The following is a 57,531-nucleotide window of genomic DNA, read 5'->3' as shown; positions in this document are numbered from 1 at the left end:
GTGGGGCTGTCGTTGCACCTGACGGCGGTCAGCACGGCGAGCAGGGCGTCGAGAGGGTCCGGCTCGGCCGGGGCGGCCGCGATCGCCGCCCTGGCTTGCGCCTTGGCCTGCTCCGGTGCGTCCTTCTCGGTCAGCGTCTTGAGCTGGACCAGGAAGTCGGCCAGGCCGGGGAAGGCCTGCTTGCTCTTGAGCAGGCCGACGAACCGGCTGTCCAGATCGCCCGGGCCGACCTTCATGCCGTCGACCTCGACCGGATTGCGCGTCAGCGCGTACCGGACCTCCTCGAAGGTCTGCCGGACCTGCTCGCCGGTGACACCGAGCCCATACCGGTCGTCATGCGCCGCGGCCCACGGCAGGAAGTCTTGCCGCCAGCGGCGTTCGTAACCCATGGGCTGCAGGTCGAACGACGACGCCCAGGTCGAGGTGAAGTCGACCGACGAGTCCAGCACGAACCGGCCGACGCGGTCGGGGAACCGCTGGGCGTAGTGCGCACCGAGCCAGGTGCCAGCCGAGTAGCCGATCCAGTTGATCTTCTTCCGGCCGAGCAGGACCCGCAGCAGGTCCAGATCCTTGGTGTTGTGGAAGGTGTCGACGAACCTGACGAGTTCACCGGAGGTCTGCTCGCAGGTCTTCGTGGTCAGTTCCAGCTCGTCCAGGAGCAGGTCCAGATTTCGCGGGTCGCGGTCGCGCGGGTCGTGAACGGCACCTTGGCCCGCTCCGCCACACGAGATGTTCGTGCTCCGGCCGGTGCCGCGGGTGTCGATGCCGATGATCTCCTGGTGTTCACGCAGCTTGGCCTGCTTGCTCAGCGAGGCGGGAAACGAGCGGCCCGGCCCACCGGGACCGCCCGGATTGGTGAGCACCGATGCCGTCGTCGCTCCGGTGGACTTCAGCCTGCTGATCGCGATCGTCACGGCCTGCCGGTCGTCCGGGCGCTCCCAGTCGCGCGGGGACGCGAACGTCGCGCACTCGAGGACCTTCGCCGTCTCGGGCCGATCCGGCACATCCTCGGTGGTGCACTGGCGCCAGGCCAGGTCCTGCTCGGCGTAGCGCCGCGGGATGCCGGTGGTGTTCACCGTGCCGGGATTCGCCGGCGCGGGGGTGATTCCCGCGAGCAGGCCACCCGCGACCGCGGGAATCACCACGGCGAGCCGCACTCTCCTGTACATATACCGCCCCTTTGTTCAAACAGCCCGATTGACTTCCGTCAACAGGTCCAGTTGAAACCACGCCCCCAGGGCATACTCAAGAAGATCCGCAGAGATTCTGTTTTATAGTCCGTCTTGATCCAGGCGTGGATCACCGGCTCAATGTGATCGTCCGCGTCCCAGAGTGCGGCAGCACCACAATTTTGGAAACTTCCGCGCATTCAGCTTGCCCTTTCGCCCTCTAGGGCGTGTCCTGCGGATCTTGTTCACGATCACGTGCGGACAAGGCGTGGGCGCGGGTCACGCCGTTGTTTCCTGCGGAGACAGGGCAGCGGGGTGGTCGGTGGCGTAATCACCGGCAGGTGATCGAGGTGGACGGGTGGGCAGTGCGGATCGGGCGGGTGCTCGCCGACAAGGCCTACACCACCCGAGCACCCGCACAGCACTGCGACAGCGCCGGATCAAAGCCACCATCCCCGAACGCGCCGTCGTCGAGCGATGCTTCAACCGACTCAAACAATTCCGAGGCCTGGCAACACGATACGCCAAACGAGCGGCCTGCCACCGCACCGAAATCATCCTCGCCTGCATCGTCCTCCACCTCCGATGAAGATCTCCAGGAACGCCCTAGATCCTCAGGTGCATGGTGTTGCGCCTCGGGGTTCCGGTGGGGTCGAGGTAGGCCGGTGCGATGAACTCCGGCAGCCCATCTCGGGCCATCCGGACTTTCCACTCGCTCTTGTGGATGAGCCGGTGGTGCTTGGTGCAGAGCAGTACGAGGTTGTCGATCTTCGTTTCGCCGTGGTGTCGCCAGAAAACGATGTGGTGAGCGGTACAGCGTTGGACGGGCATGTCGCAGCCGGGGAACGCGCACCCACCATCGCGGATCTTCAACGCGTGCTTTTGAGGCATGGTGGTGGAACGGCTGGACCGCCCCACGTCGAGAGGTTGCCCGGCGCCGCTGAGGACGACGGGGCGGATGCGGGCGTCGCAGGCCAGGATCCGGGCATCGGTGGCGTTGATCGGTCCGACCAGATCGAGGTGGGCTGTGCCGAGCTCGTTCATGAGGTCGTCGTAGGACATGGTGATCAAGATCTGGGTGGATTCCCCGGCTTGGCCAGGAAGGTCCGGGCTGGCGGTTTTGAGCCGCACGTAGTCGGAGAAGGCATCGCCGTAACGCTCGGCCTGGGTGCGAGGGTCACGGACGCCGTCCACGGCCTTGTGGGGCTTGGCCAGTGGGTCGAGGTCGGATTTCAGCCGGGCGTAGGTTTCCAGGTCCAACGTGCCGCTGAGACCGAGAGTGCCGTTGCGGTGCTTGATGAACCGCATCTCCGACTGAGCGTCCTTCGGATCCTCATCGCGGGGTTCTTTGCCGTCGGGATCGAGGTGGTCCAGTAAATGGCGGCCGGCTTTGGCGATCTCGGGCGGTCCGGCGAACCGGGCCAGATCGACCAGGGTCTGCTCCCCGGCTCGCACTTCCTCGATCGGCACCGTGGACGGGATACGGCCGAGAGCCTTGATGATCGCGGTGATCTGCCCGCCACCGATCGCGCCTTCCGTGGCCGCATGGGACGTCAAAGGTGCCAGTGGTGGCACCACTTCGCCGCCGATGGAGACGCCAGGGTGGAGTGCCAGGACTCGGTCGGCGCGGTCGTTGGCTTCCTGCACGGACACGTGGAAGTCCTGCAGGATCAACCCGGCCAACGTCGAATGACCCGAACACCCGCGAATACCGCGAGCATTCAATTCCGCCAAGATCGCGTTCTGCTCCGCGTCCAATTGGCGTTTCCGGACTTCGAGTTCCTGCTTGCGGGCGTGCAGCGTCGCAGTGTCGGCACGCCACCATTCGATGGATGCCTCCTGGGATCTGTTTTCGCTGGCCACGGCTTTTACTTTACGCCTGTTCGAACACCTGTGCTAGCGCTGTTTGCGTAGCGTTCAAAGGGTTGGAATCACCCGGAAGGGGGTTAAAAGGCCGCGAGGCGAATACGCTGAGAAAGCAGTGAAGGGCAGTTGATGGTCAAACGGCCGGAATGGTATGTCAGTGCAGACTGGGTATTGCCGTTTCGTGGACGCGGCGCCCGGCGGATCGACGTGCTGATCACCGAGCAAGAATGGGCGTCCGGCATTGGACAACTTCACGACCAAATCACTCAAGACCGTAGACTCGCCGAAGTGACAGTGATCCTCGTGACAGGAATGTCCGGCACCGGCAAGTCGACGACCCTCGAAGCATTGGCGCTAAAGGGATTCCACACCGTCGACACCGACATCGGTGACTGGATCGCCGACCTCCCCCTACCGGGCGGCGGCACCGAACCCCAGTGGCGCCCCGACCGGATCGACGCGCTGATCACCGAGCACGAGCGCTCCCCGGAGACACTGTTCATCGCCGGAACCGTCTGGAACCAGCAGGACTTCTATTCCCGCTTCGACCACATAGTCCTGCTCAGCGCTCCGATCGACGTCGTCCTCGAACGCATCGCGGCCCGCGATACCAACCCTTTCGGCAAGGCTCCCGAAGAGCGCGAGCGCATCATCGCGGACACCGCAGAGATCGAACCGTTGCTGCGGGAGTCGGCCACCGTCGAGATCGACACCCGCGGGCCGCTCGCCGACGTGGTCGCGCAACTCGAAGACCTCGCCTAGGACTCCAGGTACCGCAGCACCGCCAGCACCCGCCGGTTGTTCCCTTCGGACTGGGGCAGCGCCAGCTTGCCGAAGATGCTCGAGACGTACTTCTCCACCGAGCCCGCCGAAAGGAACAGCGCCGCCGCGATGGCCGAGTTCGACCGGCCTTCCGCCATCAGCCCCAGCACTTCCCGTTCCCGCGGGGTGAGGCCGGCGAGCGCGTCCGTCTTCCGGGTGGCGGTGAAGAGCTGGCGGACCACTTCCGGGTCGAGCACGGTCTCGCCGTCGGCGACCCGGCTAAGCGCGTCGAGGAAGTCGGACACGTCGGCGACGCGGTCCTTGAGCAGGTAGCCGACGCCGCCGGCGCGGTCGGCCAGCAGTTCGGTCGCGTACTGCGTCTCGACGTACTGCGAGAACAGCAGGATCGCGCAGCCGGGCAGTTCCGAGCGCAGCGCGATGGACGCGCGCAGGCCTTCGTCGGTATGCGTCGGCGGCATCCGGATATCCACAATGGACACATCCGGCCGATGGGAGCGAACGGCCGCGCACAGGCTGTCGCCGTCGGCCACCGCCGCGACGACCTCGTGTCCCCGAAGGTTCAGCAGTTCGACCAGTCCCGCCCGGAGGATGGCCGAATCCTCCGCGATCACGACGCGCACGCCGCCCCCCATGTTCTAACTTCGTAGTGGAATCTCAGCGCTGATCACCGTAGGCCCTCCGGGTGGGCTGTGGATGTCGAGCCCGCCGTCGACGGTCGCGAGCCGCTCGGCGATCCCGGCGAGCCCGCCGCCGTGTTCCCGCCGGGCCCCGCCTTCGCCGCCGTCCCGCACCACGAGGCGCAGGCCGTCGCCGACGATACCCACGTCGACGTCGATCTCGGCCGACGTGTGCTTCGCGGCGTTGGTCAGCAGTTCGGCGACGGTGAAGTAGGCGATGGTCTCGATCGACGGCGACGGCCTGCTCGGCAGGGTCACGGTGATCCGCGCGTCGATACCGGAGCTGGCGGCCAAAGTGGACAGTGCGACGTCGAGGCCGGCGTCGAGCGCGGCCGGGTGGATTCCGCGCGCGAGGTCCCGGAGTTCGATCAGGGCCTGCTTCGCGTTGGCGTGCGCGGCGGTGATCAGGGCCGTGATGTGGGCGGCGTCGGCGTCGTCCGACTGAAGTTCGTCCTTCGCGATGCCGAGCTTCATCGCCAGCGCGACGAGCTGGGCCTGGGCGCCGTCGTGCAGGTCGCGTTCGATCCGGCGCAGGCGCCGTGTCGCGTCGTCGACGGCGGTCGCCCGGCTGCGTTCGAGGTCGCGCACGCGTTTGGAGAGGTCCTCCGCGCCCAGGACGGCTCGCACCAGCAGCCGGTCGAGTTCGGTCAGGCCGTGGACCACCCACGGCATCGCCAGCAGCACGGCCAGTCCGGTGAGGGCGAGCGGCAGGGTGAGGAACCAGACGTCGACGCGGAGGTCGAACGTCGGCATGGCCTCACCGTTCAGGGTGAACCAGAAGAACGGATAGGTCAGCGTGCTGACGCCGTAGAGGAACAAGGTGGCGACCAGGAAGAACTCGACCATGGACAGCGGAAGCCGCAACACCAGGTAGGCGATCGTCCGCCAGCCGATCGGATCGCCGAGCTTGCCTTTGACGCCGTTCCACAGACCCGGTCGCAGCGGGGGCCGGGCAGGCGGCGTGACCGTCGTGCCGAGCAGGGCGCCCGCCAGGCCGATATGCGCGGCACCGATCAGCCGCGCGCCCGCCAGGACGCCGATGAGCACCGGCAATCCGATGGTGAGCACGCTGAGGCCGATCCCGAGGACCAGGCCGACCACGACCAGCGCGACGAACACGAAGGTCAGCGGCATCCCGATGACCACCCACGCGAGCTCCGTCCAGTACGCGCGGTTCAGCTGCGCGCCGAGGACGCGTCCGGCGAACCGGGGTACGGCGAAGCGGGTGGTCACGGTGTTCAGCCTGCCGTGACCACCCGCCCGGTGCCATCCAGGTTTCCCTAGTCTTCGACGCGGTTTTCGTCGGCCTGGGCCCGCTGGGACGCCTCGCGCATCTCGATGACGTCCGTCAGCCAGTCGCCGGTCTCGCGGGCGATGTCCCGGATCGCGCCGGTGATGATCGTCGCGATGTTGCCGATATGGGTGGCCGCCGACTCGGTGACCTCTTGGACCACGTCTTTGGTGCTTTCGAACTGACCGACCATGTCAGACACCTTAAGCCGCTCGGAGGGTCTTGTCGCTCTCCACGGTAGCGGGAGTACGGGGTTCACCGTTCCAGGGCATGGCCAGTTTCACGATCTTCTTGGCCACCGAGAACAACTGCTTGTGCAGCGGTCCGGTGTTGTACGGCAGGCCGTACTTCTCGCAGATGGCGCGCACCTCACCGGCGATCTCGGGGTAGCGGCGCGCCGGGATGTCGGGGAACAGGTGGTGCTCGATCTGGTGCGAGAGGTTCCCGGACATCACGTGGAAGAGCTTGCCTCCGGTGATGTTCGCCGAGCCGAGGATCTGCCGCAGGTACCACTGGCCGCGCGACTCGTTCTCGGTCTCTTCTTCGGTGAAACTCTCGACGTCGGCGGGGAAGTGGCCGCAGAAGATGATCGAGAACGCCCACAGGTTGCGGGTCAGGTTCGCGGTGGCGTTGCCGAGGAAGGTCAGCGGCGCGAGCGGTCCGGTCAGCAGCGGGAAGAGCACGTAGTCCTTGCCGACCTGGCGACCGGCCTTCTTGAGCATCTTCAGGCCGACCTCCTTGTTGTCCGACCACTTGCGCTCGCCCTTGACGATGCGGTCGAACTCGAGGTCGTGCAGCATGACGCCCCACTGGAAGATGAACGCCAAGGCCACGGCGTACACCGGGTTGCCGAGGTAGTACGGATGCCATTTCTGCGCCGGGTCGATCCGCAGGATGCCGTAACCGACGTCGCGGTCCTTGTCGAGGATGTTGGTATAGGTGTGGTGGATGTAGTTGTGCGAATGGCGCCAGTTCTCGGCGGGGGCGACGTTGTCCCATTCGAACTTCTGCGAGCTCAGCGCCGGGTCACGCGTCCAGTCGTACTGGCCGTGCATGACGTTGTGGCCGATCTCCATGTTGTCGAGGATCTTCGCCACCGAGAGCGCGGCGACGCCGGCGATCCAGGCGGGCGGGAAGAACCCGGCGAACAGCAGCCCGCGGCCGGCGACCTCCAGCGCGCGCTGGGTCTTGATGATGTTGTGGATGTAGTCGACGTCGACCTGGCCGAGATCGGCGACGATCCGCTGCCGGATCTCGTCCAGCTCACGGCCGAACTCGTCGACCTGCGCGGGGGTCAGTTTGTCCTGCAAGCCTGTCATCGGGGGCTCCTTCCTAAGCGTTGATCTCGACGTCCCCGACCGGGACGGAGATGCAGAGCTGGATCTCTTCGTTCTCTTCGCTGGAGGTCTCGCCGCTCTTGGCGTTCCGCACACAGCCCGAGGTCTTGACCTGCGTGCAGGAGAAGCAGATGCCCATCCGGCAGCCGTGCTCGGGCCGCAGCCCGGCGTCTTCGGCCTGCTCCAGCAACGGCTTGCCCGAGTTCTCGAACTCGCGGCCGCTGCGGACGAAGCGCACCTGGCCTTCGGCGTTCTCGGTGTCGAAGGTGAGTGCCGGCGGCGTGAACTCTTCGGAGTGCAGCCGTTCACCCAGGCCGTCGGCCTCGAACGCTTCGCGGACGGAATCCATCAGCGGCTTGGGACCGCACAGGAAGGTCTCGGCGTCGGGGTACCAGGGCGCCGCTTCCGCGAGGTGCTCCTTCGAGAAGAACCCGTGCAGGTCCGCGCCGGTTTTCGCGTGAGTGAACGCGTGTACCACCCGCAGCCCGGGAAGACGGCGGGCGAGGTCGCCGAGTTCGGCGCGGTACAGCGTGTCTTCGGCGGTGTTGGAGTAGTGGAGGAAGACGACTTCGCCGTCGTAGCCCTCGTCCACCAGCGTGCGCAGCATCGAAAGCACGGGCGTGATCCCGCTGCCGCCACTGAGCAGCAGGATCCGCCGCGGCCTCGGCGACGGCAGGGTGAACTCTCCGTCCGGAGTGGACAGTCCGAGGACGGAACCCGTGGTGACGGTGCGGTTCAGGTGCCGCGAGACCAGTCCCTGCGGGTCGGCCTTGATGGTCAGCTCGAGTGAGCCGTCGTGCTCCGAACCGGTCGGCGAGTAGCAGCGGGTCCGGCGGACGCCGTCGATCTCGACGGTCACCCGCACGTACTGGCCGGCGACGAAACCCCGCCAGGCCTTGCTCGGCCGGATCGTCAGGGTGATCGTGTCTGCCGTCTGCCGCCGGACGCCGGTGACCAGGCCGCGGACCTCGCGGCGGACCAGCATCGGGTCGACGAGTTCGAGGTAGCGGTCCATGCCGTGGGGCGTGAGCAGGGCCTCGGCCAGCGAAGCCAGCCGCCTGGCCCTGCGTGGTACCAGTGCCGTCATCACATCTCCCGGTATTTTCCAAGAAGTTCAGTGAACGCTTGTACACTCAACAGTGAAGTGGCGAAAATCCCGCTTGTCAACGCGAGAGGACGGTGATGTGACGTGGGTGATAGTGCGGAGACCATTACGCTGTCCGGCGTGACAATCGAGCCCGTTTCCCGTCAGGAGCGCAAACAGCGCACCAGGAAGGCGTTGCAGGACGCCGCGCTGGACTTGGTGGCGGAGCGCGGCTTCTCCGGGCTGAGTCTCCGAGAGGTGGCGAAGCAGGCCGGAATCGTCCCGACGGCGTTCTATCGCCACTTCGCATCGATGGACGAGCTTGGCGTGACGCTCGTCGAGGAGTCGATGCGCACCCTTCGCGCGATGATCCGCTCCGCACGCACCAAACCGGCGGCCTACAACGACATGATCCGGCTGTCCGTGCGCGTGCTGCACGAGCACGTGCGGGCGCACGAGGACCACTTCCACTTCCTGACCCGGGAGCGCTACGGCGGCACCGGGCCGGTCCGCCAGGCGATCGGGTTCGAGCTCAAGCTGTTCGTCAGCGAGCTCGCCGTCGACCTCGCGCGGTTCGACAATCTCCGCGAATGGGGAACCGAAGATCTGCACCTGCTGGCCGATCTGATCGTGACGACCATGCTCACCACGGTGCTGGAGCTGCTCGAGACCCGCTCGCGTGACGCCGAGATCGTCCGCACGGCCGAACGGCGGTTGCGGCTGATCTTTTTGGGGGTGCCGAACTGGCGCAGCGTTCCGTGATGCGGAAAACCGTTGCTCCGTAAGTGTCACAAGGGGTCCCCATTGGACGGCAACCGTCCAATGGGGACCCCTTGTGACATCGCGCACCTGGATCGACCGCTGGATCGATCGTGATGGTCGATGTCACGGAAAGATGCCTCCCGGACACGTTCAGCCATGGGACTTGTCGGCCGGACATGGTAAACAGTGCGAGTTCGTATGGCCCTCTTATTGAGGAGGTCGCCTGTGGCGGCGGAGAACGAGCAGCTCACGGTCGGTGTGGTTCGGGAGACCGGACAAGGTGAACGCCGGGTCGCGCTGGTACCGAAACTTGTCGAGCGCGTCTCCGGACGCGGACTGCGGGTGGTGGTCGAGCCCGGTGCGGGCGCCGGCGCGCTGCTGGCCGACGAGACCTTCGAACAGGCCGGTGCGGAGATCGGTGACCCCTGGAACGCCGACGTGGTGGTCAAGGTGGCGCCTCCGAGCGCGGCCGAGATCGCGAAGCTCAAGGCAGGCACGATCCTCATCGGCTTCCTGAATCCACGGGCCGATCCGGACGGGATAGCGGCGCTCGAATCGGCGGGGATCCGCGCGTTCGCCGTCGAAGCGATCCCCCGGATCTCTCGCGCGCAGGCGATGGACGCCCTGTCGTCCCAAAGCAGTGTCGCGGGTTATCGCTCGGTCTTGCTGGCCGCGCAGAAACTGACCCGCTTCTTCCCGATGCTCACCACCGCGGCGGGCACCGTGCCGCCGGCGAAGGTGCTCGTGCTCGGCGCGGGAGTCGCCGGGCTGCAGGCCTTGGCCACGGCGAAACGGCTCGGCGCGCAGACCACCGGGTACGACGTCCGGCCGGAGGTCGGCGAGCAGGTCAAGTCGATCGGCGCGAAATTCCTCGACCTCGGCATCGAGGCGGTCGGTGAAGGCGGGTATGCCCGCGAGCTGACCGAGGAGGAAAAGGCCGAGCAGCAACGCAGGCTCACCGAGGCGATCACGAGGTTCGACGTCGTGATCACCACCGCGCTCGTCCCCGGCCGCAAGGCGCCGATCCTCGTCACCGCCGACGCGGTGAAGGGGATGCCCGCCGGTGGTGTGGTGGTCGACCTCGCCGGTGAGTCCGGCGGCAACTGCGAGCTGACGCGACCGGGCGAGGAGATCGTCGAACACGACGTCACCATCTGCTCGCCGCTCAATCTCGCCGCGGAGATGCCCGCGCATTCCAGCGAGCTGTACGCGCGCAACGTCACCGAGCTGCTGGAACTGCTCGTCGACGGCGAGGGCAAGCTCGCCCTCGACTTCTCCGACGAGATCGTCGCCGGCGCCTGCGTCGCCGGCGGGGCTCCCGCCGCTGAAAATGAAGGGGGCGAGTGATGCTCGTAGGCAGCCTGGCGATCCTCGTACTCGCCGGATTCGTGGGATTCACGGTCATTTCGAAGGTGCCCAACACCTTGCACACCCCGCTGATGTCGGGGACCAACGCCATCCACGGCATCGTCCTGCTCGGCGGGCTGATCGTGCTCGGCCTCGGGGTGGACGGCGTACTGAACAAGGTCCTGCTGGTGATCGCGATCGCCTTCGGCACGATCAACGTGGTCGGCGGCTTCCTCGTCACCGACAGGATGCTTTCGATGTTCAAGGCGAAGAAGCCGGAAGACGGTGGTGACAAGTGACGACCTTCATCGCCGTCCTCTACATCATTTCCTTCGCACTGTTCATCTACGGCCTGATGGGGCTGACCGGTCCGCGCACCGCGGTGCGCGGCAACTGGATCGCCGCCGTCGGTATGGGCATCGCGGTGATCGCGACGCTGCTGACCCCGGGGATGACGAACTGGCTGCTGATCGCGCTCGGCGTCGGCATCGGTGTCGCCGTCGGCGTGCCGTCCGCGCGCAAGGTCAAGATGACCGCGATGCCGCAGATGGTGGCGCTGTTCAACGGCGTCGGCGGCGGGGCGGTCGCGCTGATCGCGTGGGTCGAGTTCCGCAGCACCGACGGCTATGCGCACGAACCGTTGTACGTCGTGATCGCGTCGCTGTTCGCCGCCATCGTCGGGTCGATCTCCTTCTGGGGCTCGAACATCGCGTTCGGGAAACTGCAGGAGCTCATCTCCGGCCGCCCGATCTCCCTGGGCAAGCTGCAGCAGCCGCTCAACGCGCTGGTGCTCGTGGCCGCGGTCGTCCTCGCGGTCGTCATCGCCCTCGGCGGAGACGCCGAACTGCTGATGATCGGCCTGCTGGTCGCGGCGGCGGTGCTCGGTGTGGTGGTCGTGCTGCCGATCGGCGGCGCGGACATGCCGGTCGTCATCTCCCTGCTGAACGCGCTCACGGGATTGTCGGCGGCGGCCATGGGGCTCGCGCTCGACAACACCGCGCTGATCGTGGCGGGCATGATCGTCGGCGCCTCCGGGTCGATCCTGACCAACCTGATGGCGAAGGCGATGAACCGGTCGATCCCGGCCATCGTCGCCGGCGGGTTCGGTGGCGGCTCGGCGGTCACGAGCGGGAAGTCCGGTGAGGTCCGGCCGGTCCGCAGTACCAGCGCGTCCGACACCGCGATCCAGATGGCGTACGCGAACCAGGTCGTGGTCGTGCCCGGCTACGGCATGGCCGTCGCGCAGGCGCAGCACGTGGTCCGCGAGATGGCGAAGCTGCTGGAGGCCAAGGGGATCACGGTCGCCTACGCGATCCACCCGGTCGCGGGCCGGATGCCAGGGCATATGAACGTGCTCCTCGCCGAAGCCGACGTGCCGTACGAGCAGCTCAAGGAAATGGACGAGATCAACTCCGAGTTCGCCCAGACCGACGTCGCGCTGGTGATCGGCGCGAACGACGTCACGAACCCGGCCGCGGAGACCGATCCGGGCTCGCCCATCTACGGCATGCCGATCCTCAAGGTGAACCACAGCCGGTCGGTCATCGTGCTCAAACGCTCGATGAGCTCGGGCTTCGCCGGCATCGACAACGAACTCTTCTACGATGCGAAGACAAGCATGCTCTTCGGCGACGCGAAGACGTCGGTGGGCGAGATCGTGGAGGAACTCAAAGCACTGTGACCGGCCACTCGGAAGTCGTCGCCTCGTTCGACGATCCGGCCGACAACCTCGCGTTCGACGAAGCCCTCCTGCGCGCCGCACCGGAGGCGCCGATCCTGTGGATCTGGCGCAACACCGCCTGTGTGGTCGTCGGGCGGGGGCAGAAGATCGAACGCGAGGTCAAGGTCGACGTCTGTGCGAGCGACGGCGTTCCGGTGCTTCGCCGGGCCAGCGGCGGCGGCACCGTGTTCCACGATCCCGGCAATCTCAACATCACCCTCGTCCTGCCCGGGCTCGGCCTGTCGAAGGAACCGGTCAAACCGCTCGAAGCGCTCGGCGAACTGATGAGCGCGGCGGTCTCCGAACTCGGCCTCCCCCCGAGGATCGGTGATCGGGGACTGTTCGTCGGTGACTCGAAGCTGTGCGGTTTCGCCGTCTTCCGGACGAGAACGGGCTTGCTCGCCCATTCGACGCTGCTCGTTTCGACCGCGGCCGAACGGGTCGGCCGGTATCTCACCGCGGCGCCACCGGATCCGCGTCCGCTCGACTCGCACCGAAGCCAGGTCGCGTCGCTCGCCGACCACGGTCTGCGCAAAGGTGTCGCCGATGTCACGGCCGCGGTCCGCAAGGCGGCGGCCGCGCAACTGGGTGAACCGGCGACGCGGAAGCCGTCGGCGTCCGAGCGGGAGTGGCACCGCTCACTGCTGCACACGCGGTACCACTATCCCGCCTGGCATTCCGAAGGCGCTCAACGCAAATGATCTGAGATACGAAGAAAGCCCCGTTTCGCGATTGAGAAATCGCGAAACGGGGCTTTCTTTACGATTACTTCTCCGTGGCCGAGAAAGCGACCGCGGGGACCTTGCGGGCCGCCCGGGTGGTCTTCTTCGGCTCGGCGGCCTTCTTCACCGGGGCCTTGGCGGCCGTCGTCTTCGCCGTGGTGGTCTTGGCCGCGGCCGCCTTCGGGGCGGCCTTCTTGACGGGCGTCTTCGCCGCGGCGGCCGCCTTCGCACGTCCGGCCGGAGCCTTCGCCACAGTTGTCTTCGCTGCCGTGGCCCGGGTCGACTTCGCCTTGGCGGCAGTGGCCTTCGTCGTGGTCTTCGTGACGGTCTTGGCCACTGCCTTGGATGCCACTGCCTTGGGTGCGGCCGCCTTGGGTGCCGCTGCCTTGGGTGCGGCGACCTTCGCGGCCGCGGTCTTGGCGGCGGCGGGCTTGCGGCCGGCGACGCCCTTCGCGGCGGGCTTGCGACCCGGCTTGGCGGCGGTCTTCGCTTCCGCCTTGGCGGCTGTCGCCGCCGTCTTCGGCGTCGACTTCGTGACCCGCGTGCCCTGGGGACGCTGCACGACCCGGGGGCGAAGTTTCCGGCCGCCGATCCGGCGCCCGTTCTCCACGAAAGCATTCAAGGTTTCGCGGAGCACGGCGGCGTTGTCGGCCGAAAGGTCGATGTCGTAGGCGATTCCGTCCAGGCCGAAAGCGACCGTTTCTTCGGCCGCCTCACCGGTCAAATCGTCCAGCAAATGCACAGCAGTGTTCCTGGCCATGAAAAACCTCCCGCGCTCGATCGTTCTACTGCGTAACCGGCACGGCGAAACCTGACCCGCGGCTGATGACTCACGCAGCGACACGAGGATAGCGGCAGGTTGCGCGAAGCTGCGCGGTGGTGTGCGCTGAATGCATGTCAGCACAGAGTTTTGACGTGATCGTGATCGGAGGCGGCCCGGTCGGCGAGGTCGCCGCCGAACGGGCAGCGCGGGGCGGGCTCAAGGTCGCCCTCGTCGAACACGAACTGTTCGGCGGCGAATGTTCTTACTGGGCCTGCATTCCGAGCAAGGCGTTGCTGCGGCCGGGAAATCTCCTCGCCGCCGCCAAGCGCATCCCCGGTGTCCCGGTGGGCGACGCGGTCGACCCCGCCAAGGTGTTCGCGCGCCGGGACTGGTTCACCGGCAAGGGAGATGACACCGGACAGGTCAAGTGGGCCGAAGGGGCCGGGATAGCCCCGGTGCGCGGCCACGGCCGGATCACCGGTGAGCGGGAGGTCACCGTCGACGGCGGCGACGTGCTCACCGCGCGGCACGCCGTGATCGTCGCCACCGGCAGCGTGCCGAAGGCGCCGCCGATCCCCGGACTGGACACCATTTCCTCGTGGGGTTCCCGGGAGGCGACCTCGGCGTCGGAGGTCCCGCGCCGGCTCGGTGTGCTCGGCGGCGGTGTCGTCGGCGTCGAAATGGCGCAGGCGTACGCCACGCTCGGCGCGGAGGTCCACCTGATCATCTCGGGTGCCCGCCCGCTGCCCCGGCTAGCGGACTTCGTCGGCGATGCCGTCATCGCCGGACTGCGTGAGGCCGGTGTCACCGTGCACACGGGCTCCGGGCTCGACTCCGTGTCCGCTTTGGACGGTGGTAAGGAACTGACGCTCAAGGGTGGTGAGCGGTTGGTCGTCGACGAGCTGCTCGTCGCCACCGGCCGCCGCCCGGCCACCGACGGGCTCGGCGTCGAGGTGCTCGGGCTCGAAGCCGGGGCGCCGCTGGCGACGGACGACAACGGCCGCGTGTCCGCTGTGGACGGTGACTGGCTGTTCGCCGTCGGAGACGTCACCGGCCGCGCGCCGCTGACGCATCAGGGCAAGTACGCCGCCCGTGCCGCCGGGGACTCGATCGCCGCACAGGCCGCGGGCAAGCCGGTCGAATCGGGCGCGTGGAGCGCGCACAGCGCCACGGCCGACCATTCCGCCGTGCCGCAGGTCGTCTTCACCGATCCGGAGGTCGCCTCCGTCGGGCTCGCCGGGCCGGAGGAGGGCAAACCGCATCGCGTGATCGACATCGACATCGCGGTCGCCGGTTCGTCCCTGCACGCCGACGGCTACGCGGGCAAGGCGCGGATCGTGGTCGACACCGAACGCGGTGTCCTGGTCGGTGCGACCTTCGTCGGGCAGGACGTCGCCGAACTGCTGCACTCGGCGACGATCGCGATCGTGGGCGAGGTGCCGCTCTCGCGGCTGTGGCACGCGGTGCCGTCGTTCCCGACGATCAGTGAGGTGTGGCTCCGCCTCCTGGAGGCGTACGGGCTCTAGTGTCGGGCGTCGGAAATTCGTGCCTGAGTTCCGCCTCCAATCACGCGTGTTCGGTGTCTGGACACACGAATCGCGCCCTTCACCGAACAAACCACGAGGTCATCGCATGAGAGCAAAGTCCCTCTCAAGGTGGCTTGTGCCGGCGCCGGGTCGATGACTGTGTGGATTTTGGGACATCTGACGTCCCAAAATCCACACAGTGCCGCGTCACCGACCCTCGTGACCCAGCGGCCCCCTTGCCGCAAGGGACTTACGACGCGAACCTCTGACTCAGGACTAGTGTCGTGCGTCGCTAGCCGTTGACGGGGAGTTCGAGCGCGGCCTTCGCGCCTCGGACCAGGCCGGGATCGTCCGCAGTGGACGGTCCCGGCAACCACACCGCCTGCACCAGCCGGACCGACTTCCCGTCCTGGCTGCTCTGGTAGGCGGCGCCCTCGAACACCGGGACTTCGCCCTGCCATTGGGTGGTTTCGGTGGCGACGTCGAGGATGCCGCCCCCGCCGGGGTTGTCGGCGGCAGACTTGAACGCCGCTGCTTGTTCGGCGCTCGCGAAGTCCACGACCGCGATCGACACCGCGGCCGCCCGGCCGTCGATGGAACTGGCGAAGCTGGCCCGCTTCACCGCGGTGCAACTCGTCTGCTGAAGGCTCGCCTGGACGTCGCCGTACGCGTGCGACGCGCATTTCTGGTCCGCGCTGGAGGCGCGCGAAGTGAACTGGATGTTCTCCACGGCGCTGCTGCTGGGCGGGGCGGAACTCGTGGCCGGGGCCGACGGCGGCGGGGTCCCCTGGGAGGCGGTGTCATCGCCGCCGGAAGCGACGGTGATCGCCGCGACCAGCAGCACGATCAACAGGCCGATCGCCGCGAGCGGAAGCCATTTCACCGTTTTGGACTGGTGCGACGGTTTCGGCGCGGACTCGGCGGGTGTGGATGTGGCCGCCGCGGTGGCGGCCGCGGGCTGGGCGGGAGGCGGAGCGGGCGCCGCGGCGGGGGGCTGGTTGGGGGGCGCGGCGGCCTGCCGGACCGGGGGAGCGGGTTTGACGGGGGCGGCGGAGCGAGGGGTGGCCGGTTTCGCCGGTCTTTTCACCTTCCCGGGATGCTGCACCGGAACCGTCGGCGCGCTCGCCACGAGAGGGTTCTCCCGGATCACCGTCGGCTCGTCGTCGGAGTAGGCGCTGAAGCCTTCTCCGAGCAGCATTTCCTCGGGCATCGGCGGGGCGTCGGGGGCGAGCGCGGCGATCAGTTCCCGCGCCTGCTGCACCGACCGGGGCCGGTGCGCGGTGGCCAGCGACACCGTCGCGGCGAGCATCGTCGTCGCGGTCGGGTACAGCACCCTGACCGAGCCGGCGAGATCCGCGGGCGGCTGGTCGACGGTCTCCACATACGGCCCGACGGCGATGATCGTGCCGATCGGCCCGGCGCCGGGCGCGACGTCCGAGATCTTGTGCGTGCAGGCGGCCGACAGCGACAGCGCGTCGGTGGCCGGGTTGATCGAGGTGTCGCCGTGGACCAGCGGCCAGCCGTCGGCCTTCCACGGCCCGCCGAGCGGGGCTTCGAGTTTGAGCGCCGGGTCGGGCAGGTCGACACCGATGACGATGAGGATGCCCTTGGGCATGACGACGACGGCTTCCACCGGCCGTCCGTCGACCGGGCTGGCGCCGACGAGGGCGACTCCGCCGACGACCGTGCTGCCCCGGCCGAGTGAAGCCAGCGCGGCGCGGACGTCCTCGGCCACCCGGGACGGCTGTTGAGCGAGGCGAACGAGTCGCACCGAACCCTCCCCATCTCGTCGGTCTCGCTGCACAAACTAGCGCCTCCGAACGGACTAGCGGGCAGACACGTCCCAGGTAGGCGGGGTGATGTTGGCCGGAGAACTTGTCACGTGCGTGAGCGGCGTCACTCTTCCAGGTGTTACTCGTTGGTAGGTGACAGCTTCCCTGTCCCCTGTCACCAGGAGAAACGCAATGGCCGCATATCGCACTTGGCGTCGACGAGCCGCTCTGGTCGTCGCCCTGCTAGCCGTTCCGGTCGCGGGCATGGTGCCCGCGCAGGCCGCGGGACCGCTCGCACCCGTCGCGCCCGGACTGTCCCGCCTGCTCTCGGCCGTCACCGGTGCGGAGGGGGTGACGGCGCTCGTGCACGCCGACGACTCCGCCACCGCCGCGAGGGCCGTCCGCGAGTCCGGGCTCACGAAGATCACCTCGTTCGAGAAGATCGGCGTCGTCGCCGCGCGGGGCACCGCCGACCAGGTGCGCGCGGTCCGCAAGGCGGCCGGCGTCACCTACGTCGAAGGCAACGAGAAGCTCAAGGCGCACGGCAGCAGCGGCACCACGGCGACGCGGAGCCTGGCGGCGCAGACGACGTTGAAGGACGCCAAGGGCGCACCGGTGGACGGCCGCGGTGTTTCGGTCGCGATCATCGACACCGGCGTCGACCCGACGCACCCCGCGTTCAAGGGTGCCGACGGCAAGACCCGGGTGGTGCGTAACCTCAAGAGCCTCTGCCTGGACGGGACCGCGACCAACTGCATCGTCGACGTGCCGACCTTCGTCGACACCGACACCCTTTCCCTCGGCGGGCACGGCACGCACGTGACCGGGATCGCCGCGGGGACCCGTCAGACCCTGGCCGACGGCACCAAGGTCGGCGGCTCCGCGCCGGGTTCGAAGATCGTCTCGGTCTCGACCGGGGCCGCGCTGCTCGTGCTCGGCACGGACGCGGCGCTGAACTGGGTGCTGGAGAACCACAAGGCGCCGTGCGGCGCGGGCGTCGCGGCGTCGGTGTGCCCGCCGATCAAGGTGACCAACAACTCCTACGGCCCCAGCGGCGGCGGCACGTTCGATCCGAACTCGGCGACCGTGAAGCTGCAGCGCGCGCTCGCCGCGGAAGGCGTCGTGACGGTGTGGGCGAACGGGAACGACGGCGGGGACGGTTCGGCGAACCTCTCCAATCCGGCGGGACAGGACCAGACACCGGGCGTGCTGTCGGTGGCGTCGTCGAACGAGCAGGGGACCGAGACTCGCGACGGCACGGTTTCCGACTTCTCTTCGCGCGGGCTCAAGACCGACCAGGCGACCTGGCCCGACGTTTCCGCGCCGGGGGAGAACATCCTCTCCTCCTGTCGTCCCACCCAGCCGATCTGCACGCAGGGCCTGCAGCCCGAGAACGGTCCGGGTCTGCTGGACATCGCCACCTACAACGTGATCAGCGGGACTTCGATGGCGGCGCCGCAGATCACCGGGATCGTCGCGCAGCTGTTCCAGGTCTCGCCGGGTGCGAGCCCGGGTGAGATCGAGGCCGCGATCAAGGGCACGGCCTACAAGTTCGCGAACGGCTCGCCGTACGTGGCGGCCGGGCCGTACACGTCGAGCTTCGACAAGGGCGCCGGCCTGGTGGACACCTTCGCCGCCGCCCAGTCCTTGGGCGCGCGGTAGCCGACTGTCCATGAAGGCCTCCTTCCCTGCTTTTGAGGGCAGGGAAGGAGGCCTTCACGCACGTGCAGAGTCCCAATCAGGTGCGACTTGTGGTGTTCATGTGGCCAAACAGCACGATTGGGGTGCACAATGTGCTCACGCGTACCGGGAGGCGGCACGAGCCACCTGACCAGCGCAGCTCGCGAGGTCGTAGGGGAAGACGCCCCTCGTCGAGTAGCGGAGGTCAGCAGTGAGCACCCGTGGCAACACCCGTGGCGTGGTGTACGTCCACTCGTCGCCGTCTGCGGTCTGTCCGCACGTCGAGTGGGCTATTTCGGGCACCCTGGGTGCCCGTGTCGAGTTGAAGTGGACGGCGCAGCCCGCCAGTCCAGGACAGCTCCGCGCCGAATGTGGTTGGCGCGCGCCTTCGGGCTCCGGCGCAAAGCTGGCGTCCGCGTTGAAGGCGTGGCCGATGATCCGGTTCGAGGTCACCGAAGAGCCCAGCGCTGGGGTCGACGGCGAAAGGTTCTGCTTCGCGCCAGGCCTCGGCCTGTGGCATGGCCGGACCAGTGCCAACGGCGACCTCGTCGTGGGCGAGGACCAGTTGCGCGCCCTCGTGAGCAAGGTCCGCTCCGGCGAGTCCTTGGCGCACAAGCTCGACGAACTCCTCGCCGCCAATTGGGACGAAGCGCTCGAGCCGTACCGGCACGCCGGTGACGGCGCCCCGGTCACCTGGCTGCATCAGGTCGGGTAGAGCGAGTGAGCACGGCGGAGGCGGGCGGCTAACCTTTCAGGGTGACCGCCCAGCCTCGCACCGCCGCCCGTCAGCGGTGGCTGATCCCCGTCCTCGTGGTGGTGATCTCCCTGACCGTCGGCATCGGCCTGCTGGCGCGTGAGCTCTACCGCCGTCCCGACGCCGTGCCCACCGAACCCGCCGTCAGCGAAGTGCCGACGTCGATCGCCCCGGAAGACCAGCCCGGCTCGCCCACCGTCGAGGTCACGCCCGACGTCGTCGCGCATCCGCAGTACCCGAACGTCAAACAGGTGCTGCAGGGGTACTTCGACTCGATCAACGACCGCGACTATCCGAAGTGGACATCGGTGGTCAGCCGGGAACGGCAGAAGACCAAGACGGCGTCGGAGTGGCGGAAGGACTATCAGTCCACACGGGACGGCAGCATCCTGGTCTACCGCATCGAGCCGGGCGCGCCGGGATCGCTGCGGGTCCTCGTCGCCTTCACCAGCACGCAGGACGTCGAGGACGCGCCGGTTTACCTGCCCGAGGACTGCATCCGCTGGCGGCTGGTGCTGCCGCTGCGGCTGGAGAGCGGCTCGTGGCGGGTCGATACCACCGACGGAGGCACCAACCCCGAGCACGAACGGTGCTGACCCGACCATCCTCAGGGGTGACATAGTCCCTCAGGCTGACGCATCAGCGAGGGCGGGCGGAATAGAGTCGCGGCATGGCAATTGATCAGCCGGCCTTGCTGACCGACGCCGCGAGGGGGCTCACCAGCGATGAGGTCGCCCAGCGTGTCGCCGCGGGCCAGACCAACACGGTCTCGACGAAGACCAGCCGGACCACCGGCGAGATCATCCGCGCGAACGTCTTCACCCGGATCAACGCGATCTACGGGGTGTTGTTCCTGCTCATCCTGTCGACGGGATATTTCATCGACGGGCTGTTCGGTGGCTTGATCATCGTCAACAGCGCGGTCGGCATCATCCAGGAACTCCGGGCGAAGCGAACGCTGGAGCGGCTCGCGATCGTCGGGCAGGCGAAGCCGACCGTCCGCCGTGACGGGCAGAGCGTGGAGATCGCACCCGAAGACGTCGTGCTCGGCGACGTCGTCGAACTGGGCCCCGGCGACAAGATCGTCGTCGACGGCCCGGCGCTGACGGCCGACGCGCTGGAGATCGACGAGTCGCTGCTCACCGGGGAATCCGATCCGGTGGTCAAGCAGCCCGGCGACAAGGTGCTGTCCGGCAGTTTCGTGGTCGCGGGCAGCGGTACCTATCGCGCGGACACCATCGGCGACCAGTCCTACGCGGCGAAACTGGCCGCGGAGGCCAGCAAGTTCACCCTGGTGAAGTCGGAACTGCGGCAGGGCATCGACAAGATCCTCAAGTTCATCACCTACCTGCTGATCCCGGCGGGCGCGCTGACGATCTACAACCAGCTCGCGGGCGACCAGGCCTGGCCGGACGCGCTGCGCGGGATGGTCGCGGCGCTCGTGCCGATGGTGCCCGAAGGCCTGGTGCTGATGACGAGCGTCGCGCTCGCGGTCGGCGTCATCCGGCTCGGCAAGCGACAGTGCCTGGTGCAGGAACTTCCCGCGATCGAAGGGCTCGCCCGGGTCGACGTTGTGTGCGCGGACAAGACCGGCACGCTCACCGAGAACGCGATGCGGCTTTCCGAGGTCCGGGAGATCACCCCGGGCCATCCGGTGGACGACGTGCTGGCCGCGCTCGCCGCCGCCGATCCCCGCCCGAACGCGAGCCTGCAGGCGATCGCGGACGAGCACCGGACCGACCCGGGCTGGCCGGTCGCCACGACGATGCCGTTCTCCTCGGCGCGTAAATGGAGTGGCGCGTCGTTCACCGGCAAGGGTGACTGGGTGCTCGGCGCGGCCGACGTCCTGCTGCCGGAGGGAGAGCACCGGTCGGAGGCCGAGAAGATCGGCTCGCGTGGTCTCCGTGTCCTGCTACTGGGCCGAGGCCAGCGGGCCGTCGACTCGGCTGAGGGCCCCGGCGACATCGAACCGGTGGCGCTCGTCGTGCTGGAGCAGAAGGTCCGTCCGGACGCGAAGGAGACTCTGGACTTCTTCGCGCACCAGGATGTGAAGGTCAAGGTCATCTCCGGCGACAACGCCATCTCCGTGGGCGCCGTCGCGGGCACCCTCGACCTGCCCGGCGCGGACCAGCCCGTCGACGCGCGGAAACTGCCGGACGAAGCCGAAAAGCTGGCCGACACCCTGGAGGAGCGCGCCGTCTTCGGCCGCGTGACACCGCTGCAGAAACGCGCGATGGTCGGAGCCTTGCAGTCGAAGGGGCACACGGTCGCGATGACCGGCGACGGCGTCAACGACGTCCTCGCACTGAAGGACGCGGACATCGGCGTCGCCATGGGGGCCGGGAGCCCGGCCACCCGCGCGGTGGCGCAGATCGTGCTGCTGGACGACAAATTCGCCACCCTGCCGTATGTCGTGGCCGAGGGACGGCGGGTGATCGGCAACATCGAGCGCGTCTCGAACCTGTTCCTCACCAAGACCGTCTACTCGGTACTGCTGGCGCTGATGGTCGGCATCGCGCAGGTGCCGTTCCCGTTCCTGCCGCGGCACATCACGATCACCGCGTGGTTCACCATCGGCCTGCCCGCGTTCGTGCTCTCACTGGCCCCGAACAACGAACGGGCCCGCACCGGCTTCGTCGGCCGGGTGATGCGGATGGCAGTCCCGGCCGGGCTGGTCATCGCCACGGCGACGTTCGTGAGCTACCTGCTGGTGTACAAGGGCTCCGGACAGTCCGAAGTGGACAAGATCCAGGCAGGGACGACCGCGCTGATCACCCTGATCACCATCGCGCTGTGGGTGCTCGGAATCGTCGCGCGGCCGTACAAGTGGTGGAAGATCCTGCTGATCGGCGGGATGGTCGTGCTGACACTCACGCTGTTCCTGATCCCGTTCACGCAGAAGTTCTTCGCGCTGGACCCGAGTGTGAGCGCCTACACGCTCTCGGCGTTCGTCTGCGCGGGGGTGGGGATCGTGCTGGTGGAGGCCGCCTGGTTGATCGGGCGGTATCTGGTGAAGCGCACGGAAACCTGACCGACGCTCCGGCTCAGCGTGGTCGTGAGTGGCTATTCGGGTTAGAGCGGACCGCGATTTGTGTACCCACGCCTTGAGCCCCGATCAAGGTCGTCTGCGTTTAGTCCGCTAGTTGCGTTCTCCTTGTGGGTGGCTGTGGCAGGGGTGAAGGACGCTGTCCCCGCATCGCATGTGGGGAAAGCGTCCTTCGCGAGGGTGTGCGCGGTCGTCTCCGGGTTGTTGGTCCGTGAAGGCCTCCTTACCTACGCTCAAGGTAGGCAAGGAGGCCTTCACGGAATCCTGATCGCCACTCACGACCCTTCGCCCCACTGGCGCGGTCTGGCGTCGAAGCGGTGTTGCGAAAGCCACTTTCGCAACCTTCAACGTTGCGAAAGCCACTTTCGCAACACCTGCCGGAGCCTCCGGTCAGGCGGCAGGCGTGAACAGCAGCGCCGTGTTGTGCCCGCCGAAACCGAACGAGTTGCTGATCGCCGCGCCCAGTTCGACCTTGCGAGCCTCACCGGCCACGACGTCGAGCTGGACCTTCGGGTCCAGGTCCTCGAGGTTCAGCGTCGCCGGGACGAGGCCGTGGTAGATCGCCAGGATCGTGGCGATGCCCTCGACCGCTCCCGCACCGCCGACAAGGTGGCCGAGCGCGCCCTTGGGCGCGGTCACCACGGTGTGGTCGCCGACGGCGTTGCGGATCGCCGCGGCCTCGCCGACGTCGCCGACGACCGTGGAGGTCGCGTGCGCGTTGACGTGGCCGACGTCGGCCGGGGAGACTCCGGCCATCTTCATCGCCGCCCGCATGGCGGCGATCTGGCCGATGCCTTCGGGGTGGTTACCCGTGATGTGGTACGCGTCCGAGGTGATCCCGAACCCGCTCAGCCGCGCGTAGATCCGCGCGCCGCGGGCCTTGGCGCGGTCGGCCCGCTCCAGGATCACGACGCCGGAGCCCTCGCCGAGCACGAAACCGTCGCGGTTCGCGTCGAAGGGCCTCGAAGCCTTTGTGGGGTCGTCGTTGCGCGTGGACACCGTCCTCGCCTGGGCGAACCCGGCGAGGGTGATCGGGTGGATGCACGCCTCGGCGCCACCGGCGACCACGACGTCGGCCCGGCCGGACCGGATCATCTCGTAGCCGGCGGCGATGCCTTCCGCGCCCGAGGCGCAGGCCGATGCGGGCGAGTGCACGCCGGCGCGGGCCTTCAGGTCGATGCCGACATGCGCGGCAGGACCGTTCGGCATCAGCATCGGCACGGTCAGCGGGGACACCTTGCGGAGGCCCTGCTTGTGCAGAAGGTCGTTCTGTGAGATCAGGGTGACCGGACCGCCGACACCGGTGCCGATGGTCACCCCCAGGCGCTCGGGGTCCACATCCTGATGCTCATCGGTCGGCTGCTCGAAGCCCGCGTCCGCCCAAGCCTGACGCGCGGCGATGATCGCCACCTGCTCGCAACGGTCCAGGCGGCGAGCCTGGACCCGCGGGAGGACCTCGGACGGGTCCACGGCGAGCATGGCACCGATCTTCACCGGCAGGTCGAGCTCGTCGACCCAGTCGGCTTCGATCCGGCGGATGCCGCTCTCGCCGGCGAGCAGGCCGTCCCACGTGGACGTGACGTCCCCACCGAGGGGCGTGGTGGCGCCCATCCCGGTGATCACGACGTCGATGTTGCTCATTGGAGTCTCCCCAAGGTCGGCGCCAATCAAGTGCTGGTGTCTTACTTGGAGTTGGCGGACACGTAGTTCACCGCGTCGCCAACGGTCTTCAGGTTCGCGAGCTCGTCGTCCGGGATCTTGACGCCGAACTTGTCCTCGGCCTGAACAGCGATCTCCACCATGGACAGCGAGTCGATGTCGAGGTCGTCCACGAAGGACTTCTCGGCGGTCACGTCGTCCTGCGCCACACCGGCGACCTCTTCGACGATCTCGGCGAGGCCGGCGAGGATCTCTGCGTTGTCTGCCACTGGTTGTTCCCTTCTCGGTGATGCTTGGGGCTTCTCCGCGGACATGGTGTCCACAGAGGAAGTATTCATCACGGGCAGATGAAGGCCTGGCCCGCGTAGGAGAGTCCGGCGCCGAAGCCGACGGCGAGTACGACGTCGCCCTGCTTCACCGTCCCGGCCTTGCGCATGTGGTCCAGCGCGAGGGGGATCGACGCGGACGAGGTGTTGCCCGAGTACTTGATGTCGTCGGCCACGACCATGTCCTCGCGGGCGCCCTTGGCGCGCAGCCGCTTGGCGATGGCCTCGACGATGCGGAGGTTGGCCTGATGCGGGATCAGAACGTCCACATCGGACGCTTCGAGCCCGGCCAGTTCCAGTGCCCGCAAGGCGATCGGCGCGATCTGCGTGGTCGCCCACCGGAAGACCGACTGGCCCTCCTGGTAGATCCACTTCTCGTCGCGCATGTAGATGAGGTCGACGTGCTCGCCGGCGCTGCCCCAGGCGACCGGGCCGATCTGCGCCGAGTCGGCCGCGCCGACCACCGCCGCGCCCGCGCCGTCGGCGAAGATGATCGCGTTCGCGCGGTCGACCGGGTCGACGTGGTCGGTGAGCTTCTCGGCACCGATGACGAGCGCCTTCTTCGAGCTGCCCGCCCGGATCAGGTCCGAGGCGACACCGAGGCCGTAGCAGAATCCGGCGCAGGCGGCGTTGAGGTCGAACGCGGCCGGGTGCACGATCCCGATCCGGTCGGCGACCTGTGCGGCCGCGTTCGGGATCTGCGTGGGCATCGTGCAGTTCGGCAGGATGACCGTGTCCACTTCGGACGGATCCACACCGGCGTCGGCCAGCGCCGCGGCGCCCGCCTTGACGGCCATGTCGACCAGTGATTCGTCCTTCTCGGCGAACCGGCGCTCGACGATGCCGACGCGGTCGCGGATCCACTGGTCGTTGGTGTCCATGATCTGCGAGAGGTCGTCGTTGGTCACGACCTTCTCGGGCTGAAAGCTTCCGACACCGAGGATGCGTGTCCCGGCGGCGCCGTGCGCCTGCCGCAAGGTGGATCGGTCGGTCACGAAGCGTCCTCCTGCCCCTGAAGCTTCGCCAGCTCGGCGGGCGTCTTCAGCGCGATGGTGGTGGTCACGGTTCCCTTGAGCTGCCGCTTGACCAGACCGGTCAGCGTGCCCGCCGGCGGCAGCTCGAACGTCGAAGTGACGCCCAAGGAGACCAGCCCGTCCATGGTGAGGTCCCAGCGCACCGGGCTGGTGACCTGCTTGACCAGCCGTTCGAGGTACTCGGCCCCACCGGTGACGACCTGGCCGTCGGCGTTCGACAGCAGCGGACGCGTGGGGTCCGCCGGGGTGATCTTCGCAGCGTAGGCGCCCAGCGCTTCCTGCGCGGGTGCCATGTACGACGTGTGGAACGCGCCCGCGACCTTGAGGGCCCGGACCTTCGTGCCTTCGAGCGGCTCGGCCACGATCTTCTCGATGAGCGCGGCCGCGCCGGAAGCGACGATCTGGCCGGCGCCGTTGCGGTTCGCCGCGGCGAGACCGTTGTCGGCGAGCCAGGCGACGACCTGCTCGGGGTCGCCGAGCATGACCGCGGCCATGCTGGTGGGCTCCTGCTCGCAGGCCTTCGCCATCTCCGCGCCGCGGATCGCGGCGAGCGCGACGGCGTCCTCGGGGCTCAGCACCCCGGCGATGGCGGCGGCGGCCAGTTCACCGACGGAGTGGCCGGCGACCGGCGCGTCGTCGGCGACCGGGGCCACGCGCTGCAGGTGTTCGAAGGCCAGCAGCGACAGCGCCACGATCAGCGGCTGCGTGATCGCGGTGTCCTGGATCTCTTCGGCGTCCGCTTCGGTGCCGAGGCGCACGAGATCGAGCCCGGCCCGCTCGGACCAGCCTTCGACGCGCGCGCGGGCGCCGTCGAGCTCGAGCCAAGGGGTGAGCATGCCTGGGGCTTGGGAACCCTGACCGGGGGCGAGGACTGCTGCTGTCACCCCCCAAGGGAACACTCTCGGCCACCATGGTCGTGATGCCGACGCTCACCAAGTCCTGCCGACGTAATTGTCGGAAACCTACAAAAGTGCCTTCCTGATCTCCGCGCTTAACCCAAAAGCCTTGTCGGGTTCAACCAGCTTTTCCTATGAGGTCCATCACTGCGCTGAGTTACCAACCGGTTTACCAGAGGCCGCGCGACCGGGCCAGCCGTCCGACCGTCAGGGCGACCTTGAGCACCCAGGCGTCGCGCGGTTCGGCGGCGTGGCGGCCGGTGAGTTCGGCAGCCTTGCGCAGTCGATACCGGACGGTGTTGGGATGCACGAACAGCGTCCGCGCGCAGGTCTCCAGGACGCCGCCGCTGTCGAGGTAGGTCTCCACCGTCCGCAGCAGGGCCGGGCCCGCCTCCTCCAGCGGCCTGGCGATCTGGTCGACGAGCAGGCGTTCTGCCTCGGGGTCGCCGGACAGCGCGCGTTCGGGCAGCAGGTCGACCGACCGGGCGGGCCGGGGCGCTCCGGGCCAGCCGACGACGGCGCGCAGGCCGGACAGCGCTTCGGTGGCACTGTGGTGTGCCTCCGCGAGAGTGGCCACCGTCGGACCGGCGACGACCGGGCCGTCGGCGAACGCGACGGACAGTTTGGTGAGGATCTCGCTGTCCTTCAGAGTGCCCTCGGTCGGTCCGGCGACCACCACGACCAGGCGAGATCCCTGGACCGAGAGCAGTACCTGGCGGCCGACCCGCGTGGCGCGGCTGCGGACCTCGAACACGACCGCCGGCGGGTCGTCCGAGGTCGGCGTCCCGACCAGCGCGGTGGCGGGCGCGGCCGGGTCCCAGCCGAGCGCGGCCGCACGGGAGAGCACGGCCTCCTCGGCGTCGCCGCGGACGATGCCGTCGACGACCAGCGCCTCCAGCCGCGCGTCCCAGGCGCCCCGAGCCTCGGCGGCGGCCGCGTAGGAGTTGGCCGCGGCGAAGGCGATCTCCCTGCCGTAGCGCAGGATCCCTTCGATCAGCGCCGCCCGCTCGGCCTCGTTCGCGGCGAAGTCCGGCAGTTGCTCCTCGAACACCTCGATCGCCAGCCGCACCATGCCGACCGCCTGCCGCAGGCTCACCCAGCGGGACAGTTCGGCCGGCGCCTCGCGGAAGGCCTCGGTGGTGAGGGAGAGTGCCTCCTTCGAATCGCGGAGCCAGTCGACGAAACCGGCGGCACCCGCCTGGGTGATCAGCAGGACGCTCGCGCGCTGGTCGGCCGGGAGCCGGGCGAACCAGCTCAGCCGTTCCTCCATCACCGCGATACTCGCGCTCGCGAGCCGGCCGGAGGCGTGCTCCAGCCGGCGGAGGGTCTTGGCGGACAACCCGTGGTGCTTGGGCACATGCCGTCCGGAAGTCGCATCAGCCATGGTCAGCCGATCCTAGTCCGGCCGGTCCCCGGGGGCGTCGTCCTGCGGCAGTCCGCCCGTCTTGTCCGAAGTGGACAGACGATCGCGGGATCCGCGGCGGGGAATTGTCAAAGGAGTCCGTACATAACTCGAGGCCGCCCGGCGCTTGCGTTTTACGCCGCGCCGAGCGGCCTCGTCTCCCCGGTCCCCACCGGTAGAACAAGTATGGGACTTGTGGATCTTTTCCCGCTAGCTGACTCACTCGATCGTGGGTTGCCGAGTTGCCGGTGACGGGCGCGTGATCAACGATCCCTCGCAAGCCGCGCAGCATACGGCGGGGATGTACCGAGGAGGGAGTTCGCCGTGGGCGAGCAGCTGAAAGACGGTCTGGGACAAGCATGGAACCTGGTCGCCACCTTCGTGCCGAAACTGGTGGGATTCCTGATCATCCTGCTCATCGGCTGGTTGATCGCGAAGGCTGTGTCAAAGGCATTGGGACTGGTTCTGTCGAAGATCGGTTTCGGCAAGCTCATCGAGAAGACGGGACTCACCGGAACTCTCAAACAAGCGAATTTCGACGCGGGCGGCATCGTCGTCAAACTCGTCTACTACTTCATTCTCCTGATCGCCTTACAGCTGGCGTTCGGCGTATTCGGTGAGAGTAATCCGGTCAGTGCGCTGCTCAACGAGATCATCGCGTTCCTGCCGCGGATCCTGGTGGCGCTGGTGCTGGTGATCGTCGCGGCCGCCATCGCGAAGGTCGTCCGCGACCTGGTGCACGGCGCGCTGTCGGCCCGCCCCGCCGGACGGCTGCTCGGCACCGTCGCCTACTGGCTGATCATGGCCTTCGGCATCATCGCCGCGCTCGGCCAGGTGAACATCGCGACGGCGGTGACGGGACCGGTCCTGGTGGCGGTGCTCGCCACCATCGGCGGCGTGATCGTGGTCGGCTTCGGCGGCGGCCTGATCAAGCCGGCGCAGGAGCGCTGGCACGGCTGGCTGGCCAACCTGCAGGGCCAGCTGGACTCGGGAGCCGGAAACGGCAAGGAAACGGTCCGTTCGGAGCCGCCGACTTCGCCGGTGGGCATCGGTCGCGTAGATTCCTGAGCATCCGCGCGGGCCCGGTGATCGAGGAAGGCACCGGGCCCGCGTGGAGCTGAAGGGGCCCATCGCCGCATGACTCGCGGTGAAGGGCCCCTTCGTCATGTCTCATGCAGGCTCCTCCGGCCTCAGCGTCCCTCAAGCGGTTTCCCTGTTCCGCACCTCACACTCTCTTGGGAATGGCGTCGTCGCGGAGCATGTTGGAGCGGTAGACGACAGAGGGGTGCGAACGTGGACTTCCTGCTGCACAACGGTGTCACGGTGCTCGGACAGTGGATCTCCTTCGCCGAGCTGGCGGGGCAGGTCTTCGCGCTCGCGGTGGTCTTCCTGGCGCAACGCCGCACGCTGTGGACCTGGCCGGTCCAGGTCGGCGCCACCGTGCTGCTGTTCTCCGTCTACGTCTCCGCGCATCTCGGCGGGCTCGCCACCAGGCAGGTCGCGATCCTCGCCATCTCGATCTACGGCTGGTGGGCCTGGTCCCGCCGCTCCGACCCGGTCTACGGCGTCGTCGTCCGCAAGGGCCGCCTCTCCGAGCGCCTGGCGATGCTCGGCGCGTTCGTGATCGGCACCACCGCGATGGCGCTGGTCCTCGACGCGCTCGACGCCTCCTGGGCGCCCTGGCCGGACGCCGCGATCTTCGTCGGCACACTGGTCGCCTTCGCCGCGCAGGGCGCCGGCCTGGTCGAGTTCTGGCTGGTGTGGCTGGTCGTCGACGCGATCGGCGTGCCGCTGCAGCTCTCGTCGGGCCTGTACTTCTCGGCGGCGGTCTACATCGTGTTCGCCGGGCTGGTCGTGCACGGCTGGTGGAGCTGGAACCGCACCGCTCGTTCGACGCCCGTCGCGGTCAGGGCAGCATCCAGCTGAGCACCGGGCTCGCCTGACCGACCACGATCAGGCACATCACCAGCAGCAGCCCGATGCTCCACGGGAGCACCTTGCGCAGCAGATTGCCCTCCTCGCCGGGCAGGTTCGCCGCGACGCAGGCGATCGTGAGGTTCTGCGGCGAGATCATCTTGCCGAGCACGCCACCCGAGCTGTTGGCCGCCGCCAGCAGGTCCGGGGGCAGGCCGGCCTGGTGCGCGGCGGTCACCTGGAGCGCGCCGAACAGCGCGTTGGCCGACGTGTCGGATCCGGAGACGGCCACGCCGAACCAGCCGAGCACCGGGGACAGGAACGCGAGCCCCGCGCCCGCCGCGGCGATGAACGTGCCGATCGTCGCGGTCTGCCCGGACAGGTTCATCACGTAGGCCAGCCCGAGGACGCCGGCCACGGTCAGGATGGCGAACCGCAGTTCCTTCACCGTCGCCAGCCATTCGGCGGCCGCGTCGCTCGCGGCGACCTTGAGCGCGATCGCCGTCAGCACGCCCGCGATCAGCACCAGCGTGCCGCCGGTGTTCAGGAACGGCAGGGAGAAGCTGTTGCCGGTGACGGGTTTCCCGGTCGGGCTCGCCACGTCCAGTCCCGGCCAGCGGAACTTCCAGGTGGCCGAATCGAGCAGCTTCTTCACCGGAGGAAGCTGGGCGATCGAGAAGATCACGATGATCAGCAGGTACGGCAGATAGGCGAGGAAGATGTCGCGGCGCTCGTCGGGCTTCTCGAGGGTCGCGGTCTGGGTCCCGGTGAGGACCTGGGCGCGCACCTCGGCGTCGGCGGGCTTGCGGGACGCGGGGAGGGCCACCAGCGCGGCCGCGCCGGCGAGGGCGGCGCCGATGTCGGCCAGCTGTGCGGACACGTAGTTGGACGCGAGGAACTGGACGACGCCGAACGCGACACCGCAGGTGAGCGCGGGCAGCCAGGTCTCCTTGAGACCACGTTTGCCGTCGACGATGATCACCAGCAGGAGCGGGACGACCAGCGCGAGCAACGGCGTCTGCCGTCCGACGATCGAGGAGACCTGTTCCAGCGGCAGGCCGGTGACCTGGGCCAGGGTGACGACGGGGGTGCCCATGGCGCCGAACGCGACCGGGGCGGTGTTCGCCACCAGCGCCACCACCGCGGCCTTGACCGGGGTGAAACCGAGCGCCACCAGCATGATCGCGCTGATCGCCACCGGGGCACCGAATCCGGCCAGCGCCTCCATGAGCGCGCCGAAGCAGAAGGCGATGATGAGCGCCTGGATCCGCGGATCATCCGAAACCCGGCCGAACGAGCGGCGCAGGACGTCGAAATGCCCGGTGCGCACGGTGATCCGGTAGATCCACAGCGCGTTGACGACGATCCACATGATCGGGAACAGGCCGAACGCCGCGCCGGAGAAGGCGCCGGAGATCGCCTGGCCGATCGGCATGCCGAAGGCCACGATCGCGACGACGAGAGCGACCGCGAGGCCGATCAGGGCGGCGAGATGGGCTTTCAGCCGGACGGCGCCGAGCAGGACCAGGACGGTGGCCAGCGGGAGGACCGCGACGAGGGCGGACAGGCCGAGTGTGCCGAGCGGGGAGAGTTCTTGGACGAACATACGAACCCCGTTTCCACGATGCGAAAACGGCTTTTCACGCCGTGCCCGAGATCTTCCTCACAAACCTTGTGTTTCGTCAACAAGATGAAGGCGAATCCCGAAATTCGTCCTCTGGTTGCGGTGGTTCGGCGTCGAACCACCGCAACCAGAGGACGAAACGCGACGGGGTCAGCGCATGGTGGCGTGTGAAGGCTTGAGGTCGGCGAGGGTGCGGACGCCGAGGAGCTGCATGGTGCGGACCATCTCGGTGCGCAGGATGTCCACGCATCGCTGGACGCCGCGCTCGCCGCCGGCCATCAGGCCGTAGAGGAACGCGCGCCCGATGAGCACCGCGTCGGCGCCGCGCGCGAGCGCGGCCACGATGTCGCCGCCGGAGAGGATGCCGGTGTCGACCCACACCTCCGCGTTGCCCTGGATCTCGTCGAGCACCGCGGGCAGCAGCTCGATCGGCGTCGGCGCGCGGTCGAGCTGGCGGCCGCCGTGGTTGGACAGAAGTACCGCGTCTGCGCCGTGTTTGACCACGTCACGGGCATCGTCGACGTTCTGGATGCCCTTGATCACGAGCTTGCCCGGCCAGGTCTGGCGGACCCAGTCGAGGTCGTCGAAATTCAGCGTCGGGTCGAAGAGCTTGTTGAGCAGTTCGGCGACCGTGCCGTCGAAGTGACTCAAGGACGCGAAGGTCAGCGGCTCGGTGGTCAGCATGTTGAACCACCAGGCCGGGTGCATCGCGCCGTCGACGAACGTCTTGAGGGTGAGCGCGGGCGGGATGGTCAGCCCATTGCGGACGTCGCGAAGCCGCGCGCCGGCGACCGGGGTGTCCACCGTCAGCATGAGCGTGTCGAACCCGGCGGCCCAGGCGCGATTCATCAGATCTTCGCCGGCCTTGTGGTCACGCCAGACGTACAGTTGGAACCACTTGCGGGCCTCCGGCGCGGCCGCCGCGAGGTCCTCGATCGACGTCGTCGCCATCGTCGAGAGGCCCATCGGGATACCGTTGCGCTGGGCGACGCGGCCCACCGCGGCCTCGCCTTCGTGGTTCATCATCCGCGTGAACCCGGTCGGCGCGAACGCGAACGGCAGCGCCGAACGCTTGCCGAGGATCTCCTTGCCGGTGTCCACATCGGACACTCCGCGCAGGACGTTGGGGTGGAATTCCACGCTGCGGAAGGCTTGCCGGGCGCGGCGGAGGCTGTCTTCCAGCTCGGCGGCACCGTCGGTGTAGTCGAACGCCGCGCGCGGGGTCCGCTTGCGGGCGATCGTCCGCAGGTCGGCGATCGTGTGCGCGTTCGCCAGCCGCCGCTCGGTCGGGTTGAGCACGATCGGCTTCGGCCGCAGGATCTGCTTCAGCTCGCTCGGCTTCGGCAGTCGACGCTTCGTCACACTCGCTCACCCTCTCCGCTCACTCGGAAACATCCGATGTATAACTCTAGTCCGTCCGGCGCCGGATGCAATGAACGGCCCGTTACTTGCAAATTTCGCAAGTAACGGGCCGTTCATGGCATTGCTAGGCGCTGCCGGAGTCCGACAACTGCGGACCCGCGGCGGAGACGTCGTCGAGGCGGTACTTCTGCGCCGCCTCCACCACCTTCGCCTGGGCGATCTCGCCGCGCTTGGCGAGCGCGCTCAGCGCGCCGACCACGATCGACTGGGCGTCGACCAGGAACTTCCGCCGGGCGGCCGGGCGGGTGTCGGAGAACCCGAACCCGTCGGTGCCCAGCGTCAGCATGTCGTTCGGCACCCAGGGACGGATCAGGTCCGGCACCGCGCGCATCCAGTCCGAAACCGCGACGATCGGCCCGTTCGCACCGGACAGCGCCTGCGTGACGTACGGCACACGAGGGGACTCGCCCGGGTGGAGCAGGTTGTCGTGATCGATCGCGACGGCTTCGCGGCGAAGCTCGGTCCACGACGTCGCCGACCACACGGCCGCGCGTACGCCCCACTCCTCGGCGAGCATCTTCTGTGCCCTGAGCGCGTCCGGCATGGTCACGCCGGACACCAGGATCTGCGCCTCGGGACCGTCGCCCGAAGGCGCGTCGGCGTACTTGTAGAGACCCTTCAGCAGGCCGTCGAGGTCGAGGTTCTCCGGCTCGGCGGGCTGCTGGTAGGGCTCGTTGTAGATCGTCATGTAGTAGAAGATGTTCTCGCCGTTGCCCTCGGGCCCGGTCTCGCCGTACATCCGGCGGAGACCGTCCCGCACGATGTGCGCGATCTCGAAGGACCAGGCGGCGTCGTAGGCCACGACGGCCGGGTTGGTCGCCGCGAGGAGCAGCGAGTGCCCGTCGGCGTGCTGAAGGCCCTCACCGGTCAGCGTGGTGCGTCCGGCGGTGGCGCCGAGCACGAACCCGCGGGCCATCTGGTCCGCCGCCGCGTAGAGGCCGTCACCGGTCCGCTGGAACCCGAACATCGAGTAGAAGATGTAGATCGGGATCATCGGCTCGCCGTGGGTGGCGTACGAGGTGCCGACGGCGGTGAACGACGCGGTGGAGCCCGCCTCGTTGATGCCCTCGTGCAGGATGACGCCCTTTTCGGACTCCTTGTAGGCCAGCATCAGGCTCGCGTCGACCGACGTGTACGTCTGGCCGTGCGGGTTGTAGATCTTGGCCGTCGGGAACATCGAGTCGAGGCCGAAGGTGCGCGCCTCGTCCGGGATGATCGGCACGATCCGCTTGCCGATCTCGGAGTCCTTCGCCAGCTCACGGACGAGCCGGACGAACGCCATCGTGGTGGCGACCTCCTGCTTGCCCGAGCCCTTGCGGATGCCTTCGTAGACCTTGTCGCCGGGCAGCACGAGCGCCTTGGCGGCCTTCGGGCGCCGCTCGGGGAGGAATCCGCCGAGCGCCTTGCGACGGCCGATCATGTACTCGATCTCGGCCGATTCCTTGCCCGGGTGGTAGTACGGCGGCAGCTTCGGGTTCCGCTCGAGTTCCTCGTCGCTGATCGGGATGCGCTGGGAGTCCCGGAACAGCTTGAGGTCGTCGAGGGTGAGCTTCTTCATCTGGTGCGTGGCGTTGCGGCCCTCGAACGACGGGCCGAGGCCGTAACCCTTGATGGTGTGGGCCAGGATCACCGTCGGCTGGCCGTGGTGCTCCAGCGAAGACTTGTACGCCGCGTAGACCTTGCGGTAGTCGTGCCCGCCGCGCTTGAGGTTCCAGACGTCGGCGTCGGTGAGGTCCTTGACCAGTTCCTTGGTCCGCGGGTCGCGGCCGAAGAAGTGTTCACGGACGAAGGCGCCGTCGTTGGCCTTGTAGGTCTGGAAGTCGCCGTCCGGCGTGGTGTTCATCAGGTTGACCAGGGCGCCGTCGCGGTCCGCGTGCAGCAGCGAGTCCCACTCGCGGCCCCAGATGACCTTGATGACGTTCCAGCCGGCGCCGCGGAAGTACGACTCCAGCTCCTGGATGATCTTGCCGTTACCGCGCACCGGGCCGTCGAGCCGCTGCAGGTTGCAGTTGATCACGAAGGTCAGGTTGTCGAGGCCCTCGCCCGCGGCCACGTGGATGAGGCCGCGCGATTCCGGCTCGTCCATCTCGCCGTCGCCGAGGAACGCCCAGACGTGCTGGTCGCCGGTGTCCTTGATGCCGCGATCGCGCAGGTAACGGTTGAACCGGGCCTGGTAGATCGCGTTCATCGGGCCGAGGCCCATGGACACGGTCGGGTTCTCCCAGAACTCCGGCATCAGCCGAGGGTGCGGGTACGACGGAAGGCCGCCGCCTTCGCCCGCGTGCGAGAACTCCTGGCGGAACCCGTCCAGCTGGTTCTCCGACAGCCTGCCCTCGAGGAACGCGCGGGCATAGATGCCGGGGGAGGCGTGACCCTGGATGAAGATCTGGTCGCCGCCGCCGGAGTGGTCCTTGCCGCGGAAGAAGTGGTTGAAGCCCACTTCGTACAGCGCCGCGGACGAGCCGTAGGTAGAGATGTGGCCGCCGACGCCCACACCGGGGCGCTGCGCACGGTGCACCATGATCGCGGCGTTCCACCGGATGTAGGCCCGGTAGCGGCGCTCGATCTCCTCGTCACCGGGGAACCAGGGCTCGTTCTCGGTGGGGATGGTGTTGACGTAGTCGGTCGACGTCAGCGCCGGAACGCCGACGTGGCGTTCCCTGGCCCGCTCGAGGATGCGCAGCATCAGGTACCTGGCGCGCTGCTGACCACCCCTGGCCAGCGCCTCGTCGAAGGAGTCCAGCCATTCGGCCGTCTCTTCCGGGTCGATGTCGGGCAGGTGCGCCGCCAATCCGTCACGGATGACGCGGACGCGTGCCGGGGTCTCCTTGCCGGAGGCGCCGTCGTTCTGCGGGGCCAAGGGGTCTCCTTGCAAAAGGTTGTAGCTGGTTCTGCTCGTACGCGGGGCGTGTTCTTCTTCCATCGTCGTACCCCGGCTCCGTTCCCGTCACCGCTACTGATCGGTAACGTTCGTTGACCCGATTGCGACACGCCTCGCGCGCGCCTGTATCGCGCGCGCGTTTTCTCTCCCACCCTAAAGCAGGGGCTCCCGGGGTGCCCAAGTGCGCCTGAATTGACCGCGCGAGGATGGGCCGAATGCCCGTACGCTGCGACACGAGTTGTTCAAGATCCGGTGTGGACGGTTGCGCGGAACGCCGCGCCAGTGTTCGCTAACGGGCATCGTGTACCCGAGTGTGGTGCCGGCCCGGTCAACCTGGCCGAGGCGACACCACGCTCCGTCGTAGTTGGAGGAGTGACAGCAGTGGTCGCCGCGGGAGACGCTGATCAGAGCAGCGTCGCCGAAAGGCTTGGGATCAAGCCGGACATGGTGGTCCAGGAGATCGGCTGGGACGAGGACGTCGATGACGATCTTCGTGCGGCGATCGAGGAGCAGATCGGCGGCGAAATCCTCGACGAGGATGCCGACGAGGTCATCGACGTAGTGCTGCTGTGGTGGCGCGAAGACGACGGTGATCTCGGCGACACGCTGATCGAGGTCCGGACCCCCCTGAACGAGAACGGTGTGATCTGGGTATTGACCCCGAAGACGGGACAGCCCGGGCACGTCGAGCCGAGCGAGATCGCCGAAGCGGTACCGCAGGTCGGGTTGGCTCAGACGGCCAACATCAGTGCCGGCCCCAAGTGGGCGGGCACGCGGCTGGTGTCGCCTAAGTCGTCCAAGACCAAGCGGTGACCTCGGGGGCCGTGCGAACGACACGATAGGGTTGTCGGCGTATGCCCTGTTCGCTCTTCGAGAGGAATCCGCCGGTATGGCCGTCGAGGTCGGATCGCAAGCCCCGGACTTCACGCTCAACGACTACAACAAGCAGGCCGTCACCTTGTCGTCCTTCAAGGGCGAGAAGCCGGTCCTGCTGGTTTTCTACCCGTTCGCGTTCAGTGGCATCTGCACCGGCGAGCTGTGCCAGCTTCGGGACGAGTTCGCGGACTACGACGGTCAGGGCGTTCAGGTCATCGGTGTGTCCGTGGACACCCTGTTCTCGCTGAAGGCGTGGGCCGAGCAGGAGGGTTACCAGTTCCCCCTGCTGTCGGACTTCTGGCCGCACGGTGAGGTCGCGACGGCCTACGGCGTCTTCAACGAGAAGGCCGGCCTGGCCACCCGCGGCACGTTCCTGATCGACAAGGACGGCGTCGTGCGGTTCGCCGAGATCAACCAGCCCGGCGAGGCGCGCGACCAGCAAGCATGGAAGAAGGCCGTGGCCTCGCTGGCCTGAGTTTTCACCGGTGGCACCCCTCGCGGGGTGCCACCTTCCGGGCGCATAGCTCAGCGGGAGAGCACTCGGTTTACACCCGAGCGGTCGTAGGTTCGATCCCTACTGCGCCCACCGATTCCAGGGCTCGCAAGACACGTGAAGGCCCCCTTCCCTCGACTCAGCCGAGGGAAGGGGGCCTTCACGTACCCCCAAACCATGTGGAACACGTCTTCGGTTTTCGGCGGTCTGGTCTGCCCCCTCGGCAGGCCAGACCGCCGGTGCGCCGCGCCGCGGGTAGCGAACTTTCGGCTGCATGATTCAGGAGGCGGCCAGGCCTGCTCAGATACATCAAGATCGGGGCCAAAAGAGTGATGTCGCCGGGACACGGCGATCACGTAGTGCGATTAGGCGCGGATGAGGCGGTTCGCCAGCGTCGACATCGTGTAGGTGCCGATGCCCATGACGACTTCGAGCGCGTTCCGGGCGGTGTATCCGTGATCGAGGAAGGCGTGCAGCGTCTCGTCGCCGACATCGCCGGCGGTTTCGAGCACGGCCAGCGTGAACTGCCGGACGGCTTCCAGGTGCTCGTCGGGCACCGGTTCCTGCGAGCGCAGTGCCGCGATGACGTCGTCGTCCGCGCTGAGGTTCTTCAGCTTCCCGGTGTGCATCTCGATGCAGACGTGGCAGCCGTTGCGCGTCGCCACGGTCATCACCACCGTTTCGCGGGCGAGCGGTTCGAGGGTCGTCTGCTCGAAGCTCGCGCTGAGCTTGAGGAAACCGTCGAGCAGTTCCGGTGACGACGCCAGCCGGGCGACGGCGGCGGGGAGATGGCCCAGGTGCCGGATGGTCGCCTCCATCGGGCGACGCGAAGCCGGAGGTGCGGTTTCGAGGGTGTGGTCAGGGAACATGGAGCGCCTCTTTAAGATAGACAACGTGGTTGACGAAAACGTAAACCAGGTTGTCGAATCAGGCAAGCGAGTTTCCGATGGCCCCGGTTTCGAGCTGCCGATCCTGCTGTTCGCGGGATTCCGCTCGATCATCGACCGGCTGCACGCCGAGCTGGCCGAGCAGGGCCACCCCGACGTCCGCCCGGCGTACGGCTTCGCCATGCAGGCGATCGGCCGCGACGGCGCGACGGCGAGCGAGATCGGCAGGCGGCTCGGGGTCACGAAACAGGCCGCGGGTAAGACCGTCGACAAGCTGGAGCAGCTCGGTTACGCCGAGCGTGTCGACGACCCGGCCGACGCGCGGCGCAAGGTCGTGCGGCTCACCGCGCGCGGGTTCGACTCACTCGGCCGGTCCGCGGCGATCTTCGAGGATCTGCGCAAGGACTGGGCCGACGCACTGGGCGCCGGCAGGGTGCGCGCGCTCGAAGCCGACCTTCGCACGATGGCGCCGGCGGACGGCTTCCGGCTCGACGTCGCGGGCTGGTTCGGGGCCTAGCACGGGCAACCGCGGTTCGGCGCGTCCTGCGAGAGCGGGCTGCCGTGCGGCAGTACGTAGAGCAGGATCGTGCCGGTCAGCCCGGAACCGGGGTCGCCTCGGGGACGGCGAACGCGAGGGACGGGGCCGTCACCTTCGCCCGTCAGGGCTCCCGGAGCGTTCGGCGGAGCATCTTGCCGCTCTCCGTCCGCGGCAGCCGCTCCCGGAAATCGAACCGGCGCGGCGTTTTGAACCCGGCCAGCTCGGCACGGCAATGCTCTTCGAGCCGCTTCGCCAGCGCGTCGTCCCCGAGGACGCCTTCGACCGGCTGGACGACGGCGACGACCCGTTGTCCCCATTCGGGATCCGGCTCGCCGATCACCGCGACGTCCTCGACGTCGGGATGGCTCAGCAGCCGGGCCTCGATCTCGGCCGGGTAGATGTTCACGCCGCCGGACAGGATGAGATCCGTCCGGCGATCGCACAGGAACACCCGGCCCGCCGCGTCGAGGTAGCCGACGTCGCCGACGGTGACGAACTCGCCGGAGCGCGCGGCGGCCGTCTTGTCCGGATCGTCGTGGTAGTCGAATTTCGTGTGCGCTGAACTGAAGTAGATCGTCCCGGTCTCGCCGGCGGGGAGTTCTTCGCCGTCGTCCCCGGTGACCTTGAGCCGTACCCCGTCCAGCGCCCGGCCGACGGTGCCCGGCTCGGCCAGCCATTCCTTCGCGTGCACAGCGGTGATCAGGCCCTCGGACGCCCCGTAGTACTCGTGGACCACCGGGCCCACCCAGGCGAGCATCCGTTCCTTGACCTCGCGCGGGCACGGCGCGGCGCCGTGGATCACCGCGATCAGGCTCGACAGGTCGTACCGCGCGCGGACGTCGTCGGGCAGCCGCAGCATGCGGTGGAACATCGTCGGCACCAGATGGGTGCTCGTGACACGGTGCTTTTCGCTGAGCCGCAGCGTTTCCTCGGCGTCGAACCGGTCCATGAGCACGAGCGTGTGCCCGAGATGCAGGATCGCGGTCGAGAACGTGCCCGGCGCCGCGTGGTAGAGCGGGCAGGCGACGAGGTGGACGCCGCGCCCGGGCAGGACGTCCATGCGTTCGAGGGTGTGTTCGTGGATCGGGTGCAGCGAGGGCGGCCGCCCGGAAAGCGCGCGCCGGACGCCCTTGGGGCGCCCGGTGGTGCCGGAGGTGTAGAGCATCGTCTGGCCGGCGGTCCGGTGCTCCGGTGTGGTGACAGGCTGGTCCGCGCCCCAGGCGGCGTAGTCGCCCCATCCCGGCGTCTCGCCGATCGAGAACCGGTGCAGGGCGCCCAGTTCGATCGTGCAGGTGGCGGCGATGTCCGCGTCCGCGATCGCGACCTTGGCGCCGCTGTTGCCCGCGATGTAAGCGATCTCGCTCGGCGAAGAGCGGTAGTTGACCGGGGTGAAGTACATCCCGGCCTGCAGTGTCGCCAGCAGGAGCTCGTAGTAGGCGAGTCCATTGTGGATGATCGCGACGACGCCGTCGCCCTCGCCGAGTCCGAGCGTTCGCAGGGCGTGCGTGAGCTGGTTCGCCCGCGCGGACAACTCGCCGAAGGTGGTCTCGCGCCCGTCGATGTCGATCACCGCGACACGACCGGGATCCTGGGCCGCGACCTCGTAGAACGTGCTCATCCCGCCACAGTGCCAGTTGTCCGGCTACGGCGCCCGCAGGCTCTCCAGGTGCCGCCGGAGCACCGCTCGCATCGACTCCGGCGACGTCCGGGCCCCCGCCAGGGCGAGGCCGTCCAGCAGCGCCGCCAGCCGCTCGGTTTCGACGTCGAGGTCGAGGCCGTCGAGCAGGCCGTCCGACTCACGGGCGCCGTCGAGCACCCGCCGGACGAGCGCGCGGCGTCGCCGGGTCGAGCAGGTGCGGAATGTGGCGCAGCAGCCTGGCTTCCAGCCTGTCGCCGAGTGCGCGCATGGCGAAGACGAGCAGCTCGTCGTGGCCGTTGAAGTAGTGGCGCACCGACCCGATCGCCAGACCGGTGACCCTGTCGATCGGCATCAGCCTGCTGGGTGAAGCGCTGGTGATCGGTCTGCGCGCGAAGTCGACGGGGCTGCCCTACGCCCCGTCGACCCAGTCGCTGCTTTCCCGTCGTTTAAGCCAGCTTCTCCACTTCGCCGACGAGGAGCGCGATCTCGTCCTCGGTGTTGAAGTAGTGCACCGAAGACCGGACCATCGACGGCAGTCCGCGCGCGGTGAAGTCGAACTGGGCGGACGTGGCTTCGGAGACGCTGGTGTTGATCCTCGCCGCCGAGAGGTGGCGTTTCACCTCGGGTGACGGCGTTTTCGCGACGCTGAACGTGACGATGCCGCACTGCCGCGCGCCCTGGTCGTGGACGCTGACCCCCGGGATCGCCCGAAGCGCGTCACGCAGTTTCGCGGCCAGTTCGGCGACGCGGGCTTCGATGGCGGGCATGCCCCATTCGAGGGCGTAGTCGATCGCCGCGCCGAGGCCGTGCGTCGCGGCGTGATCGCGTTCCCAGACCTCGAACATCTTCGCGGTCGGATCGACTTCGTAGCTTTCGGGCGCGACCCAGGACGCGGAGTGCAGGTCGAGCATCGCGGGCTCGAGCCGCTCACGCAGCCGCGGGTGCACGTAGAGGAAACCGGTGCCGCGCGGCCCGCGCAGGTACTTGCGGCCGGTCACGCTGAGCGCGTCGCAGTTCAGGCGGGCGACGTCGAGGTCGATCTGCCCGGCGCTCTGGCACGCGTCCAGCAGGAACGGGATCCCGGCGTCCCGCGCGACCGCGCCGATCTCCTCGGCGGGGTTCACCAGCCCGCCTTGGGTCGGCACGTGGGAGACGGCGATCAGCTTGACGGCGCCGTCGATCCGGCGCTTCAGGTCTTCGACGTCGAGCTGGCCGGACTCGTCGTCTTCGACCACCTCGACCACGGCGCCGGTGCGCTTGGCGGTCTGCAGGAAGGAGATGACGTTGCTGGCGTACTCGGACCTCGACGTCAGGATCCTGTCGCCCGCGGTGAACGGCAGCGCGTAGAAGACCGCCTGCCACGACCGGGTCGCGTTGTCGGTCAGCGCGATGTCGTCGGGTTCGGCGCCGACGAACCGGGCGGCCGAGGCGTAGACGCCGTTGAGCCGCTCCAGGGTGGCCGCGGCCTGCTCGTATCCGCCGATCAGGGCTTCTTCGCGCAGGTAGTCGACGACCGCGTCGGTCACGCGAGCGGGCGGTAGCGACGATCCGGCGTTGTTGAGGTGGACCACTTCGGCGCAGCCCGGGGTCTCCGAGCGAGCGCGGACGACGTCAAAGCCCTGAATACTCGTCATGCCTAACTGAATACAGTATGGCTCAAGTGCATGCAATACTGTCCGCATGACGAGGAACCTGCTCCGGCGCGATCTCGCGGAGGAGATCACCGCGCGCATGCTGGACGGCCGGATCGCCGCGGACAGCCGGATCAACGAGGTGCACCTCGCCCGGGAACTGGGGGTCAGCCGGACGCCGTTGCGCGAGGCGCTGATCGGGCTGGCCGGCCGCGGCATGCTGGTTTCGGCGCCGGGCCGCGGTTTCCTGGTCCCGCCGTTCGATCCGGAGGAAGCCCGGCGGCTGTACCCGCTCGTCGCGGAACTCGAGGCGCTCGCGCTGCGCTGGAGTTCGCCGCAGGACCTCGCCGGGCTCACCGGCGGGCTGGACCGGATCGCCGGCGAGATGACCGCCGAACTCGAACGGAAGGGCGATCTGTCCGCTTTGGACGATCGCTGGCACACGCTGCTGGTCTCCCGCTGCACGAATCCGCATCTGCTGCGCCTGATCGAGCAGACCAAGCCGCTCCTGAAGCGCTATGACGCCTGTTATTTCGGTGGCACCGAACGCTCGCTGGAGAGTATCGATGAGCACCGGCGGATCGCCGAGGCGATCCGCGTCTCCGACCACACGGGGGCAGCGGAGCTGCTCGTGCGGAACTGGGTGAAAACGTTGGCATATCTGGAGAACATGGGGTGACACGATGTTCGTGACGGCACATCTGAGCGACAACCATCTCGACGGCGGCGACCGGGCGGACGAACGCACCGCCCGCGTCATGCGCTACCTGGCGAATCTCGCGACACCGGTCGACGCGATCCTGGTGACCGGCGACATCGCCGACCACGGCACGGTCGAGGAGTACCGGCGCGCGGCCGAACTGTTCAAGACCGACGTCCCGCTGTTCACCTGCCCCGGCAACCACGACGAACGCGGTCCGTACCGCGAAGGGCTGCTGGACCAGGCACCGGGCGACGCACCGCTGAACTCGGTGCACACCGTCGGCGACGTCACCTTCGTCATGGCCGACACGAGCATCCCCGGTAAACCCGACGGGCTCCTCGACGACGAGACCCTCACCTGGCTGGACGGCGTCCTCGCCGACGGCGACGGCCCCGCTTTCGTTTGTTTCCACCACCCACCGGTCGAACTCGGCCTGCCGTTGGTGGACGGGATACGCCAGCACGGTGAGGACCGGTTCGCCGAGGTGCTCGCCCGTCACCCGCGAGTGGTGGCCCTGTTGTGCGGGCACGTCCACGCCGCGACGTCGACGACGTTCGCGGGCCTGCCGCTGCGGTCGGCGCCCTCGGTCGGGTCGAGCATCCTGTTCCCGTGGGAAGAGGGCGGCCTCCGGCATTGGTCCGAAGGCGGGCCGATCGACACCGACCTGCCGCCGTCGCTGCTGTTCCACGTGCTGCACGACGACGGCAGGCTGACCACGCACCAGCGTGTGGTCCTCTAACCGCCGAACACCGGCAGCGTGATCCGGGACGGGTGCGCGGGGTCGTGGAAGATCTCGAACCGCGCCGGTTTCCCGTCCACCGCGGTGAAGAGCGGCTCGTCGGTGCCGTGGTTGCGGGCGAAGCGAGGGAACGCTCCGCCCGCGACCTGCAGCCGCAGCCGGTGCCCGCGCCGGAACCGGTAGGCCGTCGGATCGAGCCGGACCTCGGCCGCGACCACACCGTCCACATCGGACTCGGGGGTGCCGGGCCGGAGACGGAGGATGCCGTCGGTGACGTTGCGGGAGACCCCGCGACGGTCCACATCGCACAGCCGGACGAAGACGTCACCGTGGCCGAGGTCGGTCCGCACGTGCACCAGTGCCGAGATCTCGCCGATGACGTCGAGGTCGCGCTTGAGCAGGTCTCCGTCGAAGAGCAGGATGTCCCGGCGTTCTTCGACGGTCTTGTTGTCGCGCTGCTTCTGCACACCGGACAGCAGCGGCCCGCCGACGGTCGGCGTCGGGTCGGCCGGGTCGTAGGTGAACTCACCCGGCGCTGATTCCTCAGGGCCGTCGGAGGAAAGCGCGCCGGAGCGCAGGAAGTACTCCGTGGCTTCGGATTCCGGCGGCCAGCTCGTGAAGTCCAGCCACCGTCCGGCACCTTGGAGATAGAGACGCACGGGAGCCTGGCGAAGCTGGGCGCCGTCGCCGAGAAGATGGGCGGACAGGAACCCGATCTGGTCGGACACCAGCGTCTTGAGGCTGGCCGGTTCACCGTGCGCCCACGGGCCGACGGTGATCCGCGGCTCGCGCCCCGCGGCGGCGAGTTCCTTGAAGTCGCGCAGTTGCGCGGAAATGAACAGGTCGTACCACCCGGTCACCATGGTCACCGGTGTCGTCAGCCCGGCGACCCGCGCGCTGTGATCCGACGGCGCCCAGAAGTCGTCACCGGGTTCGGCGTGCTCGGAGATGTCCTGCAGGAAGCGCACCTGCTTGCCGATGGCCGCGACGTCCGCGCCGGAAACAGGCAGATGCGCCATGGCCGCCCGGGTCTTCTTGGTCTGCCACGGGTTCGGCACCCCGGCGAACCGGCCTTCCTGCCGTCCGATCAGCGCTGACCACGAGACCATGTTGTCGATCGCGAGGATCCCGCCCGGATAGAAGGTGGAGACGAACTCCGACGCGGTGATGCCGAGACACATCGCTTCGAGCGGCTCGTCGAGATACGGCGCGACGGCCCACTGCGTATGCCCGAGGTAGCTCGCGCCCGCCATCGCGATCCGGCCGTCGCACCAGGGCTGCTCGCGCAGCCACGCGATGGTGGCGAGACCGTCTTCCTTCTCCAGGTGGAACGGCCGGAACTCGCCGCCGGAGCCGAATGTCCCGCGCGTGCTCTGGAGGACCGTCTGCAGCCCGTGCCGCGCGAACGTGTCGCCGAAGATCTTGCCCATCAGGCCTTCGCGGCCGTACGGCGTGCGGATCAGCACCACCGGCCGAGGCTCGTCACCCGGCGGGGTGTAGCGGTCGGCCAGCAGCCGGACGCCGTCGGGCATCGGGACCGGAATCCCCTTGGTCGCCGAGGGCGCGGGGCCTTCGGCCTGGGGGAGGCCGAGGAACCGGTCGAGAAGTCGGTCGAGCACGCCGGGGCCGCCTTTCGTGCGGAGGATCACCTTCCGGTTACGACCGTACCCGCGTCGCGGGGAGCGCGCGCTCGCTCGAGCGTGTCATGAAAGGGTCTTTCAAGACGAAATTCGTCCCGAAAGACCCTTTCATGACACTTGGCGCGGGGCAGACCGCCCGGTACCGCCCCGCTGGTCTTCAGCCGAGCCGTTTGAGCCGCGCGAGCGTCTCCGGCTTCAGCAGCTTCGCCAGTTCCTCCGCGGGCAGAAGCCCCTTTTCGACGACGAGTTCCGCCACTCCACGCCCGGTTTCGAGCGCTTCCTTCGCGATCTCGGTCGCCGCCGCGTACCCGATCGCCGGGTTCAGCGCGGTCACCAGGCCGATGGAGTTCTCCACGTAGCCCCGCATCACGTCGGCGTTCGCGGTGATCCCGGAAACGCACCGCTCGGCCAGCACCACACAGGCCGACCGCAGATGCGTGATGCTCTCCGAAAGCGAATGCAGGATCAGCGGCTCGAACGCGTTGAGCTGCAACTGCCCGGCTTCGGCCGCCATCGTCACCGCGACGTCGTTGCCGATGACCTCGAACGCGACCTGGTTGACCACCTCGGGGATCACCGGGTTGATCTTGCCCGGCATGATCGACGAACCGGCCTGGACCGGCGGCAGGTTGATCTCGTTGAGCCCCGCCCGCGGGCCGGAAGAGAGCAGCCGGAGGTCGTTGCAGCTCTTCGAGAGTTTCACCGCGATCCGTTTGAGCACACCGGAAAGGTGCACGAACGCGCCGCAGTCCTGGGTCGCCTCCACGAGGTCGACGGCGGTCTCGACGGGCAGGCCGGTGATCTCGCGCAGATGCGCGCAGGCGGCTTCGGCGTAACCGGGCGCGGCGTTGAGGCCGGTGCCGATCGCGGTCGCGCCGAGGTTGATCTCGTGCAGCAGCGCCACCGCCTCGGTGAGCCGCAGCCGGTCTTCGCCCAGCATGATCGCGTAGGTGCCGAACTCCTGCCCCAGCGTCATCGGCACGGCGTCCTGCAACTGGGTCCGGCCCATCTTCAGCAGGTCGTGGAACTCGACGGCCTTGGCGGCGAACGCCTGCTCCAGCAAGACCATCGCCTCGGCCAGTTCGTGGACGGCGATGATCGTCGCGACGTTGACCGCGGTCGGGTAGGCGTCGTTGGTCGACTGCCCGAGGTTCACGTGCTCGTTCGGGTGCACGTGGGCGTAGTCGCCCTTCTCGTGCCCGAGCAGTTCGAGCGCGCGGTTCGCGATCACCTCGTTGGCGTTCATGTTCGTCGACGTGCCGGCGCCGCCCTGGATGACATCGACGACGAACTGGTCGTGCAGCGCGCCTTCCCGGATCTCCGCACAGGCCCGGCAGATCGCGTCGGCGATCTCCGGAGTCAGCAGGCCGAGGTCGGCGTTGGCGCGAGCGGCGGCCTCCTTGACCGAGGCGAGCGCCTCGATCAGGTGCGGATACGCGGAGATCGTGGTGCCGGTGATGGGGAAGTTCTCCCGGGCGCGCGCGGTGTGCACACCCCAGTAGGCGTCGGCCGGAACTTCCTTGTCTCCCAGCAGATCGTGCTCCGTGCGGTACATCACAGGCTCCTCACGCGGCTGACTGGAGTTCGGCGAGCGCACCCGTCACCCGGAGCCCGGGGGCCCCGGTGAACGGCTTCAAGACGTCCGGATCGACGCCGCACAGCGCGAGCGCGGCGGCGAGCACCGGCTGCCGTGCGCGGTCGCCGCCGTCGGCGATCTTGATCGCGACCGCCGTGCCGTCCGGCAGCGCGGCGACCTGGACGGCTTCGAAACCGTCCTTGGCGATCAGGCCCGGAACCGCGCGCATCAACGCGGTGACGTCACGGCGCGTGCCGCCGACCAGTTCCGGATGCTTCCGGATCCCTTCGGCCACCAGGCCTTCCGGGGTTTCAGGTGCCGCGGCGGCGATCTTCCCCACCGACCGGGCGAGCCCGCGCAGCGAGACCGCGAACAGGGGAGCGCCGCAGCCGTCGACGGCGACCTTCGGGATCCGTTGCCCGGTCAGGTCTTCGACGCAGTCCGCGATCGCGCGCTGCAGAGGATGACCCGGATCGAGATAGTCCTTTGTGGACCAATCGTGGAGACGGCAGGTCGCCAGCATGGCGGCGTGCTTACCGGAGCAGTTGTGCGCCAAGCGGGTCGCGGACCGGCCGGACGAAATCCAGGCGTCGCGCTCGACCGGGTCGAACGGCAGGTCCTCCGGCGTCCGCAGATCTTCCGCGGTGAGCCCGGCTCCGTCCAACGTCCTGAGCACCTCCGCGAGGTGGATGTCCTCGCCCGAGTGACTCGCCGCGCCGACCGCGAAACCGGCCGGGCCGAGCCCGACGCCGAGTCGCGCCATCGCGGTGGCCTGCAAGGGTTTCGCCGACGAACGCGGGTAGAACGCCGCCTCGATGTCGCCGGCGGAGAACAGCACGCGGCCGTCCGGCGCGAGCACCACGGCCGAACCGTGGTGCACCCCCTCGACCATTCCGTCGCGGAGGAGGTGCACCAGCGGCTCGTGAGCCGGTACGCGGATCTCGGGAATCACAGCTTCGTCTTTTCGAAGACGTCCATGTTGATCCGCTTCCGCACGCTGAACCAGCCGATCACCAGCGCCAGACCGATCACCGGAAGGCAGTACAGCGTGATCCGGCCGGTCTCCTCGAAGGCCATCAGCACGACGACGGTGGCGAGGAAGATCAGCGTCGCGATCTCGGTGTAGGGCGAGAACGGCAGACGGTACGACGGGCGCTCCACCTCGCCGCGCTTGGCCTTGCGCACGAACAACAGGTGACAGATCACGATGATCGCCCAAGTCGCGAGGATGCCGATGGCCGCGAAGTTCAGCACGATCTCGAAGGCCTCGCTCGGCACAAGGTAGTTCAGCCCGACGCCCAGCACACAGACCGCCGAGGTGAGCAGGATCCCGCCGTAGGGCACGTGGTTCTTGTTCATCACGCCGGTGAACTTCGGCGCGGACCCGGCCAGCGACATCGACCGCAGGATGCGTCCGGTGGAGTAGAGGCCCGAGTTCAGGCTGGACAGCGCCGCCGTCAGCACCACCAGGTTCATCACGTTGCCCGCCTGCGGCACCCCGATGTTCGAGAGCACGGTGACGAACGGGCTCTCCTTCTTGGAGTAGGAGTCCCACGGCATCAGCATGGCCAGCAGGACCACCGAGCCGACGTAGAAGATCCCGATCCGCCACATGATGGAGTTGATCGCCTTGGGCATGATCTTCCGCGGGTCCTTCGTCTCGCCCGCCGCGACACCGACGAGTTCGACGGAGGCGTAGGCGAACACGACACCCTGGACGATCAGCACCATCGGCAGCAGACCGGCCGGGAAGATCCCGCCGTGGTCGGAGATCAGCGAGAAGCCCGGGGTGTGCCCCGCGATCGGCTGCTGGGTGACCAGCAGGAAGATGCCGATCGCCATGAAGGTCACCAGCGCGGCCACCTTGATGATGGCGAACCAGAACTCCATCTCGCCGAACAGCTTGACCGAAACCATGTTCAGCGTCAGCACCACCGCGAGCGCGATGAGTGCCAGCACCCACTGCGGGATCGGCGTGAAGAAGGACCAGAAGTGGGCGTACAGCGCGATCGCGGTGATATCCGCGATCCCGGTCGTCGACCAGTTCAGGAAGTGCATCCAGCCCGCGACGAAGGCGCCCTTCTCACCCATGAACTCACGGGCGTAGGAAACGAACGCGCCGGAGGAGGGGCGGTAGAGAATGAGTTCGCCGAGCGCGCGCACCACGAAGAACGCGAAGAGGCCGCAGACGGCGTAGACGATGGCCAGTGCCGGGCCCGCCTGGGCGAGCCGTCCGCCCGCGCCGAGGAACAGGCCGGTGCCGATGGCGCCGCCGATCGCGATCATGTTGACGTGGCGGGGCTTCAGCGCCTTGTCGTAGCCGGCGTCACCGGCATCGGCAGGCGGCGCGGACTTGTCGTCCGTGCTGAGGGTCTGTTCGGTCACGGTGTCAGTCGTCCTTGTTCGGGTTCGTCGCGTGGCCTGGCCGCACGATGGTGGTGAGGGCGTTCTCGACGTGTTCGAGATGGGCGGTCATCGCCGCGATGGCGTCCGCCTCGGAACCGCCGGCGATGGCGGTGACGATCTCGCGGTGCTCGATATTCGAGCGCGTCCGCCGTCCGCCCAGCTGGTTGAGGAAGGACGACTGGCGTGCCAGCGCGTCCCGGATCTCCTCGATGACCTTGCCGAACACCGGGTTGCCCGAAGACTGGGCGATGGTGATGTGGAACAGCGAGTCCAGCGCCACCCACGCGGTGTTGTCGGTTTCGAGGTCCATCCGCTCGACGAGATGGCCGAGCAGGTCGAGGTCGTCGGTGCTGCGGCGCACCGCCGCGTAGCCGGCGACGGGGATCTCGACGTGGCGCCGCACCTCGAACAGGTCGCGGGCCGAATAGGTCCCGAAGGTGGGGTTCTCGACCGGCCCGGTGGCGGTCACGAAGGTTCCCTTGCCCGTTTTGGACACGGTGAGCCCGAGTGCCTGCAGTCCCCGCAGTGCCTCGCGGACGACCGAACGGCTGACCTCGAACTCCTTGCCGAGCGCGGACTCCGCCGGCAATTTCGTGCCGATGGGGTAGTCGCCGCGCTCGATGGCGCCGCGAAGGTGGGCCAGTACGGCTTCCATCGCGCTGATGCGCCGCGGACCACCGTGTCCGGCTGTCTGGCTGTCAGACAGGTTCATGGGACGAGATCGTGCGGTCGGTCACCGGCTTTGTCAAGCGATCAGCCGAGCGCTCCGATCCACCCTGCGAGGTCGGCGTCGATGAGGTAATCACCCGAGAAGTGGAAGCCGTGCTGGGCGCCTTCGTGGATACGGAGTTCCTCTGTGACACCAATTTCCCGCGCCGACGTGGCCAGTGTCACAACGTCGTCGCGCCGCCCTCACCCGCCGATTGGGGCAGGTCCGTGAAGGCCTCCTTGAGGGACTCAGAGTCCCTCAAGGAGGCCTTCACGGCGCTAGACGCAATGAAGGGGTCCTTCACGTACTTCTGAACGGCAAGGGTGGGTTGTTGGTCCTGATCACCACGGCGGCCCAAGGGTCATACCGGCGACCCACTCGCGCAGCCCACGTCAGACGCGCTTGAGCGCGATCACCGGGAACGGCCTGCTGGTCTTCGACTGGTGCTCCGCCAGCCGCGGGAACGCCTTCGCCTGCTTCGCGAACAGACGGTCCCGAGCCGCTCCGGTGATCTCCACCGCGTGGGCGGTGAAAGCCTCTCCGTCCGCTTCGACGTCGACAGACGACTCCGCGATCAGATTGCGGTACCAGTCCGGATGCCCCGGAGCGCCGCCGTTGGCGGCGAACACGACGTATCGGTCGTCGTCGGCCAGGAACAGCATCGGCGTCACGTGCCGTCGTCCGCTTCGGGCACCCGTGGTGGTGAGAAGCAGCGTCGGGAGGCCGTCGCCGCGGCGACCGTTCGCGCGGAACTCCGCGATCACGCCTTCGTTCATGGCCTGCAGGTCGATCATCAACACTCCGGACGGGCTCGGGTGATCTTGGCGGCTCCGCAGTCTGCACACCCGCGCCCTGGTCGGCAAGCATTTTTTGATCATGGCTGCTCACGACGCCGCCGAAAACGGAGCCGAGCGGCGGTAGCGGTCCCGCCTTCGGGTGATGGCCGCTACGGCGAGGCAGCTGGATTTGATCTTGCTCAGCTAGCAGACTCGTCCTCACTCAAGGACCGAATCCCCCCGCGAGTTGCCGATGATCTTGAGACGCTTAGAGTGGGTCGACCGGTCTCGTCTCGCAGCCAGGGACCCGTCTGTCTAGGGGAGGTTTTCGCTGGTGTCGAACGATTCCTTCGTCCACCTGCATGTGCACACCGAGTACTCGATGCTCGACGGTGCGGCGAAGATCGCCCCTTTGTTCAAGGAGGCGTCGCGGCTCGGCATGCCCGCGGTCGGGATGACCGACCACGGCAACATGTACGGCGCGGACGAGTTCTACCAGCAGGCCGTCAAGCACGAATTGAAGCCGATCATCGGCATCGAGGCCTACGTCGCGCCGGAGAGCCGCTTCCACAAGAAGCCGGTGTTCTGGGGCCAGGCCAACCAGCGAGGCTCCGACGAGTTCGGTGAAGGCGGCGACGTCTCCGGTAGTGGTGCCTACACCCACATGACGATGCTCGCCGCGAACGCGACCGGGCTGCGGAACCTGTTCAAGCTCTCCTCGCTCGCGAGTATGCAGGGTTATTACCGCAAGCCCCGGATGGACCGCGAGCTGATCTCGGAGAACCACGACGGCATCATCGCGACCACGGGCTGCCCGTCCGGCGAGGTGCAGACGCGGCTGCGGCTGGGTCAGCGCACCGAGGCGATCCAGGCTGCATCGGACTACAAGGACATCTTCGGCGGCGAGAACTTCTTCCTCGAGCTGATGGACCACGGCCTGCCGATCGAGCGGTCGGTCCGCGAGGGCCTGCTCGAGATCGGGAAGCTGCTCGACCTCCGGCCGCTGGCCACCAACGACTCGCACTACGTCACCAAGGACCAGGCCGACACGCACTCGGCGCTGCTCTGTGTGCAGGCCGGCAAGACGCTGAACGACCCGAACCGGTTCAAGTTCGACGGAGACGGCTACTACCTGAAGTCGGCCGCCGACATGCGGGAGTACTGGGACAAGGAGGTCCCCGGCGCCGCCGACTCGACGCTGCTGATCGCCGAGCGCGTCGAGTCCTACAAAGACGTCTACACGCACAAGGACCGGCTGCCGTTCTTCGGGGTCCCCGAGGGTTACGACCAGGGCACCTGGCTGCGGGAAGAGGTCGCGCGCGGCCTCAAGTGGCGGTACCCGGAAGGCGTGCCGGACGCGTACTACGACGAGCGCATCGAGATCGAGCTCGACGTCATCATCGGGAAGGGCTTCCCCGCCTACTTCCTCATCGTCGCCGACCTCATCAACTACGCCCGCAAGGTCGGCATCCGCGTCGGCCCCGGCCGTGGTTCGGCCGCCGGCTCGCTGGTCGCGTACGTCCTCGGTATCACCAACCTGGACCCGATCCCGCAGAAGCTGCTGTTCGAACGGTTCCTGAACCCCGAGCGCGTCTCGATGCCCGATATCGACATCGACTTCGACGACCGCCGGCGCGGCGAGATGATCCGCTACGCCACCGACAAGTACGGCGTCGACAAGGTCGCGCAGGTCATCACCTTCGGCACCATTAAGACCAAGGCGGCGATCAAGGACTCCGCCCGCGTCCACTTCGGCCAGCCCGGCTACGCGATCGCGGACCGGATCTCGAAGGCGCTGCCGCCGCCGATCATGGCGAAGGACATCCCGCTCTCCGGCATCGTCGACAACAAGCACGAGCGCTACGGCGAGGCCGCCGAAGTCCGCACGCTCGTCGAGACCGACGAAGAGTGCAAGACGATCTTCGACACCGCCCGCGGTCTCGAAGGCCTGATCCGCAACGCCGGCGTCCACGCCTGCGCGGTCATCATGTCGAGCGAACCGCTCACCAACGCGATCCCCCTGTGGCAGCGCGACGACGGCTCGATCATCACCGGCTGGGACTACCCGTCGTGTGAGAACATCGGCCTGCTCAAGATGGACTTCCTGGGCCTGCGGAACCTGACGGTCATCGGCGACGCGATCGACAACATCAAGACCAACCGCGGGGTCGACATCGACCTCGACACGCTCGGCGTCGAAGATCCGGAGACGTACAAGCTGCTCGCCAGGGGAGACACGCTCGGCGTGTTCCAGCTGGACGGCGGGCCGATGCGGGATCTGCTGCGCCGGATGCAGCCGACGGTGTTCGACGACATCGTGGCGGTGGGCGCGCTGTACCGCCCCGGCCCGATGGGCATGAACGCGCACAACGACTACGCCGACCGGAAGAACAATCGGCAGAAGGTCAAGCCGATCCACCCGCAGCTCGAGGAGCCCCTGAAGGAGATCCTGGCCGACACCTACGGCCTGATCGTCTATCAGGAGCAGATCATGCATATCGGCCAGAAGGTGGCCGGATACACGATGGGCCGCGCGGACGTGCTCCGCCGGGCCATGGGTAAGAAGAAGAAGGAAGTCCTCGATCTCGAGTACGAGGGCTTCGAGGCCGGGATGAAGGCCAGCCCGCTGACCGAAGGCGGGTTCTCGCCGGATGCGGTGAAGGCACTGTGGGACACGATCCTCCCGTTCGCCGGGTACGCGTTCAACAAGAGTCACGCGGCCGCGTACGGCCTGATCTCGTACTGGACCGCGTACCTCAAGGCTAACTTCACGCCGGAGTACATGGCCGCGCTGCTGACCTCGGTCGGTGACAACAAGGACAAGTCCGCGGTCTACCTGTCCGAGTGCCGCCGCCTCGGGATCAAGGTGCTCCCGCCGGACGTCAACGAGTCGGCGCTGAGGTTCGCGGCCGTCGGGGACGACATCCGCTTCGGCCTCGGCGCCGTGCGCAACGTCGGCGCGAACGTCGTCGAATCGGTCATCAAGACCCGCAACGAGAAGGGGAAGTACTCCACCTTCACGGAGTTCCTCGACAAGTCGGAACTGGTGGCCTGCAACAAGCGGGTCATCGAATCGCTGATCAAGGCCGGCGGGTTCGATTCGCTCGGCAACACCCGGCTCTCGATGATCCAGGTGCACGAGGACGCGGTCGAGGCCGTGGTCCCGCTCAAGCGCCAGGAGGCGATGGGCCAGTTCGACCTGTTCGGCTTCGGCGGGGACGACGACGCGGAAGACGCGGTGTCCTCTTCACCGCTCGCGCATCTGAAGTTCGGTGAAGAGGAGTACCCGCGCAAGCAACTCCTCGCCTACGAACGGGAGATGCTCGGCCTCTACGTCTCGGCGCACCCGCTGGACGGCGCCGAGCGCATCCTGCGCAAACACGCCCCGAGACCGATCGCCGCGATCATCGCCGACCCGCCGAAGGAAGGTGAGCTGATCATCTCCGGGCTGATCACTTCGCTGGAACGCCGGGTCAACAAAAAGGGCGAGCCCTGGGCGATCTGCACCATCGAGGACATGGACGCCGCGATCGAGGTCCTCTACTTCCCGAAGTCGTACGCGATGTTCTCCGCCGACCTCATCGAGGACAACGCGGTGCTGGTCAAGGGCCGGGTGAACTGGCGCGAGGACAAGATGTCCATCTTCGGCGGCGGGCTGGTGCCGCTCGACCTCTCCGAGGTCGGCAACGGCGACGACGACATGCCGCTCGTGCTGCTGGCCGCGCCCGAGAAGCTCGACCAGTCGGTGGTCAGCGAACTGAAGCAGACCTTGCTGGCGCACAAGGGCGAGACCCCGGTGCACCTCAAACTGGTCGGCAAGAATCAGACGGTCTTCGCGCTCTACGACTACCCGGTCAAGGTGACGTCGATGCTGATCGGTGAGCTCAAGGGCATCCCCGGGATCGCCGCCAGCACCTGATGAGCACCTACGAACCCGATCCACGGCGCTGGAAGGCGCTCGCCGTCTCCCTCGCCGCCGGGTTCATGGGCCTGCTCGACGTCAGCATCGTCAACACGGCGCTGCCCTCGATCCAGCAGGATCTCGGCGCGTCGAGCGGCGGGATCCAGTGGGTCGTCTCCGGGTACGCGCTGGCCTTCGGACTGGTGCTGGTGACCGGTGGCAGGCTCGGCGACGCCCTCGGCCGCCGCCGCATGTTCCTGTTCGCCCTCGCCGCTTTCGTGGCGACCAGCGCTTTCGCCGGCGCGGCACCGGACGAGACGACGCTGATCATCGCCCGGCTCCTGCAGGGTGTCGCTTCGGGGATGATGACGCCCCAGAACAGCGGGATGATCCAAGACCTCTTCCGCGGCGCGGAACGAGGCCGCGCGTTCGGCATGTTCGGCGCGACCGTCGGGATCTCGACCGCCGTCGGCCCGGTACTCGGCGGCGTGATCCTCGCCGTCTTCGGTGACCCGGACGGCTGGCGCTGGGTCTTCTACGTGAACGTGCCCATCGGGATACTCGCGTTCGCCCTGGCGCTGAGATGGCTCCCGAAGGCGCCGAGAGTCGCGAAGAGCCTGCGAGGCGAGATCGACTTCGTCGGCATCTTGCTGCTGGGCGTCGCCGTCCTCGGCGTTTTGCTCCCGCTCATCGAATCCGAGCAGGTCGGTCTCGGGAACCTGTGGTGGCTGTTCGTCGTCGCGGTGATCTTCGGTGTCGCCTTCGTCCGCTGGGAACGCTCGATGGTGCGGCGAGACCGTCCTCCGCTGCTGGACACCCGGCTGTTCACCGGAACCCCGGGGTACGCCACGGGTGCCGCGGTCGGGGCGCTGTACTTCTGCGGGTTCACCGGGATGTGGCTGGTCTTCGCGATCTTCTTCCAGGAGGGCCTGGGCTACACGCCCCTGCAGTCCGGCCTCGCCGTCACCCCGTTCGCGATCGGCTCGGCGGTGTCCGCGGCGATCGCGGGGCGGCTGGTACCGAAGTGGGGTCGCAAGCTCACCGTCGCCGGGCTGGTCATGGTGATCGCCGGGATGGCCACCGTCGCCTTCCTCGCCGGGTACGCGCCCGGAAGCGACGCCGGCTGGTACTTCGCGCTGCCGTTGCTCGTCGCCGGCGTCGGCGGCGGGATGGTCATCTCGCCCAACACCACGCTGACCCTGGAATGCGTGCCGACGTCGATGGCGGGCGTGGCCGGGGGCGCGCTGCAGACCGGGCAGCGGATCGGCACCGCGATCGGCACCGTCGTGCTGGCGTCGATCTTCCACGCCGTCCTGGGCGCGAACGGCGGCTACCAGTCGGCGCTGACCGCGGCGATGCTGTGCGCGGCCGGGCTGACCTGTTCGGCGCTTTTACTCGCGGTGATCGAACTTCGCACGCGCCGGAAGCGGCGATTGCTCACTGAGCGGGAGGAAGCCGCGCGAGTGGCCGCCGACAGTCAACGCGGCTGAGCGAGTGCCACTCACCGATGACTACGGTCGGCGAGACCGAATGCTCCATCCGAGTGACTCCAGTCGGAAGACACTGGCGCTACTCAGAGCAACCGGGTACACCTTACGGAGCCTTCACTGCTATGTCTTGGCTACCGACAGTGGTATTTCTGTCGATCGTTCGGGGATGGAGCGATCGGCTGAAGCGACCGTGGTGAGTCCGGAGTTCCAGGAATGGACACCTACGGTCACGAGCCGGTGGACGGCCGTCGGCGTCCGCGGGGGACCGTTCGGCGGCAGCCGGTTCGCGTCCACTGACAGCCGAGTCCGGTGAAGCACTCGCGCGGGTGGGTCCCGGGCAGGGGACGCCTGGGGAGGTGCACCCCATACCCGGGACCCACCCGCCGCATTCTCTCCACGTGTGCGAACCCGCTTCGGCTGCGAAGATCGCGTCAGTCCGAGTTTGCGAGGAGCACCGATGACGGAAAGTTCTGTGCGGCGGAGTCGCCTGCGGGTCTGGTACCGGCCGATGACGATGCGGGATTCCGGTGAGGGACACCGGGTCGCGACTCCGCTGGAGCTGTTGTTCGACCTCTGTTTCGTGGTCGCCGTCGCGCAGGCCGCGGCCGGCCTGCACCACGCGATCGCCGAGAACCACATCGGGCAGGGCGTGCTCAGTTTCGGGATGGTGTTCTTCGCGATCTGGTGGGGCTGGCTGAACTTCAGCTGGTTCGCGTCGTCGTTCGACACCGACGACGTCCCGTACCGGCTGGTCACGCTGGTGCAGATCGCCGGCGGGCTGACCGTGGCGGCCGGTGTCTCCTCCGCCTTCGAAGGCGACTTCGCGATCATGGTCGCCGGCTATGTCCTGATGCGGCTCGCGATGGTCGTGCAGTGGCTGCGTGCCGCGCGGACCGATCCGTCCTGCCGTCCCGCCGCACTGCGCTACGCCGTCGGCATCACGATCGTCCAGATCCTCTGGATCGTCCGCCTCGGCCTGCCGGAGTCCCTGGCCCTGCCGTCGTTCTTCCTGCTCCTGCTCGCCGAACTCGCGGTGCCGGTGATCGCCGAGCGGCGCCACTGGACGGGCTGGCACCCGCACCACATCGCCGAACGCTATGGCCTGTTCACGATCATCGTGCTGGGTGAATCCATCCTCGGCGCGACGACCGCGGTCAAGGAGGGGCTGGACAAGGGGGAGCACACCGGCAGCCTGATCTCCCTCGCCGCCGCGGGGCTCGTGCTGCTCTTCTCCCTGTGGTGGCTGTACTTCGACCAGCCCGGCCACGTCCGGCTCGAAAAGGCGAAGAGCCTGCTCACCGTCGCGAGCTGGGGTTACGGGCACTACCTGATCTTCGCTTCGGCGGCCGCGCTCGGCGCCGGTCTCGAAGTCGCGGTCGACTACGACACTCATACGGGGCACGTCGCACCGCTGCCCGCGGCCATGGCGACGACCGTGCCCGTCGCGATCTACCTGCTGAGCGTCTGGCTGATGCATATCGGGCCCACCAACGAATGCCGTCCGATCGCGATCGGGTTCCCGGTGACCGCGGTGCTCGTGCTCGGCGCTTCGTTCACGCCGGCACCTATTCACGTGACCGCTCTGCTCGCCGCCGCGCTCGTCGCGCTGACCGTCGTCGCTACGCACGGGGAGACGGCTCCGGGCGCGAACGTCGAGACGAGCTAGATCGACGCAGGTCAGAGCTTCGGCGCGAAAAAAGGGACCCCCCTGTAAAAGGCGGTTTCGAGCCGTGTAATGTTCTCTTTGTCGCCAGGGAAACCGAGCGGCCGCCGGGAACACGAACCAAGCTCCCACCGGATGGTGGTAGAGTGGGTGGTCCCGAATCGGAGAGGTAACCTTACCCCCGCTGAAACGTCAGTTTCGAGCAGGTGCTAGGGTTTGCTCCGAACAAAAGCCAAGAAATAACTGCTTCGGATAAGGCTGTTCTGCTTCAGGGCTGAGTGGCGCGATTCGGGGTGTGTTGCTTGAGAACTCAACAGTGTGCTAGTGAACTAAGCCAGTAGAGCTTATGTATTTGAACCTCGTTTGAGGTTCCTTTGAGTGCATTAAATTGCCTCGATCAAATTTGA

51 protein-coding genes, 1 tRNA gene and 1 pseudogene (1 of these 53 only partly in view) are annotated in these 57,531 nt (G+C 67.9%); 25 read left to right on the top strand and 28 right to left on the bottom strand.

The window, feature by feature from the left end; translation table 11 throughout:
• Positions 1-1,169 carry the 5' portion of an alpha/beta hydrolase gene (locus ACLJRL_RS37465; RefSeq protein WP_410661132.1) on the bottom strand. It extends 388 nt beyond the left edge of the window, so the window shows 1,169 of its 1,557 coding nt (coding positions 1-1,169); its start codon is at positions 1,167-1,169; its stop codon lies off the left edge, out of view.
• 377 nt (positions 1,170-1,546) lie between these two features.
• Here ACLJRL_RS37465 and ACLJRL_RS37460 point away from each other — a divergent pair.
• A pseudogene (locus ACLJRL_RS37460) lies at positions 1,547-1,758 on the top strand (IS5/IS1182 family transposase); the annotation flags it as partial.
• 17 nt (positions 1,759-1,775) lie between these two features.
• Here the strand turns inward: ACLJRL_RS37460 and ACLJRL_RS37455 are convergent.
• The gene (locus ACLJRL_RS37455) at positions 1,776-3,032 is read right to left on the bottom strand and encodes a DUF222 domain-containing protein (RefSeq protein ID WP_410661131.1); all 1,257 of its coding nucleotides are present in this window, start codon (positions 3,030-3,032) and stop codon (positions 1,776-1,778) included.
• A 291-nt stretch (positions 3,033-3,323) separates the two neighbouring features.
• Between ACLJRL_RS37455 and ACLJRL_RS37450 the strand changes: the two genes are divergently transcribed.
• Positions 3,324-3,797, top strand: coding sequence for an AAA family ATPase (locus tag ACLJRL_RS37450; protein WP_410661130.1), 474 nt, complete (start codon positions 3,324-3,326; stop codon positions 3,795-3,797).
• On the opposite strand, the gene ACLJRL_RS37445 is transcribed toward ACLJRL_RS37450, so the two are convergent.
• From ACLJRL_RS37445 to ACLJRL_RS37425, 5 genes are read right to left on the bottom strand one after another with little or no spacing between them, the layout of a single operon-like run.
• Positions 3,794-4,438 (bottom strand): response regulator, encoded by a 645-nt coding sequence (locus ACLJRL_RS37445; protein WP_410661129.1) that lies wholly within the window; start codon positions 4,436-4,438, stop codon positions 3,794-3,796. The two genes, ACLJRL_RS37450 and ACLJRL_RS37445, sit on opposite strands and share 4 nt — an antisense overlap.
• A gap of 15 nt (positions 4,439-4,453) precedes the next feature.
• A complete protein-coding gene (locus ACLJRL_RS37440) occupies positions 4,454-5,728 on the bottom strand; it encodes a sensor histidine kinase (protein WP_410661128.1) in 1,275 nt (424 codons plus the stop codon).
• Positions 5,729-5,775: 47 nt separating this feature from the next.
• Positions 5,776-5,979, bottom strand: a complete 204-nt coding sequence (locus tag ACLJRL_RS37435; RefSeq protein ID WP_410661127.1) for a hypothetical protein — start codon at positions 5,977-5,979, stop codon at positions 5,776-5,778.
• Between the two features lie 10 nt (positions 5,980-5,989).
• Positions 5,990-7,105, bottom strand: a complete 1,116-nt coding sequence (locus tag ACLJRL_RS37430; RefSeq protein ID WP_410661126.1) for a fatty acid desaturase family protein — start codon at positions 7,103-7,105, stop codon at positions 5,990-5,992.
• Positions 7,106-7,118: 13 nt separating this feature from the next.
• Entirely contained in the window at positions 7,119-8,210 is a 1,092-nt protein-coding gene (locus ACLJRL_RS37425; RefSeq protein WP_410661125.1) for a ferredoxin reductase, read from the bottom strand.
• Between the two features lie 102 nt (positions 8,211-8,312).
• On the opposite strand from ACLJRL_RS37425, the gene ACLJRL_RS37420 reads away from it, so the two are divergent.
• The 5 genes from ACLJRL_RS37420 to ACLJRL_RS37400 all read left to right on the top strand — a co-directional run bounded on the left by ACLJRL_RS37420 (position 8,313) and on the right by ACLJRL_RS37400 (position 12,737).
• Positions 8,313-8,969 carry a TetR family transcriptional regulator gene (locus ACLJRL_RS37420; protein WP_410661124.1) on the top strand — a complete coding sequence of 219 codons (657 nt, stop codon included), beginning with the start codon at positions 8,313-8,315 and terminating at the stop codon, positions 8,967-8,969.
• Between the two features lie 198 nt (positions 8,970-9,167).
• Positions 9,168-10,316 (top strand): Re/Si-specific NAD(P)(+) transhydrogenase subunit alpha, encoded by a 1,149-nt coding sequence (locus ACLJRL_RS37415; RefSeq protein WP_410661123.1) that lies wholly within the window; start codon positions 9,168-9,170, stop codon positions 10,314-10,316.
• Positions 10,316-10,615, top strand: coding sequence for an NAD(P) transhydrogenase subunit alpha (locus ACLJRL_RS37410; protein WP_016336134.1), 300 nt, complete (start codon positions 10,316-10,318; stop codon positions 10,613-10,615). The genes ACLJRL_RS37415 and ACLJRL_RS37410 overlap by 1 nt, the downstream gene beginning before the upstream one ends.
• Positions 10,612-11,997 (top strand): NAD(P)(+) transhydrogenase (Re/Si-specific) subunit beta, encoded by a 1,386-nt coding sequence (locus ACLJRL_RS37405; protein WP_410661122.1) that lies wholly within the window; start codon positions 10,612-10,614, stop codon positions 11,995-11,997. The genes ACLJRL_RS37410 and ACLJRL_RS37405 overlap by 4 nt, the downstream gene beginning before the upstream one ends.
• Positions 11,994-12,737 carry a lipoate--protein ligase family protein gene (locus tag ACLJRL_RS37400; protein ID WP_410661121.1) on the top strand — a complete coding sequence of 248 codons (744 nt, stop codon included), beginning with the start codon at positions 11,994-11,996 and terminating at the stop codon, positions 12,735-12,737. Before ACLJRL_RS37405 ends, ACLJRL_RS37400 begins: the two co-directional genes overlap by 4 nt.
• A gap of 64 nt (positions 12,738-12,801) precedes the next feature.
• On the opposite strand, the gene ACLJRL_RS37395 is transcribed toward ACLJRL_RS37400, so the two are convergent.
• Positions 12,802-13,518: a histone-like nucleoid-structuring protein Lsr2 gene (locus ACLJRL_RS37395; RefSeq protein ID WP_410661120.1), complete on the bottom strand. Its 717-nt coding sequence runs from the start codon at positions 13,516-13,518 to the stop codon at positions 12,802-12,804.
• A 155-nt stretch (positions 13,519-13,673) separates the two neighbouring features.
• Here ACLJRL_RS37395 and ACLJRL_RS37390 point away from each other — a divergent pair, with 155 nt between their 5' ends.
• On the top strand, positions 13,674-15,047 hold the full coding sequence (locus tag ACLJRL_RS37390) for a dihydrolipoyl dehydrogenase family protein (RefSeq protein ID WP_410661119.1): 1,374 nt from the start codon (positions 13,674-13,676) through the stop codon (positions 15,045-15,047).
• Positions 15,048-15,339: 292 nt separating this feature from the next.
• On the opposite strand, the gene ACLJRL_RS37385 is transcribed toward ACLJRL_RS37390, so the two are convergent.
• Positions 15,340-16,818, bottom strand: a complete 1,479-nt coding sequence (locus tag ACLJRL_RS37385; RefSeq protein WP_410661118.1) for a hypothetical protein — start codon at positions 16,816-16,818, stop codon at positions 15,340-15,342.
• 193 nt (positions 16,819-17,011) lie between these two features.
• Between ACLJRL_RS37385 and ACLJRL_RS37380 the strand changes: the two genes are divergently transcribed.
• The 4 genes from ACLJRL_RS37380 (at position 17,012) to ACLJRL_RS37365 (ending at position 22,284) form a co-directional block, all read left to right on the top strand.
• Entirely contained in the window at positions 17,012-18,481 is a 1,470-nt protein-coding gene (locus ACLJRL_RS37380) for a S8 family peptidase (protein WP_410661117.1), read from the top strand.
• Between the two features lie 229 nt (positions 18,482-18,710).
• Complete coding sequence (locus tag ACLJRL_RS37375; RefSeq protein ID WP_410661116.1) at positions 18,711-19,214, top strand: DUF3145 domain-containing protein; 504 nt, start codon at positions 18,711-18,713, stop codon at positions 19,212-19,214.
• A 41-nt stretch (positions 19,215-19,255) separates the two neighbouring features.
• Positions 19,256-19,849 carry a hypothetical protein gene (locus ACLJRL_RS37370; RefSeq protein ID WP_410661115.1) on the top strand — a complete coding sequence of 198 codons (594 nt, stop codon included), beginning with the start codon at positions 19,256-19,258 and terminating at the stop codon, positions 19,847-19,849.
• A gap of 74 nt (positions 19,850-19,923) precedes the next feature.
• On the top strand, positions 19,924-22,284 hold the full coding sequence (locus ACLJRL_RS37365; RefSeq protein ID WP_410661114.1) for an HAD-IC family P-type ATPase: 2,361 nt from the start codon (positions 19,924-19,926) through the stop codon (positions 22,282-22,284).
• A gap of 405 nt (positions 22,285-22,689) precedes the next feature.
• Here ACLJRL_RS37365 and ACLJRL_RS37360 read toward each other — a convergent pair whose 3' ends face one another.
• The 5 genes from ACLJRL_RS37360 to ACLJRL_RS37340 form a co-directional block, all read right to left on the bottom strand.
• Complete coding sequence (locus ACLJRL_RS37360; protein ID WP_410661113.1) at positions 22,690-23,940, bottom strand: beta-ketoacyl-[acyl-carrier-protein] synthase family protein; 1,251 nt, start codon at positions 23,938-23,940, stop codon at positions 22,690-22,692.
• 41 nt (positions 23,941-23,981) lie between these two features.
• Positions 23,982-24,227 (bottom strand): acyl carrier protein, encoded by a 246-nt coding sequence (locus ACLJRL_RS37355; RefSeq protein WP_004559006.1) that lies wholly within the window; start codon positions 24,225-24,227, stop codon positions 23,982-23,984.
• Positions 24,228-24,295: 68 nt separating this feature from the next.
• Positions 24,296-25,279 (bottom strand): beta-ketoacyl-ACP synthase 3, encoded by a 984-nt coding sequence (locus ACLJRL_RS37350; RefSeq protein WP_410661112.1) that lies wholly within the window; start codon positions 25,277-25,279, stop codon positions 24,296-24,298.
• Complete coding sequence (locus ACLJRL_RS37345; protein WP_410661111.1) at positions 25,276-26,202, bottom strand: ACP S-malonyltransferase; 927 nt, start codon at positions 26,200-26,202, stop codon at positions 25,276-25,278. Before ACLJRL_RS37345 ends, ACLJRL_RS37350 begins: the two co-directional genes overlap by 4 nt.
• A gap of 181 nt (positions 26,203-26,383) precedes the next feature.
• Positions 26,384-27,598 carry a PucR family transcriptional regulator gene (locus ACLJRL_RS37340; RefSeq protein WP_410661110.1) on the bottom strand — a complete coding sequence of 405 codons (1,215 nt, stop codon included), beginning with the start codon at positions 27,596-27,598 and terminating at the stop codon, positions 26,384-26,386.
• Positions 27,599-27,940: 342 nt separating this feature from the next.
• On the opposite strand from ACLJRL_RS37340, the gene ACLJRL_RS37335 reads away from it, so the two are divergent.
• Positions 27,941-28,684, top strand: coding sequence for a mechanosensitive ion channel family protein (locus ACLJRL_RS37335; RefSeq protein ID WP_410661109.1), 744 nt, complete (start codon positions 27,941-27,943; stop codon positions 28,682-28,684).
• A gap of 225 nt (positions 28,685-28,909) precedes the next feature.
• Positions 28,910-29,542 carry a nicotinamide riboside transporter PnuC gene (locus ACLJRL_RS37330; protein ID WP_410661108.1) on the top strand — a complete coding sequence of 211 codons (633 nt, stop codon included), beginning with the start codon at positions 28,910-28,912 and terminating at the stop codon, positions 29,540-29,542.
• Here ACLJRL_RS37330 and ACLJRL_RS37325 read toward each other — a convergent pair.
• The 3 genes from ACLJRL_RS37325 to aceE form a co-directional block, all read right to left on the bottom strand.
• Positions 29,523-31,136: an L-lactate permease gene (locus tag ACLJRL_RS37325; protein ID WP_410661107.1), complete on the bottom strand. Its 1,614-nt coding sequence runs from the start codon at positions 31,134-31,136 to the stop codon at positions 29,523-29,525. The genes ACLJRL_RS37330 and ACLJRL_RS37325 overlap by 20 nt on opposite strands.
• Positions 31,137-31,304: 168 nt before the next feature.
• The gene (locus tag ACLJRL_RS37320) at positions 31,305-32,516 is read right to left on the bottom strand and encodes an alpha-hydroxy-acid oxidizing protein (protein WP_410661106.1); all 1,212 of its coding nucleotides are present in this window, start codon (positions 32,514-32,516) and stop codon (positions 31,305-31,307) included.
• A gap of 124 nt (positions 32,517-32,640) precedes the next feature.
• Positions 32,641-35,436, bottom strand: a complete 2,796-nt coding sequence (gene aceE / locus ACLJRL_RS37315; RefSeq protein WP_410661105.1) for a pyruvate dehydrogenase (acetyl-transferring), homodimeric type — start codon at positions 35,434-35,436, stop codon at positions 32,641-32,643.
• Between the two features lie 402 nt (positions 35,437-35,838).
• On the opposite strand from aceE, the gene ACLJRL_RS37310 reads away from it, so the two are divergent.
• The 3 genes from ACLJRL_RS37310 (at position 35,839) to ACLJRL_RS37300 (ending at position 36,919) form a co-directional block, all read left to right on the top strand.
• Positions 35,839-36,270 (top strand): DUF3052 domain-containing protein, encoded by a 432-nt coding sequence (locus ACLJRL_RS37310; protein ID WP_410661104.1) that lies wholly within the window; start codon positions 35,839-35,841, stop codon positions 36,268-36,270.
• Positions 36,271-36,346: 76 nt separating this feature from the next.
• A complete protein-coding gene (locus ACLJRL_RS37305) occupies positions 36,347-36,808 on the top strand; it encodes a peroxiredoxin (RefSeq protein ID WP_410661103.1) in 462 nt (153 codons plus the stop codon).
• Between the two features lie 39 nt (positions 36,809-36,847).
• A tRNA-Val gene (locus ACLJRL_RS37300) sits at positions 36,848-36,919 on the top strand.
• 272 nt (positions 36,920-37,191) lie between these two features.
• Here ACLJRL_RS37300 and ACLJRL_RS37295 read toward each other — a convergent pair.
• Entirely contained in the window at positions 37,192-37,695 is a 504-nt protein-coding gene (locus ACLJRL_RS37295; protein ID WP_410661102.1) for a carboxymuconolactone decarboxylase family protein, read from the bottom strand.
• 16 nt (positions 37,696-37,711) lie between these two features.
• Between ACLJRL_RS37295 and ACLJRL_RS37290 the strand changes: the two genes are divergently transcribed.
• The gene (locus ACLJRL_RS37290) at positions 37,712-38,230 is read left to right on the top strand and encodes a MarR family winged helix-turn-helix transcriptional regulator (RefSeq protein WP_410661218.1); all 519 of its coding nucleotides are present in this window, start codon (positions 37,712-37,714) and stop codon (positions 38,228-38,230) included.
• Between the two features lie 142 nt (positions 38,231-38,372).
• Here ACLJRL_RS37290 and ACLJRL_RS37285 read toward each other — a convergent pair whose 3' ends face one another.
• From ACLJRL_RS37285 to ACLJRL_RS37270, 4 genes are all read right to left on the bottom strand, one after another.
• On the bottom strand, positions 38,373-39,869 hold the full coding sequence (locus ACLJRL_RS37285) for an AMP-binding protein (RefSeq protein ID WP_410661101.1): 1,497 nt from the start codon (positions 39,867-39,869) through the stop codon (positions 38,373-38,375).
• Between the two features lie 24 nt (positions 39,870-39,893).
• On the bottom strand, positions 39,894-40,067 hold the full coding sequence (locus ACLJRL_RS37280; protein WP_410661100.1) for a TetR family transcriptional regulator C-terminal domain-containing protein: 174 nt from the start codon (positions 40,065-40,067) through the stop codon (positions 39,894-39,896).
• Positions 40,048-40,242, bottom strand: coding sequence for a hypothetical protein (locus tag ACLJRL_RS37275; RefSeq protein WP_410661099.1), 195 nt, complete (start codon positions 40,240-40,242; stop codon positions 40,048-40,050). Before ACLJRL_RS37275 ends, ACLJRL_RS37280 begins: the two co-directional genes overlap by 20 nt.
• 94 nt (positions 40,243-40,336) lie before the next feature.
• Complete coding sequence (locus ACLJRL_RS37270; RefSeq protein ID WP_410661098.1) at positions 40,337-41,524, bottom strand: aminotransferase class V-fold PLP-dependent enzyme; 1,188 nt, start codon at positions 41,522-41,524, stop codon at positions 40,337-40,339.
• A gap of 46 nt (positions 41,525-41,570) precedes the next feature.
• Here ACLJRL_RS37270 and ACLJRL_RS37265 point away from each other — a divergent pair, with 46 nt between their 5' ends.
• Both ACLJRL_RS37265 and ACLJRL_RS37260 read left to right on the top strand, forming a co-directional pair.
• Positions 41,571-42,200: a GntR family transcriptional regulator gene (locus ACLJRL_RS37265; RefSeq protein ID WP_410661097.1), complete on the top strand. Its 630-nt coding sequence runs from the start codon at positions 41,571-41,573 to the stop codon at positions 42,198-42,200.
• 4 nt (positions 42,201-42,204) lie between these two features.
• Positions 42,205-42,963 carry a metallophosphoesterase gene (locus ACLJRL_RS37260; protein WP_410661096.1) on the top strand — a complete coding sequence of 253 codons (759 nt, stop codon included), beginning with the start codon at positions 42,205-42,207 and terminating at the stop codon, positions 42,961-42,963.
• On the opposite strand, the gene ACLJRL_RS37255 is transcribed toward ACLJRL_RS37260, so the two are convergent.
• From ACLJRL_RS37255 to ACLJRL_RS37235, 5 genes are all read right to left on the bottom strand, one after another.
• On the bottom strand, positions 42,960-44,582 hold the full coding sequence (locus ACLJRL_RS37255) for a CocE/NonD family hydrolase (RefSeq protein ID WP_410661095.1): 1,623 nt from the start codon (positions 44,580-44,582) through the stop codon (positions 42,960-42,962). The genes ACLJRL_RS37260 and ACLJRL_RS37255 overlap by 4 nt on opposite strands.
• A 178-nt stretch (positions 44,583-44,760) precedes the next feature.
• The gene (gene aspA / locus ACLJRL_RS37250) at positions 44,761-46,158 is read right to left on the bottom strand and encodes an aspartate ammonia-lyase (RefSeq protein WP_410661094.1); all 1,398 of its coding nucleotides are present in this window, start codon (positions 46,156-46,158) and stop codon (positions 44,761-44,763) included.
• Positions 46,159-46,168: 10 nt separating this feature from the next.
• Positions 46,169-47,131, bottom strand: coding sequence for an asparaginase (locus ACLJRL_RS37245; protein ID WP_410661093.1), 963 nt, complete (start codon positions 47,129-47,131; stop codon positions 46,169-46,171).
• Positions 47,128-48,564, bottom strand: a complete 1,437-nt coding sequence (locus ACLJRL_RS37240; protein ID WP_410661092.1) for an amino acid permease — start codon at positions 48,562-48,564, stop codon at positions 47,128-47,130. Before ACLJRL_RS37240 ends, ACLJRL_RS37245 begins: the two co-directional genes overlap by 4 nt.
• A gap of 4 nt (positions 48,565-48,568) precedes the next feature.
• Positions 48,569-49,240 carry a FadR/GntR family transcriptional regulator gene (locus ACLJRL_RS37235; RefSeq protein ID WP_410661217.1) on the bottom strand — a complete coding sequence of 224 codons (672 nt, stop codon included), beginning with the start codon at positions 49,238-49,240 and terminating at the stop codon, positions 48,569-48,571.
• A 68-nt stretch (positions 49,241-49,308) separates the two neighbouring features.
• On the opposite strand from ACLJRL_RS37235, the gene ACLJRL_RS37230 reads away from it, so the two are divergent.
• A complete protein-coding gene (locus ACLJRL_RS37230) occupies positions 49,309-49,608 on the top strand; it encodes a hypothetical protein (RefSeq protein ID WP_410661091.1) in 300 nt (99 codons plus the stop codon).
• A gap of 78 nt (positions 49,609-49,686) precedes the next feature.
• On the opposite strand, the gene ACLJRL_RS37225 is transcribed toward ACLJRL_RS37230, so the two are convergent.
• The gene (locus ACLJRL_RS37225) at positions 49,687-50,088 is read right to left on the bottom strand and encodes a nitroreductase/quinone reductase family protein (protein ID WP_410661090.1); all 402 of its coding nucleotides are present in this window, start codon (positions 50,086-50,088) and stop codon (positions 49,687-49,689) included.
• Positions 50,089-50,404: 316 nt separating this feature from the next.
• On the opposite strand from ACLJRL_RS37225, the gene dnaE reads away from it, so the two are divergent.
• From dnaE to ACLJRL_RS37205, 4 genes are all read left to right on the top strand, one after another.
• Complete coding sequence (dnaE, locus tag ACLJRL_RS37220) at positions 50,405-53,989, top strand: DNA polymerase III subunit alpha (RefSeq protein WP_410661089.1); 3,585 nt, start codon at positions 50,405-50,407, stop codon at positions 53,987-53,989.
• The gene (locus tag ACLJRL_RS37215; protein ID WP_410661088.1) at positions 53,989-55,461 is read left to right on the top strand and encodes an MFS transporter; all 1,473 of its coding nucleotides are present in this window, start codon (positions 53,989-53,991) and stop codon (positions 55,459-55,461) included. Before dnaE ends, ACLJRL_RS37215 begins: the two co-directional genes overlap by 1 nt.
• A 166-nt stretch (positions 55,462-55,627) precedes the next feature.
• On the top strand, positions 55,628-55,774 hold the full coding sequence (locus tag ACLJRL_RS37210; protein WP_410661087.1) for a hypothetical protein: 147 nt from the start codon (positions 55,628-55,630) through the stop codon (positions 55,772-55,774).
• 144 nt (positions 55,775-55,918) lie between these two features.
• Positions 55,919-57,127 carry a low temperature requirement protein A gene (locus tag ACLJRL_RS37205; RefSeq protein ID WP_410661086.1) on the top strand — a complete coding sequence of 403 codons (1,209 nt, stop codon included), beginning with the start codon at positions 55,919-55,921 and terminating at the stop codon, positions 57,125-57,127.
• Positions 57,128-57,531: the final 404 nt, after the last annotated feature.

Origin of the sequence: Amycolatopsis sp. lyj-112, from assembly GCF_046549055.1 — a bacterium.
Classification (GTDB): Bacteria; Actinomycetota; Actinomycetes; order Mycobacteriales; family Pseudonocardiaceae; genus Amycolatopsis.
This window is presented reverse-complemented; position numbering and strand designations above follow the sequence as displayed.

Coding starts and splice junctions, on each gene's coding strand:
- ACLJRL_RS37435 (WP_410661127.1), bottom strand. CDS start 5,979: ATGGTCGGTCAGTTCGAAAGCACCAAAGACGTGGTCCAAGAGGTCACC.
- ACLJRL_RS37430 (WP_410661126.1), bottom strand. CDS start 7,105: ATGACAGGCTTGCAGGACAAACTGACCCCCGCGCAGGTCGACGAGTTC.
- ACLJRL_RS37425 (WP_410661125.1), bottom strand. CDS start 8,210: ATGACGGCACTGGTACCACGCAGGGCCAGGCGGCTGGCTTCGCTGGCC.
- ACLJRL_RS37415 (WP_410661123.1), top strand. CDS start 9,168: ATGGCCCTCTTATTGAGGAGGTCGCCTGTGGCGGCGGAGAACGAGCAG.
- ACLJRL_RS37410 (WP_016336134.1), top strand. CDS start 10,316: ATGCTCGTAGGCAGCCTGGCGATCCTCGTACTCGCCGGATTCGTGGGA.
- ACLJRL_RS37395 (WP_410661120.1), bottom strand. CDS start 13,518: ATGGCCAGGAACACTGCTGTGCATTTGCTGGACGATTTGACCGGTGAG.
- ACLJRL_RS37380 (WP_410661117.1), top strand. CDS start 17,012: ATGGCCGCATATCGCACTTGGCGTCGACGAGCCGCTCTGGTCGTCGCC.
- ACLJRL_RS37365 (WP_410661114.1), top strand. CDS start 19,924: ATGGCAATTGATCAGCCGGCCTTGCTGACCGACGCCGCGAGGGGGCTC.
- ACLJRL_RS37360 (WP_410661113.1), bottom strand. CDS start 23,940: ATGAGCAACATCGACGTCGTGATCACCGGGATGGGCGCCACCACGCCC.
- ACLJRL_RS37340 (WP_410661110.1), bottom strand. CDS start 27,598: ATGGCTGATGCGACTTCCGGACGGCATGTGCCCAAGCACCACGGGTTG.
- ACLJRL_RS37325 (WP_410661107.1), bottom strand. CDS start 31,136: ATGTTCGTCCAAGAACTCTCCCCGCTCGGCACACTCGGCCTGTCCGCC.
- ACLJRL_RS37305 (WP_410661103.1), top strand. CDS start 36,347: ATGGCCGTCGAGGTCGGATCGCAAGCCCCGGACTTCACGCTCAACGAC.
- ACLJRL_RS37295 (WP_410661102.1), bottom strand. CDS start 37,695: ATGTTCCCTGACCACACCCTCGAAACCGCACCTCCGGCTTCGCGTCGC.
- ACLJRL_RS37285 (WP_410661101.1), bottom strand. CDS start 39,869: ATGAGCACGTTCTACGAGGTCGCGGCCCAGGATCCCGGTCGTGTCGCG.
- ACLJRL_RS37275 (WP_410661099.1), bottom strand. CDS start 40,242: ATGCCGATCGACAGGGTCACCGGTCTGGCGATCGGGTCGGTGCGCCAC.
- ACLJRL_RS37270 (WP_410661098.1), bottom strand. CDS start 41,524: ATGACGAGTATTCAGGGCTTTGACGTCGTCCGCGCTCGCTCGGAGACC.
- ACLJRL_RS37265 (WP_410661097.1), top strand. CDS start 41,571: ATGACGAGGAACCTGCTCCGGCGCGATCTCGCGGAGGAGATCACCGCG.
- ACLJRL_RS37260 (WP_410661096.1), top strand. CDS start 42,205: ATGTTCGTGACGGCACATCTGAGCGACAACCATCTCGACGGCGGCGAC.
- aspA (WP_410661094.1), bottom strand. CDS start 46,158: ATGTACCGCACGGAGCACGATCTGCTGGGAGACAAGGAAGTTCCGGCC.
- ACLJRL_RS37235 (WP_410661217.1), bottom strand. CDS start 49,240: ATGGAAGCCGTACTGGCCCACCTTCGCGGCGCCATCGAGCGCGGCGAC.
- ACLJRL_RS37225 (WP_410661090.1), bottom strand. CDS start 50,088: ATGATCGACCTGCAGGCCATGAACGAAGGCGTGATCGCGGAGTTCCGC.
- ACLJRL_RS37215 (WP_410661088.1), top strand. CDS start 53,989: ATGAGCACCTACGAACCCGATCCACGGCGCTGGAAGGCGCTCGCCGTC.
- ACLJRL_RS37210 (WP_410661087.1), top strand. CDS start 55,628: ATGGAGCGATCGGCTGAAGCGACCGTGGTGAGTCCGGAGTTCCAGGAA.
- ACLJRL_RS37205 (WP_410661086.1), top strand. CDS start 55,919: ATGACGGAAAGTTCTGTGCGGCGGAGTCGCCTGCGGGTCTGGTACCGG.